General features: G+C 42.3%; 61 protein-coding genes, 4 tRNA genes and 1 other RNA gene (1 of these 66 cut by a window edge). 41 read left to right on the top strand and 25 right to left on the bottom strand.

Translation table 11 applies throughout. From position 1 onward, the window contains the following. From orn to LPA49_RS13410, 5 genes are all read left to right on the top strand, one after another. Nucleotides 1-438 carry the 3' portion of an oligoribonuclease gene (gene orn, locus LPA49_RS13430; protein WP_036971404.1) on the top strand. The gene continues 108 nt to the left of window position 1, outside the view, so the window shows 438 of its 546 coding nt (coding positions 109-546); its start codon lies off the left edge, out of view; the stop codon is at nt 436-438. A gap of 348 nt (nt 439-786) precedes the next feature. Further along, nucleotides 787-862 (top strand) — tRNA-Gly (locus tag LPA49_RS13425). Nucleotides 863-984: 122 nt separating this feature from the next. Continuing rightward, nucleotides 985-1,060, top strand: a tRNA-Gly gene (locus LPA49_RS13420). Nucleotides 1,061-1,184: 124 nt separating this feature from the next. Beyond that, nucleotides 1,185-1,260, top strand: a tRNA-Gly gene (locus tag LPA49_RS13415). Nucleotides 1,261-1,428: 168 nt separating this feature from the next. Beyond that, nucleotides 1,429-1,504: transfer RNA gene (locus LPA49_RS13410), tRNA-Gly, on the top strand. Between the two features lie 86 nt (nt 1,505-1,590). Here LPA49_RS13410 and LPA49_RS13405 read toward each other — a convergent pair. The 3 genes from LPA49_RS13405 to LPA49_RS13395 all read right to left on the bottom strand — a co-directional run bounded on the left by LPA49_RS13405 (nt 1,591) and on the right by LPA49_RS13395 (nt 2,992). Then, complete coding sequence (locus LPA49_RS13405) at nt 1,591-2,016, bottom strand: secondary thiamine-phosphate synthase enzyme YjbQ (RefSeq protein ID WP_230236800.1); 426 nt, start codon at nt 2,014-2,016, stop codon at nt 1,591-1,593. Continuing rightward, a complete protein-coding gene (locus tag LPA49_RS13400) occupies nt 2,013-2,480 on the bottom strand; it encodes a chemotaxis protein CheX (protein WP_065978232.1) in 468 nt (155 codons plus the stop codon). Before LPA49_RS13400 ends, LPA49_RS13405 begins: the two co-directional genes overlap by 4 nt. Nucleotides 2,481-2,557: 77 nt before the next feature. Further along, nucleotides 2,558-2,992 carry a transcriptional repressor gene (locus tag LPA49_RS13395; protein ID WP_036971396.1) on the bottom strand — a complete coding sequence of 145 codons (435 nt, stop codon included), beginning with the start codon at nt 2,990-2,992 and terminating at the stop codon, nt 2,558-2,560. Nucleotides 2,993-3,087: 95 nt separating this feature from the next. On the opposite strand from LPA49_RS13395, the gene LPA49_RS13390 reads away from it, so the two are divergent. The 9 genes from LPA49_RS13390 to LPA49_RS13350 all read left to right on the top strand — a co-directional run bounded on the left by LPA49_RS13390 (nt 3,088) and on the right by LPA49_RS13350 (nt 9,307). Then, nucleotides 3,088-3,708 carry a MarC family protein gene (locus tag LPA49_RS13390; protein WP_036971394.1) on the top strand — a complete coding sequence of 207 codons (621 nt, stop codon included), beginning with the start codon at nt 3,088-3,090 and terminating at the stop codon, nt 3,706-3,708. A gap of 95 nt (nt 3,709-3,803) precedes the next feature. Further along, entirely contained in the window at nt 3,804-4,283 is a 480-nt protein-coding gene (locus LPA49_RS13385; protein ID WP_230236798.1) for a hypothetical protein, read from the top strand. A gap of 223 nt (nt 4,284-4,506) precedes the next feature. Then, nucleotides 4,507-5,484: a tRNA dihydrouridine(20/20a) synthase DusA gene (gene dusA, locus LPA49_RS13380; protein ID WP_230236795.1), complete on the top strand. Its 978-nt coding sequence runs from the start codon at nt 4,507-4,509 to the stop codon at nt 5,482-5,484. Nucleotides 5,485-5,725: 241 nt separating this feature from the next. Further along, nucleotides 5,726-6,400, top strand: a complete 675-nt coding sequence (locus tag LPA49_RS13375) for a PspA/IM30 family protein (protein ID WP_230236794.1) — start codon at nt 5,726-5,728, stop codon at nt 6,398-6,400. Nucleotides 6,401-6,410: 10 nt separating this feature from the next. Next, complete coding sequence (locus tag LPA49_RS13370; RefSeq protein WP_036971358.1) at nt 6,411-6,617, top strand: PspC domain-containing protein; 207 nt, start codon at nt 6,411-6,413, stop codon at nt 6,615-6,617. 9 nt (nt 6,618-6,626) lie between these two features. After that, a complete protein-coding gene (locus tag LPA49_RS13365; protein WP_036971355.1) occupies nt 6,627-6,953 on the top strand; it encodes a hypothetical protein in 327 nt (108 codons plus the stop codon). An 80-nt stretch (nt 6,954-7,033) separates the two neighbouring features. Then, the gene (locus LPA49_RS13360; RefSeq protein WP_230236791.1) at nt 7,034-7,540 is read left to right on the top strand and encodes a copper chaperone PCu(A)C; all 507 of its coding nucleotides are present in this window, start codon (nt 7,034-7,036) and stop codon (nt 7,538-7,540) included. A gap of 8 nt (nt 7,541-7,548) precedes the next feature. Beyond that, on the top strand, nt 7,549-8,535 hold the full coding sequence (locus tag LPA49_RS13355; RefSeq protein ID WP_065978189.1) for a DUF2333 family protein: 987 nt from the start codon (nt 7,549-7,551) through the stop codon (nt 8,533-8,535). Between the two features lie 4 nt (nt 8,536-8,539). After that, a complete protein-coding gene (locus LPA49_RS13350; protein WP_075594345.1) occupies nt 8,540-9,307 on the top strand; it encodes a TIGR04219 family outer membrane beta-barrel protein in 768 nt (255 codons plus the stop codon). Nucleotides 9,308-9,324: 17 nt separating this feature from the next. Here LPA49_RS13350 and LPA49_RS13345 read toward each other — a convergent pair whose 3' ends face one another. Further along, nucleotides 9,325-10,212, bottom strand: coding sequence for a TIGR03899 family protein (locus LPA49_RS13345; protein WP_036971342.1), 888 nt, complete (start codon nt 10,210-10,212; stop codon nt 9,325-9,327). Beyond that, entirely contained in the window at nt 10,181-10,687 is a 507-nt protein-coding gene (locus LPA49_RS13340) for an SRPBCC family protein (RefSeq protein ID WP_065978186.1), read from the bottom strand. Before LPA49_RS13340 ends, LPA49_RS13345 begins: the two co-directional genes overlap by 32 nt. A 254-nt stretch (nt 10,688-10,941) precedes the next feature. On the opposite strand from LPA49_RS13340, the gene LPA49_RS13335 reads away from it, so the two are divergent. Both LPA49_RS13335 and LPA49_RS13330 read left to right on the top strand, forming a co-directional pair. Further along, a complete protein-coding gene (locus LPA49_RS13335; protein WP_230236788.1) occupies nt 10,942-13,137 on the top strand; it encodes an EAL domain-containing protein in 2,196 nt (731 codons plus the stop codon). A 121-nt stretch (nt 13,138-13,258) separates the two neighbouring features. After that, nucleotides 13,259-15,427 (top strand): YgiQ family radical SAM protein, encoded by a 2,169-nt coding sequence (locus LPA49_RS13330; RefSeq protein WP_230236786.1) that lies wholly within the window; start codon nt 13,259-13,261, stop codon nt 15,425-15,427. A 49-nt stretch (nt 15,428-15,476) separates the two neighbouring features. Here the strand turns inward: LPA49_RS13330 and mgtE are convergent, their stop codons facing one another. The 12 genes from mgtE to LPA49_RS13270 form a co-directional block, all read right to left on the bottom strand. Beyond that, a complete protein-coding gene (gene mgtE / locus LPA49_RS13325) occupies nt 15,477-16,835 on the bottom strand; it encodes a magnesium transporter (protein WP_036971332.1) in 1,359 nt (452 codons plus the stop codon). Between the two features lie 214 nt (nt 16,836-17,049). Further along, nucleotides 17,050-17,322: an HPr family phosphocarrier protein gene (locus LPA49_RS13320; protein ID WP_036971331.1), complete on the bottom strand. Its 273-nt coding sequence runs from the start codon at nt 17,320-17,322 to the stop codon at nt 17,050-17,052. Nucleotides 17,323-17,331: 9 nt separating this feature from the next. Next, nucleotides 17,332-18,180, bottom strand: a complete 849-nt coding sequence (gene rapZ / locus LPA49_RS13315; protein ID WP_036971328.1) for an RNase adapter RapZ — start codon at nt 18,178-18,180, stop codon at nt 17,332-17,334. Further along, nucleotides 18,181-18,633: a PTS IIA-like nitrogen regulatory protein PtsN gene (gene ptsN / locus LPA49_RS13310; RefSeq protein ID WP_036971327.1), complete on the bottom strand. Its 453-nt coding sequence runs from the start codon at nt 18,631-18,633 to the stop codon at nt 18,181-18,183. A gap of 3 nt (nt 18,634-18,636) precedes the next feature. After that, nucleotides 18,637-18,924, bottom strand: a complete 288-nt coding sequence (gene hpf, locus LPA49_RS13305) for a ribosome hibernation promoting factor (protein WP_036971325.1) — start codon at nt 18,922-18,924, stop codon at nt 18,637-18,639. Between the two features lie 26 nt (nt 18,925-18,950). Further along, nucleotides 18,951-20,447 carry an RNA polymerase factor sigma-54 gene (locus LPA49_RS13300; RefSeq protein WP_230236783.1) on the bottom strand — a complete coding sequence of 499 codons (1,497 nt, stop codon included), beginning with the start codon at nt 20,445-20,447 and terminating at the stop codon, nt 18,951-18,953. 114 nt (nt 20,448-20,561) lie between these two features. Further along, nucleotides 20,562-21,287, bottom strand: a complete 726-nt coding sequence (lptB, locus tag LPA49_RS13295; protein ID WP_036971319.1) for an LPS export ABC transporter ATP-binding protein — start codon at nt 21,285-21,287, stop codon at nt 20,562-20,564. Beyond that, nucleotides 21,284-21,805: a lipopolysaccharide transport periplasmic protein LptA gene (gene lptA / locus LPA49_RS13290; protein WP_036971315.1), complete on the bottom strand. Its 522-nt coding sequence runs from the start codon at nt 21,803-21,805 to the stop codon at nt 21,284-21,286. Before lptA ends, lptB begins: the two co-directional genes overlap by 4 nt. Then, on the bottom strand, nt 21,795-22,349 hold the full coding sequence (gene lptC, locus LPA49_RS13285; RefSeq protein ID WP_036971312.1) for an LPS export ABC transporter periplasmic protein LptC: 555 nt from the start codon (nt 22,347-22,349) through the stop codon (nt 21,795-21,797). The genes lptA and lptC overlap by 11 nt, the downstream gene beginning before the upstream one ends. After that, on the bottom strand, nt 22,346-22,897 hold the full coding sequence (gene kdsC / locus LPA49_RS13280) for a 3-deoxy-manno-octulosonate-8-phosphatase KdsC (RefSeq protein WP_036971309.1): 552 nt from the start codon (nt 22,895-22,897) through the stop codon (nt 22,346-22,348). The genes lptC and kdsC overlap by 4 nt, the downstream gene beginning before the upstream one ends. A 2-nt stretch (nt 22,898-22,899) precedes the next feature. After that, nucleotides 22,900-23,871, bottom strand: a complete 972-nt coding sequence (locus LPA49_RS13275; protein ID WP_230236780.1) for a KpsF/GutQ family sugar-phosphate isomerase — start codon at nt 23,869-23,871, stop codon at nt 22,900-22,902. 3 nt (nt 23,872-23,874) lie between these two features. Next, complete coding sequence (locus LPA49_RS13270) at nt 23,875-24,843, bottom strand: calcium/sodium antiporter (protein ID WP_230236778.1); 969 nt, start codon at nt 24,841-24,843, stop codon at nt 23,875-23,877. Nucleotides 24,844-25,091: 248 nt separating this feature from the next. On the opposite strand from LPA49_RS13270, the gene LPA49_RS13265 reads away from it, so the two are divergent. Genes LPA49_RS13265 through murA form a run of 7 tightly spaced genes read left to right on the top strand, consistent with a single transcriptional unit; the run spans nt 25,092 to nt 29,748 of the window. Further along, on the top strand, nt 25,092-25,910 hold the full coding sequence (locus LPA49_RS13265; RefSeq protein WP_074989679.1) for an ATP-binding cassette domain-containing protein: 819 nt from the start codon (nt 25,092-25,094) through the stop codon (nt 25,908-25,910). Further along, on the top strand, nt 25,903-26,682 hold the full coding sequence (gene mlaE, locus LPA49_RS13260; RefSeq protein ID WP_036971298.1) for a lipid asymmetry maintenance ABC transporter permease subunit MlaE: 780 nt from the start codon (nt 25,903-25,905) through the stop codon (nt 26,680-26,682). The genes LPA49_RS13265 and mlaE overlap by 8 nt, the downstream gene beginning before the upstream one ends. A 13-nt stretch (nt 26,683-26,695) precedes the next feature. Continuing rightward, nucleotides 26,696-27,244 carry an outer membrane lipid asymmetry maintenance protein MlaD gene (gene mlaD / locus LPA49_RS13255; protein ID WP_036971296.1) on the top strand — a complete coding sequence of 183 codons (549 nt, stop codon included), beginning with the start codon at nt 26,696-26,698 and terminating at the stop codon, nt 27,242-27,244. A gap of 2 nt (nt 27,245-27,246) precedes the next feature. Beyond that, nucleotides 27,247-27,924, top strand: a complete 678-nt coding sequence (locus LPA49_RS13250; RefSeq protein ID WP_230236775.1) for a phospholipid-binding protein MlaC — start codon at nt 27,247-27,249, stop codon at nt 27,922-27,924. Further along, nucleotides 27,917-28,210, top strand: coding sequence for a lipid asymmetry maintenance protein MlaB (locus LPA49_RS13245; RefSeq protein ID WP_036971292.1), 294 nt, complete (start codon nt 27,917-27,919; stop codon nt 28,208-28,210). The genes LPA49_RS13250 and LPA49_RS13245 overlap by 8 nt, the downstream gene beginning before the upstream one ends. A 5-nt stretch (nt 28,211-28,215) precedes the next feature. Beyond that, nucleotides 28,216-28,473: a BolA family protein gene (locus LPA49_RS13240; protein ID WP_065978178.1), complete on the top strand. Its 258-nt coding sequence runs from the start codon at nt 28,216-28,218 to the stop codon at nt 28,471-28,473. 15 nt (nt 28,474-28,488) lie between these two features. Beyond that, on the top strand, nt 28,489-29,748 hold the full coding sequence (gene murA / locus LPA49_RS13235; RefSeq protein WP_230236772.1) for a UDP-N-acetylglucosamine 1-carboxyvinyltransferase: 1,260 nt from the start codon (nt 28,489-28,491) through the stop codon (nt 29,746-29,748). A 52-nt stretch (nt 29,749-29,800) separates the two neighbouring features. On the opposite strand, the gene LPA49_RS13230 is transcribed toward murA, so the two are convergent. The 3 genes from LPA49_RS13230 to LPA49_RS13220 form a co-directional block, all read right to left on the bottom strand. Beyond that, the gene (locus LPA49_RS13230) at nt 29,801-30,883 is read right to left on the bottom strand and encodes a trypsin-like peptidase domain-containing protein (protein ID WP_036971284.1); all 1,083 of its coding nucleotides are present in this window, start codon (nt 30,881-30,883) and stop codon (nt 29,801-29,803) included. Between the two features lie 98 nt (nt 30,884-30,981). Continuing rightward, the gene (locus LPA49_RS13225; protein WP_074989677.1) at nt 30,982-32,334 is read right to left on the bottom strand and encodes a Do family serine endopeptidase; all 1,353 of its coding nucleotides are present in this window, start codon (nt 32,332-32,334) and stop codon (nt 30,982-30,984) included. Nucleotides 32,335-32,457: 123 nt separating this feature from the next. Continuing rightward, a complete protein-coding gene (locus tag LPA49_RS13220) occupies nt 32,458-32,901 on the bottom strand; it encodes a YhcB family protein (protein WP_036971279.1) in 444 nt (147 codons plus the stop codon). Between the two features lie 177 nt (nt 32,902-33,078). Here LPA49_RS13220 and zapE point away from each other — a divergent pair, with 177 nt between their 5' ends. The 8 genes from zapE to LPA49_RS13180 all read left to right on the top strand — a co-directional run bounded on the left by zapE (nt 33,079) and on the right by LPA49_RS13180 (nt 39,915). Next, entirely contained in the window at nt 33,079-34,167 is a 1,089-nt protein-coding gene (gene zapE / locus LPA49_RS13215) for a cell division protein ZapE (RefSeq protein WP_036971276.1), read from the top strand. A 333-nt stretch (nt 34,168-34,500) separates the two neighbouring features. Then, nucleotides 34,501-34,929: a 50S ribosomal protein L13 gene (rplM, locus tag LPA49_RS13210; RefSeq protein ID WP_036971273.1), complete on the top strand. Its 429-nt coding sequence runs from the start codon at nt 34,501-34,503 to the stop codon at nt 34,927-34,929. Nucleotides 34,930-34,937: 8 nt separating this feature from the next. After that, entirely contained in the window at nt 34,938-35,330 is a 393-nt protein-coding gene (gene rpsI / locus LPA49_RS13205; protein WP_095209788.1) for a 30S ribosomal protein S9, read from the top strand. An 849-nt stretch (nt 35,331-36,179) separates the two neighbouring features. After that, complete coding sequence (petA, locus tag LPA49_RS13200) at nt 36,180-36,770, top strand: ubiquinol-cytochrome c reductase iron-sulfur subunit (protein ID WP_036971266.1); 591 nt, start codon at nt 36,180-36,182, stop codon at nt 36,768-36,770. Then, the gene (locus LPA49_RS13195; RefSeq protein ID WP_062568576.1) at nt 36,770-38,035 is read left to right on the top strand and encodes a cytochrome b N-terminal domain-containing protein; all 1,266 of its coding nucleotides are present in this window, start codon (nt 36,770-36,772) and stop codon (nt 38,033-38,035) included. The genes petA and LPA49_RS13195 overlap by 1 nt, the downstream gene beginning before the upstream one ends. Next, nucleotides 38,032-38,769 carry a cytochrome c1 gene (locus LPA49_RS13190; RefSeq protein ID WP_036971260.1) on the top strand — a complete coding sequence of 246 codons (738 nt, stop codon included), beginning with the start codon at nt 38,032-38,034 and terminating at the stop codon, nt 38,767-38,769. The genes LPA49_RS13195 and LPA49_RS13190 overlap by 4 nt, the downstream gene beginning before the upstream one ends. 79 nt (nt 38,770-38,848) lie before the next feature. Next, entirely contained in the window at nt 38,849-39,475 is a 627-nt protein-coding gene (gene sspA, locus LPA49_RS13185; protein ID WP_036971257.1) for a stringent starvation protein SspA, read from the top strand. After that, complete coding sequence (locus tag LPA49_RS13180) at nt 39,475-39,915, top strand: ClpXP protease specificity-enhancing factor (protein WP_036971255.1); 441 nt, start codon at nt 39,475-39,477, stop codon at nt 39,913-39,915. The genes sspA and LPA49_RS13180 overlap by 1 nt, the downstream gene beginning before the upstream one ends. Nucleotides 39,916-39,983: 68 nt before the next feature. Here LPA49_RS13180 and dolP read toward each other — a convergent pair whose 3' ends face one another. Genes dolP through LPA49_RS13160 form a run of 4 tightly spaced genes read right to left on the bottom strand, consistent with a single transcriptional unit; the run spans nt 39,984 to nt 43,443 of the window. After that, the gene (dolP, locus tag LPA49_RS13175; RefSeq protein WP_036971254.1) at nt 39,984-40,550 is read right to left on the bottom strand and encodes a division/outer membrane stress-associated lipid-binding lipoprotein; all 567 of its coding nucleotides are present in this window, start codon (nt 40,548-40,550) and stop codon (nt 39,984-39,986) included. Further along, on the bottom strand, nt 40,550-41,137 hold the full coding sequence (locus LPA49_RS13170) for an SIS domain-containing protein (RefSeq protein WP_036971252.1): 588 nt from the start codon (nt 41,135-41,137) through the stop codon (nt 40,550-40,552). The genes dolP and LPA49_RS13170 overlap by 1 nt, the downstream gene beginning before the upstream one ends. A 31-nt stretch (nt 41,138-41,168) precedes the next feature. Continuing rightward, nucleotides 41,169-41,540, bottom strand: a complete 372-nt coding sequence (locus LPA49_RS13165; RefSeq protein ID WP_075594473.1) for a YraN family protein — start codon at nt 41,538-41,540, stop codon at nt 41,169-41,171. 25 nt (nt 41,541-41,565) lie between these two features. Beyond that, nucleotides 41,566-43,443, bottom strand: a complete 1,878-nt coding sequence (locus LPA49_RS13160; protein ID WP_230236768.1) for a penicillin-binding protein activator — start codon at nt 43,441-43,443, stop codon at nt 41,566-41,568. Between the two features lie 61 nt (nt 43,444-43,504). Here LPA49_RS13160 and rsmI point away from each other — a divergent pair, with 61 nt between their 5' ends. From rsmI to LPA49_RS13110, 10 genes are all read left to right on the top strand, one after another. Beyond that, nucleotides 43,505-44,362: a 16S rRNA (cytidine(1402)-2'-O)-methyltransferase gene (gene rsmI, locus LPA49_RS13155; protein WP_036971244.1), complete on the top strand. Its 858-nt coding sequence runs from the start codon at nt 43,505-43,507 to the stop codon at nt 44,360-44,362. Nucleotides 44,363-44,404: 42 nt separating this feature from the next. Beyond that, nucleotides 44,405-44,770, top strand: an RNA gene (gene rnpB / locus LPA49_RS13150) — RNase P RNA component class A. Nucleotides 44,771-45,174: 404 nt separating this feature from the next. Beyond that, on the top strand, nt 45,175-45,837 hold the full coding sequence (locus tag LPA49_RS13145; RefSeq protein WP_230236765.1) for a HEPN domain-containing protein: 663 nt from the start codon (nt 45,175-45,177) through the stop codon (nt 45,835-45,837). 162 nt (nt 45,838-45,999) lie between these two features. Beyond that, nucleotides 46,000-46,899, top strand: coding sequence for a YafY family protein (locus tag LPA49_RS13140; protein ID WP_230236762.1), 900 nt, complete (start codon nt 46,000-46,002; stop codon nt 46,897-46,899). Then, nucleotides 46,896-47,807 (top strand): dynamin family protein, encoded by a 912-nt coding sequence (locus LPA49_RS13135; RefSeq protein WP_230236760.1) that lies wholly within the window; start codon nt 46,896-46,898, stop codon nt 47,805-47,807. Before LPA49_RS13140 ends, LPA49_RS13135 begins: the two co-directional genes overlap by 4 nt. Nucleotides 47,808-47,856: 49 nt before the next feature. Continuing rightward, a complete protein-coding gene (locus LPA49_RS13130) occupies nt 47,857-50,139 on the top strand; it encodes a dynamin family protein (protein WP_230236757.1) in 2,283 nt (760 codons plus the stop codon). A gap of 50 nt (nt 50,140-50,189) precedes the next feature. Beyond that, nucleotides 50,190-51,143: a hypothetical protein gene (locus tag LPA49_RS13125; RefSeq protein ID WP_230236754.1), complete on the top strand. Its 954-nt coding sequence runs from the start codon at nt 50,190-50,192 to the stop codon at nt 51,141-51,143. Nucleotides 51,144-51,154: 11 nt separating this feature from the next. Continuing rightward, on the top strand, nt 51,155-54,439 hold the full coding sequence (locus LPA49_RS13120; protein WP_230236751.1) for an ATP-binding protein: 3,285 nt from the start codon (nt 51,155-51,157) through the stop codon (nt 54,437-54,439). Continuing rightward, nucleotides 54,432-55,037 (top strand): HNH/ENDO VII family nuclease, encoded by a 606-nt coding sequence (locus tag LPA49_RS13115; protein WP_230236748.1) that lies wholly within the window; start codon nt 54,432-54,434, stop codon nt 55,035-55,037. Before LPA49_RS13120 ends, LPA49_RS13115 begins: the two co-directional genes overlap by 8 nt. Next, on the top strand, nt 55,030-55,431 hold the full coding sequence (locus LPA49_RS13110; RefSeq protein WP_230236746.1) for an SMI1/KNR4 family protein: 402 nt from the start codon (nt 55,030-55,032) through the stop codon (nt 55,429-55,431). The genes LPA49_RS13115 and LPA49_RS13110 overlap by 8 nt, the downstream gene beginning before the upstream one ends. A 352-nt stretch (nt 55,432-55,783) precedes the next feature. Here the strand turns inward: LPA49_RS13110 and LPA49_RS13105 are convergent. Beyond that, on the bottom strand, nt 55,784-56,053 hold a 270-nt coding region (locus LPA49_RS13105; protein WP_230236240.1), incomplete at its 5' end, for an integrase core domain-containing protein.

The raw sequence follows: 56,053 nt of genomic DNA, 5'->3' as shown, positions 1-56,053 counted from the left end.
TTAAACATCTTGGCTGAAGGCCCTGTTATTGCTATTCATCAAAGCGATGAATTACTTGATGGCATGGACGAGTGGTGTACGACCCAACATGGTCAATCAGGTTTAACAGCCCGCTGCAAAGCAAGTTCTTTCACTGAGCAAGATGCCATTGAGCAAACATTGGCGTTTTTGAAACAGTGGGTACCTGCTGGCGCATCGCCTATGTGCGGAAATTCAATCGGCCAAGACCGTCGATTCATGAATAAGTACATGCCGGAATTGGAAGACTATTTTCATTATCGCAACCTTGATGTAAGCACTATTAAAGAGCTTGCGCGCCGCTGGAAGCCTGAGGTTCTTGCTCAAGTGAACAAAAAAGGTTCACACCTTGCCCTTGATGATATAAAAGATTCAATTATGGAATTAAAGGTTTACCAAGAAAAATTCTTTAATTTGTAAAAAACATTTGCAAACACATCGGATTATTGTAGAATCCTGCCCCGCTTAAGACGTTAACCCTCGCGGGGTTAGTGTGTCTTTAGCTAAACTTTATAGTTGAAATTTGTGGCACTAGCTCAGTTGCCAGAACGTTTTACCGCAACCTTTAGGTTGTGCATCAACGGACAAATCACTGACTATTTGAATGCGGCACTAGCTCAGTTGCCAGAACGTTTTACCGCAACCTTTAGGTTGTGCACCAACGGACAAATCACTGACTATTTGAATGCGGCACTAGCTCAGTTGCCAGAACGTTTTACCGCAACCTTTAGGTTGTGCACCAACGGACAAATCACTGACTATTTGAATGCGGCACTAGCTCAGTTGGTAGAGCGCAACCTTGCCAAGGTTGAGGTCACGAGTTCGAGCCTCGTGTGCCGCTCCAATTTCTCACCAAAAGAAATTGTTATAAAAAATTCAAATTATACGGCACTAGCTCAGTTGCCAGAACGTTTTACCGCAACCTTTAGGTTGTGCAGCAACGGACAAATTACTGACTATTTGAATGCGGCACTAGCTCAGTTGGTAGAGCGCAACCTTGCCAAGGTTGAGGTCACGAGTTCGAGCCTCGTGTGCCGCTCCAATTTCTCACCAAAAGAAATTGTTATAAAAAATTCAAATTATACGGTACTAGCTCAGTTGCCAGAACGTTTTACCGCAACCTTCAAGGTTGTGCACCAACGGACAAATTACTGACTACTTATAAAGCGGCACTAGCTCAGTTGGTAGAGCGCAACCTTGCCAAGGTTGAGGTCACGAGTTCGAGCCTCGTGTGCCGCTCCAATTTCTTACCAAAAGAAATTGATATAAGTTTCAAGGGTAAAGTAATTAACTTGAAGCTTGTAACTTAAAATTAGTAACTTATTATGCGGCACTAGCTCAGTTGCCAGAACGTTTTACCGCAACCTTCAAGGTTGTGCACCAACGGACAAATTACTGACTACTTATAAAGCGGCACTAGCTCAGTTGGTAGAGCGCAACCTTGCCAAGGTTGAGGTCACGAGTTCGAGCCTCGTGTGCCGCTCCAATCTCTAAAAAATCCCAATATACTTTCTTAAATAAAATCTTTCTTAAATAAAGCTGTTAAAACCTAACTTTGTCTATAGCTAGTTTTTAGATCTGACCTTGAATCGTCGCGACAATGCGTCTAGCACCACCATGGTCTCGGTGTTCACCTAAATAAATACCTTGCCATGTGCCTAGCATTAAGCGGCCTTGATTAATTGGTATGGTGAGTTCAGCACCTAATGTACTGCTTTTTATATGGGCTGGCATATCGTCATCACCTTCATAATCATGACGATAATAACTTTGTCGTTCTGGCACAAAGTGATTGAAGTGACTTTCCATATCCATTCGCACAGTCGGATCTGCATTTTCGTTAATGGTTAAGCTTGCAGAAGTGTGCTGAATAAACAAATGCAATAAACCGACTTTGTACTGGCTGATTTCAGGTAGTTGACGAAGTAACTCGTCATCAATGATGTGAAAGCCTCGTGTGCGAGGCTTTAGCTGAATGGTTTTTTGTTGCCAACTCATAGCTTATCAAAACTAACTTCTATATTGGCATTCCCGTCCTCTGAGGTGAACGGAATGAGTACTTTAGCGCCTTCACACTTATGTGTAATGGTGTGTCCTTTACCTGATACAACAATCGGTGTTGCCATATCAAATTCATAGCCCTTTTCGCCCAGAAGGTTTTTAGCGCCCCCGGTGACCATGTTGGTTATTTCGCCTACCATATCAGTCACTTCTTCGTTAACTGAATCTGGTCGCTCTCCCAGCATTCTTTCCATAATAGTTAAGGCCAAACTTTCATCAAAGGTGATTGAAAGTGAACCTTTAGTTTGTGGGCCAACCATACCGATTAAACCAGAGACATCACCGCGCGCAATCTCATCTTTTTTGAGGCTAGGTTTACCGGGTTTTAATTCTGTTTGAGCCATGGTGCTCAATACATTGAGTAAAGACGATAAAAAAGGGTTGATGAACTCCACATTCATTGTTTATTTTCCCTTAGGTTATTGCAGCGAGGCTGCTGTTCTAACTTTAATTGTAGTGGCTGTATAAAACAGTGCACTTAATCTTTGCAATTTTCACATTTTCCGTGTGCTTCGATTGTTTGTCCTGAGACAATAAAGCCGCTTTCAGCTGCTAAGTTATTAAGCTCGTGCGAAATAACAGTAGAATGCAGCTCTTTTACATAACCGCAGCTATCACAAATTAATAATTGTACTGGATGAATGTGATCAAAATGATGGCACAACATAAATGAGTTTGTGCTTTCTATTTTGTGAATAAAGCCCAGTTCCGACAAAAAGTCTAAGGCGCGATAAATTGTTGCTGGTTTTGCTCCTGACTCAGTTAATTTGAGTTGTTCTAATAAGTCATAAGCACCAACACCACCTTGCGCGCTCGCTAGCAGGCGGAATACTTTTTCACGGATAGGTGTAAAACGTGCACCACGATTATCACATACTTGTTTTGCTTTACTGACGAGTGATTCTGTATTCATCTTCTCTTATCCTTACGCTACCGTGATATACTATCATACTGTATTGTAGTTGCAGCGTTTTTATTCGCTAGCAGGTTTTCTTGGGAGTTTTCGGTATGAGTGAATTGCTTGCTGCGTTCATTTTCTTTTTTGCTGTCATTGATCCAATTGGTACTGTACCGGTCTTTATCGCGGTTACACGAGGCGAAGACGCTAAGTTTAAACGAAAAGTAGCATTAAAAGCGGTGGGAGTGTCGGCACTGGTTTTATTGTTTTTTGTACTCGCGGGTGAACTACTTTTAAACGCAATTAAGATTCCTTTGTCTGCTTTTCAGATTGCCGGCGGAATTGTGTTACTGATATTTGCCTTGTCGATGATTTTTGGTGAAAGTAAGCCTGAAAGTGAAATCAAAAGTGTCCGCAATAGTACCGAAACGGCTATTTTTCCACTCGCTATTCCGTCAATAGCAAGCCCCGGAGCAATGCTTGCTGCAGTACTAATGACTCGAAACAATGAGTACACATGGCTGGAGCAGTTAATCACGTCATCAGTGATGTTATCGGTGTTGATTATAGTGTTGGTTTTACTGTTACTTGCAACGCATGTACATAAACTCATCGGTGATAGTGGTGCAAGTATCATAAGCCGTGTGATGGGATTAATTTTATCTTCGGTTGCGGTAACAAATATTCTGGGTGGCATTGCTCATTATTTTGGCTTAACGGTTGCGGTATAGTAAAAATTAAAGCGCATTTTCAGTCATTTAAACTTTGAATTATTGCCTTCTATTATCTAACTTAAAAGGAGGCAATATAATTTAAGGAACAAAGAATGCGACTCAAACATGTTGTTTTATCTGTTTTTCTGCTTTTTAGTTTAGCTGCTTGCATGGAGCCGACCTATGATAGTGGCAAATTAAAAGTGATCGAAGTGACAGATCATGACTTTAAAATCAATGATGAAAGTGCAGTAACCTTGATCATCGGTCATGCTAATGTAGCTGAATATAGCTTTTCACTTCGCAAGAGCGATCTTAAAAAAGGCACTCTGTTGCAGTCGGTGTCTGACAGTAACCCGAATGTGCGCGCTGATGGTACATTCTTCAGTGAATATTATGTGCAATCAAAAGATCATGGCACGCACGCATCAATTGAAATTGTAGAAATCGATCCTGTTGAGAAAGTGGCACGCATTGCAGTGGGTGCTAAGCTCGTTAATCTAAAAAATGAAGATTATAAAGAACTCGAAATTACACTATTTGAACTTACCGGCCAAAATTTAGAAAATCTCTTAAATAAAGTAGAGATTTAGTCATTACTTTATTTCCTCCCAGATGAAGTGTGTTAGTTACACACTTCTTCATTATCTGATCTACGATTAAGTCATGCCGTCAGCTTTGTTAAGTGGTATAATCACGCAAACTTTATTTTTATTGTGATGGCTAATTATCTTAGCCGTTACTGCTTTAATAAGCGTTAATGTATTAGGTAATCAAGTTGCAAGTGAACGCATTGATATTTAAAGGGGCCATACTATGAGCACGACGACATTAAATCGCCGTTTGTCGGTGGCTCCCATGCTCGATTGGACTGATCGTCATTGTCGAACATTCCATCGTAAAATGACAAAACATGCTGTGCTTTACACCGAAATGGTGACAACAGGTGCTATTTTATTTGGTAAGGGTGATTACTTACACTTTAATCAACATGAAGGTCCTGTTGCGTTGCAGCTGGGTGGGTCTGACCCTGACGCACTTGCTAAATGTGCTAAGTTAGCGGCAGAGCGCGGTTATGACGAGGTTAACCTTAATGTAGGATGCCCATCTGATCGCGTGCAAAACGGTCGTTTTGGTGCGTGTTTAATGGCTGAGCCAAAGCTTGTTGCTGAGTGTGTCGCGGCGATGAAGGCTGAAGTATCGATTCCAGTGACCGTTAAAACACGGATCGGAATTGACGAGCAAGATTCGTATGAGTTTTTATGTGCTCTGATTGAAGCAAGCCACGATGTAGGCTGTGATGACTTTATTATTCATGCCCGTAAGGCATGGCTAAATGGGTTAAGCCCGAAAGAAAACCGTGAAATTCCGCCGCTTGATTATCCGCGAGTTTATCAACTCAAAAAAGACTATCGGCAACTGCACTTGAGTCTAAACGGTGGCGTGAAAACGATTGCTGATACAATTACGCACCTTGATTATGTTGATGGCATTATGATTGGTCGTGAGGCATACAGTAATCCATTCATTTTAAGTGACGTTGACGAAAAAATTTACGGTGATACCCCGTTTACTCTTAATCGTCATCAGGTTGTGCGAGCTATGTATGATTACATTGAAGATGAGATGAGCCAAGGCGCGAATTTTTGGCATATTGCTCGCCATATGTTGGGTATTTTCCAAGGCCAGCCGGGCGCGCGAGGCTTTAGACGCCACCTTTCAGAAAATGGTCATGGCAAAACGGCCGATTTAAGTGTTATGGATAAAGCATTGAGCTTTGTACCAGAAATTTAATGTTCAAATTGGAACAGAAAAAAAGCCACTCTTTTGTGGCTTTTTTTGATCCTAAAATTTGGTTTAAAAGTTAGTTTTTTAGTCAAATTAGTTATTTTTCATTCAGCTTAAAGTCAGTGTTTAGTTACGTGAAAACTAATTAACCTTATGTATTTTAATGGTTATTTTAAAATTTTTTGTAGTTGGCATAAGAATTGGAATCTCCTCGGTGTATTAACCCAATTATCAACAGGAGAATCACATGGGTGTATTAAATCGCGTAAACGACATTATTCAGGCTAATTTATCTGCTGCACTCGATAAAGCAGAAGATCCTGAAAAGCTGCTTAATTTACTCGTGCAAGAAATGCAGGATGCACTTAATGAGTGTCGTGCAACCGCTGCAACATTCTTAACTCAAGAAAAGCAAATAAAGCGTGAAATTGCAGCAAAACAAGCAAAGCAAGCTGATTGGCAAGCGAAAGCTGAAAAAGCACTTAGTAAAGACAGAGATGATCTTGCTAAAGCAGCATTAATTGAGAAACAGCGTTTAAACGCAGAGATTGAAGCGCAGCAACGTGAAATGGATAAAGTGGCTGACTCATTAGCGAAGTTAACAGACGACAGTCAGCGTTTGCAAAATAAGCTTGCAGATGCCAAAGCAAAGCAACTGACTTACATGCAAAAAGAGCGCGTGGTTACGGCACGCTTAAAAGTCAAAGAGCAGCTTCATAGTAACAAAGTTGCGGATGCGTTAGCGCGATTTGATTATTTAGAGCAGCGCGTTGAAAACATCGAGTCGCAAGTTGAAGCCTATGAGCTTACACACAGTGATGCTGCAAATTCGACAGCGGCGCAAATTGCTGCGTTAGAAAAAAATGATGCTATAGACAAAGAGTTGGCCGATTTAAAAGCCACAATGAAACAGTCGGCTTAGGAGGAAAACGATGAATACTTATCATACATCATCACGTTGGTTTAGAGATTTAACTAATAAGAAAATCTCTGGAGTGTGCAGCGGTTTAGCTGCTCGATTGGGCTTCCCTGTATGGTCAACGCGTTTGCTCATGATCATACTGTTTTTACATATGCCTTTCATTGTTGGGGTGGGTTACCTTGTTGCACATTGTAGCTTGCCAGTAAAAGGTTATTAGGAGCTGGTCATGAAAACGTTAGCTATTATTGTCTTAGCAATTTTACTACTGTGCACAGATACATTTGCATTTGTATCCTTTGATTCATGGCAGCTGCCTTTATCAATAGCCGATATGAGCTGGGCTGGGCTTGAGGTGGTTGGTGCACTTGTCGCTGTTATTGCTTTAGTTGCTGGGGTTGCTTTATTTACCATAGGCTTAATTGGTGCAGGTGTGGTTGCTTTAGTCGGGGTAGTGCTTGCGTTTTTATTTGGTTCTGTGGTGATTGCATGGCCCTTATTATTAATTGCAGCTTTGTGTTGGCTGATTGCTGATAACAAGAAATCACCAGCTTAAGGTACGAATAAACTGCCTTAATAAATAAAGTATGCTAAATTTAGCGGGTAAGTTGATGTCTTAACAAGGATTAAAGCATAATGAAACTGTTGCCCGCATTCCCTTTTCTTATCACAAGTTTATTTTATAGTACTTTTTCATCTGCCCACAGCGGTCATGACCATAACGATGTTGCAGAAGTAACCGTGAGCAATGCCCAAGTTCGCGAATTTTTACCTGCCAGTAAGGCCAGTGTCGCTTATTTTACGATTACCAATCCGAGTCAGCAGGCTACAACATTAACAAAGGCAACACTGGATGGTTTAGGGCGCGTTGAAATTCATCAACATACCCATGTTGATGGCATGATGAAAATGGAACAGGTTATTTCGTTAGAGATAGATGCTCACAGCAGCATTGAATTCAAACCCGGTGGTTATCATTTGATGGTGTTTGACCCTGAAGATGAGTTAAAAGCAGGGCAAGAACGAAAACTCACGCTATATTTTAAAGATGGCAACCGAGTATTTACTCAAGCCAAAGTTGTCTCTTTACATGATATGTCTAAAGAGGCATCACAAAAAAGTAAAGAGCACTCACATCACTAGGAGGTACCATGTCTGAGCATAAAGGAAAAATAGCCAGTGCATTACTTATTATCTTAATTATTTTTTACGCGGTTTCGGTTTACTGGAGTAGTGAACCTGACCGTATGGATGTTGTAGGTAAGGCAAAGCAAGAAGCACAAATGCGTGGCGAAAAGTTTGTCACGGGGTACACCACTACGACAACGTTAATTAATGTAGCTAGTACATTATTGAATAAGCCCGGTGGTTACTTGTCTAACGATATTATGCCACCCAGTGTCATGATGGATAATATGCCTGCATGGGAATATGGGGCGCTTGAAATGACGCGTGACCTTGTATTATCAATGCGTAAGGACTTTAGTCGTTCTCAGTCTCAATCAACAGAACATGAAGCACTTAAAAAAGCGCAGCCGCAGTTTAACATCAGTTCCGAAGCATGGGCGTGGCCAAGCGCTGAAGCCGAATATCAAAAAGGCATTGATTTACTTGTTGTTTATCGCAGCCAAATTGCCGACCAAAATGACAGAGACAGTCAATTTTATGCACGCGCTGATAATTTACGTGGTTGGCTAAAAGAAGCCGAAAAGCGCTTAGGCAGTTTAAGTCAGCGTTTAAGTGCAAGTGTTGGCCAAGAACGCCTAAACACTGACTTGGCCGGTGATACGGCTGCCCATCAAGCAACTTATGCACCATTGCAAAACCAAGTGAAAACGTCGTGGTGGGAAATTGATGATGTATTTTACGAATCACGGGGAGCCACGTGGGCGCTGTTACACTTTTTACAGGCTGTTGAATACGATTTCGCAGATGTCTTAGAAAAGAAAAATGCCCGTGTTAGCCTGCAACAAATTATTCGTGAATTAGAAGCCACACAAGAAACGGTGTGGAGCCCAATGATTTTAAATGGCAGTGGTTTTGGTTTTGTTGCCAATCATTCACTGGTAATGGCAAATTATATTTCTCGAGCCAATGCGGCTCTAATTGAACTTAGCGAACTTTTAGCGCAAGGATAAAATGATGAAAAAGTACTGTTTAGCGGCCGCGCTTTCGATGGCCTGTTTAGCTCCTACAGCTCAAGCTGACACTCTATTAGGTTTATACCTTGGGGTAGATGGCTGGCAATCAGATAATAGCGGTAGCTTTGCTCAAGACGGTAATTTACAAAGTTTTAATTTTGAAGATGAGACTTTCACAAGCTACTATGCAGCACTAGAACACCCAGTGCCTTTAGTGCCTAACATCAAATTAAAATACACAGAGCTTGAGCTGAATGGTTCAACCATGTTGGATGAGTCATTTAGTTTTGGTGGTTCAGATTATGTTGTTGGTACACAAGTAGGCACTGTCAGTGATCTTTCTCACGTAGATTACATTCTTTACTACGAAATTTTCGATAATGATTTAGTGTCGATTGATTTAGGTGTGAACGCCAAGCAATTTGACGGTGATATTGTCGTGACAGGCACCTCGCAAGACGGGGGCCCAAGCACAACAGAACGTGTTGATTTCTCTGGTTTTGTTCCACTTGTATACGGCCGCGCAGAAGTGGGTTTACCGTTTACAGGTTTAAGTGTTTTCTTTGAAGGCAGCTTATTAGCGATTGATGACAGCAAAGTACAAGACTACCAAGCCGGTATTGCTTATGCGTTGCTTGATAATCTTGCTATCGATTTAGATGTTAAAGCGGGCTACCGTTCAATGACATTAGAATTGGATGATATTGATGATATCTATACGGATTTAGATGCATCAGGCCCATTTGCGGGTATCCAAATTCACTTTTAATTGAGTATGCTGGCAGGTTATTTTGTAGCTTGCCAGCTTATTTCAAACTCATCGTCTAATGAGGTTGTTAGTATTTGCTTATAAGCCTTATTGATAGGTGAGACGATCAGTTTTCTTAATTCATCCCCCGTTTGTGTAAACTTATAATAGCTCAATACAAGGTCATTACTTTTTGCTTTTAAAATGAGTCGTTGATTCATAAAGCTTAGTGAGAGTTCTTGGCCAGCTTTCAATACTGCTGACTCTATTTCTTTACGATACAATAAGTTGATATCCATCAACGTTAAAATGTCAGGAAAACTAACAGGGGTTTTACCCAAATTAAGGGAGACTTTGTTACCTTTTCTGAGTAAATCAAACAAGGATGGCTTTTTATAAAAGCCTAACAAAATTAGGTGACTGTTGTCTTTTTCGTTGTAGCCACATAGCGACGTGCTGCGTTGCAGTGCATCTGCTTCACGTTGTGTCATGTACTTAAGCGTTTGCAAACTCTTGATTGAAAATGTGCCTGGTGAGACGGTTTCACCGGCCAGTATTTTAGCCCATAGTTTTTGCATCGAGACGTTTGCGGTGTCTTCACATAAGCTAATAAATCGTTCTATCCAGTCTGAATCAGGCTGTTGTTGGCCTGTAACATCTGGGCAAAATGCCATCGCCATTGCCATGATGGTTTCAATATTCTCTTGGCGCTTAATAAATTGAATTTCTTGGCGTGTTTGTGCACGTTGCAGTAAGCTGGCTTCTGCATTTATTTTATACGCTAACTGCTGCTGCCCTTGTGAAGAGTAGCTGTCATCGCTGGGACTGTTGATTTTGACAGTCGATGACTTATGAATGGGATAACCAAGCTGGTTTTCAATGATATTAGCAAGGTTAACTCTTGCCTGAGCCGCTTTGACTGTCATCGGGAGCAATGGCCTTGTTGTTAGTAGCTAACTGCGCAGTGGTCTTAATATTATTGAGCGCCAGTTTAACCGTGTTGTTAAGAATATATTGGCTTAGCAAAGCGAGGTAGCCGCCAATAATAGGGGTATTTACTTCACCATGTAGGGTGCAGATAATCTCAACTTCACTGCCTTTACCAACATAGCTTATCGAACCTTGGGCGATATGTTCCTGATTAAACAAAATATTGAAAGTCATTTTATCTGGACTTAACTGGGTGATTGTCATTTCACCTGAGCCAAACTTACTTTGCCAAAATTGATGAGCTCCAACGCCTTTACTTGGCTCAGCGACAGTAAACTTAATACTGGGATCAACTGCTTGCCATGGTTGCCAACGTGGCCATTGTGTGAAATCGCTCACTAAGCTGGCTATTTCATCCGGCGCTGCTGTGACGTTAACCGATTTATTAACGGTGTATTTTTGTGACAGCATTAGGCCAATTACCAAGGCGATTAGCGCACTGATAAACAGCGTTTTTAGGCATAAAATGAATAATTTAATGATCCCACCTCAGGCAATAATTTGATAGCTTTCATAACATTATACGTATCATAGACTATAATCTACACAGTATAAGTTATCACTAATGTATCATAGCCGAATAAGTGATAGAATTTTAAGCAACACTGTAAACCGGAATTGAGCCATCGTTACTGTTTTACGCTGATTTGTCTAAGGAATTATTAATGGCATCAGAATCTAACGACTTTTTGTTTAGTGACCAAGATGATGAGCCGCTATTGAGCGAAACAGTCTCAGAGTTTTGGGATGTCTTAATTGTTGACGATGATCCAGAAATACACTCAGTAACAAAATTGGCGCTCTCAGGCGTTGAGTTTTGGGATAGAGGTCTGCGTTTTCATCATGCGTATTCCGGAGCAGAAGCACTTTCTGTGCTTAAAGATAATCATTCAATTTCCGTTGTATTACTGGATGTAGTTATGGAATCTGATGATGCGGGCTTGCAAGTTGTGAAGCAAGTTAGAGAGTCCCTCAATAATCATAATGTGCGCATTATTTTGCGCACGGGTCAACCAGGCTACGCACCAGAAGAAAAAGTAATTCGTGAATACGACATAAACGACTATAAAACAAAAACAGAGCTTACGCGCAGTAAGCTTATTACTGCGCTCGTGACGGCGATTCGTTCTTATGAGCAGGTCTGTCAGCTGGAGTTTCAAAGTCGAGCACTCAATAACATCCTCTATGCCTCAAAAGCTATTTTAGGTTTCACAGATATCAAAGCGTTTACCATGGCGGTAATAAAACAGCTTTCATTTATTTTAGAGTGTGAGCCACAAGGGTTGCTATGCGGATCATTAGACGATGATAACCAAGTCTGTGTGCTTGGTGGTTGTGTCGAATACAACGAGTTTATTGGCCAAGGTGTTGAGCAGTTAGACAATGGGCGTATCATTTTACAGGTGAAAAACTGTCTAGAGCAGGGCACACATCAACACACTGAAATTGATAGCACTTACCTACTAAAAAGTAAAAATCGCCAAGCCGCTATATACTTAGAGACCGCACATATCCCGAGTGAGTCGCAGTTACAATTTGCAGAAATATTTCTCACCAATGTGAGTGTGGGACTTGATAATGTGCGTTTGTTTAACCGTTTACGTGATGCGGCTTATAAAGATACGTTAACCGGCCTTTCAAATCGCAATGATTTTATGAACAAGGTTGAGCGTTTTTATCATCCTGGTAAAAATGATTATGTTTTTTTACTGATCGACGTTGCGCATTTTTCAGATATTAACAATGGGTTAGGCCAAGAAATTGGCAATTTAATACTCGTTGCTATCGTTGACAGGTTACGTCAAGAGTACCCTCAAGCTGAGTTGATATCGCGAATTGGTGCCGATGTATTTGGCTTATTACTGCCAAAAGAGCAATGTGATATTGAGATGTTATGTGAGCATTTAAGCTTGCCATTCAATGCGGGTGAGCACATTTTGCCGATCAATTTTAAAATTGGTATGTGCTGCCAAGGGGATTTCAAGCCATCAGGTATCGAAACCCTAAAGCTCGGTTATATTGCATTAAACCAAGCAAAAAAACAGTCGATGGAAGCTGTTATTACTTATACGCCTGACATGGAAGAGCAAATGGCATGGCGGTTAGGCATTATCAGACAGCTTCGCCAAGATTTTGAACAGCGTAAACTCGAAGTGTGGTTTCAGCCACAACTCGATTTGAAAACATTAGACATCATAGGATGTGAAGCTTTATTGCGATGGCCCTCAGGTAATGGCCAGTACATTTCACCCGCTATATTTGTGCCGATGGCTGAAGATGCGGGTTTAATTGTCGAAATAGGTCAATGGGTATTAGAGCAAGCATGCATGCAGCAAAAGCGTTTGGAGCAACTCGGTTTTGCAATTAGCATTGCAGTTAATGTCTCGGTGCCGCAATTTAAAGTGAAAGGTTATGCGCAGCGCGTAAAAGACACCTTAATTAATTACCAAGTTGAACCAAAGTTTATTGAGCTTGAAGTAACCGAGAGCGTTGTAATGGACGAACTTAGTAATGTTATTACGACGTTGCAGGAGCTTAAAAACTTTGGGATCGAAATTGCTATAGATGACTTTGGCACAGGCTTCTCATCATTAAGCTATTTACAACGCTTACCACTCGATCGACTAAAAATAGACAGGGCATTTATCAAAGACCTTCCCGGTGAAGATTGTGAAGCCATTGCGGCGTTAATTATTTCTTTAGGCGCAAGATTAGGGTTGAAAACGATTGCTGAAGGAGTTGAAACACAAGCCCAAGCAGACTATTTAAGTGAACTTGGTTGCGATGAAGTGCAAGGCTTTATGTACGCTAAACCTATGCCAGAGAAAGAGTTAATTACATATTTACAAGCTAAGCACTAATTGGCTTTGATAAAACTCAACGATTTAAAAGCGCCCTTCCATTTGCAGGGCGTTTTGTTTTCTATAATAATCCTTAAGAGTGGGGTATAATTCGCCCCTTTTTGGTAGCAGAGTACATTTTATGAGCGCATTAAAAGCCGAGCGTGGCCTGTTTTCTTACCCTAAATATTGGGCCGAATGCTATGGCACAGCGCCATTTTTACCAACCACCCGAGCAGAGATGGATGCGCTAGGCTGGGACAGCTGTGATGTCATTATTGTCAGTGGTGATGCCTATGTAGACCACCCAAGCTTTGGAATGGCTGTTATCGGGCGCATGCTTGAATCACAAGGTTTTCGCGTTGGTATTATTGCCCAGCCAGATTGGAATTCTAAAGATGCTTTTATGACACTTGGAAAACCAAACCTCTTTTTTGGGGTGACTGCGGGCAATATGGACTCAATGATCAATCGTTATACTGCCGAAAAACGTATGCGTCATGACGATGCTTACACACCTGGTAATGTTGGGGGAAAGCGTCCTGACCGTGCAGTTGTTGTTTATAGTCAGCGTTGTCGTGAAGCGTATAAAGATGTGCCATTAGTGATTGGTGGTATTGAAGCGAGTTTACGCCGTATTGCGCATTATGATTACTGGCAAGAAAAAGTGCGCCGAAGCATATTGTTCGACGCCAAAGCTGATATTTTGATCTACGGTAATGCTGAGCGTCCATTGGTCGAGGTTGCTCATCGTATTGCAGCCGGTGAGAGTGTCGATTCAATTCAAGACATTCGTGGTACCGCGGTTATTCGTAAAGAGCCATTACCAGGGTGGCGCGGCAGTGATTCAACAGCCATCGATAAAATTGGCAAAATTGACCCGATCCCTAACCCGTATGGCGCGGATGATGTTGGCTGCAGTAAATCTGAATTTAAACAAGCCGGTATTGATTTAAGTGCTGAGGAGGCAAAGCCGATAACAATTCAGCCTGCGCGTCCTAAGCCTTGGGAAAAAACCTATGTTAAGTTGCCAGCTTATGAGCAAGTAAGTGTAAACAAGCCTTTGTATGCGCATGCATCACGTATTTTACACCAAGAAACAAATCCCGGATGTGCACGTGCATTATTTCAGCGCCATGGCGATCGTTCTATTTGGGTTAATCCGCCGGCTTTTCCGCTTGAAACAGAAGAGATGGATGGCGTTTTTGGTTTGCCATATCAACGTATTCCACATCCAAGTTATGGTGATGAAAAAATTCCTGCTTACGAGATGATCAAAACGTCCGTGAATATCATGCGAGGCTGTTTTGGTGGGTGTTCATTTTGTTCGATTACTGAACATGAAGGACGTATTATCCAAAGTCGCTCGGAGCAATCTATCATTGACGAAATTGAACAAATTCGTGACAAGGTGCCAGGGTTTACAGGGGTTATCTCTGACTTAGGCGGCCCAACAGCGAACATGTATAAATTACGTTGTAAGAGTAAAAAAGCAGAAAGTACATGCCGTCGTTTATCGTGTGTTTACCCTGATATTTGTAAACATATGGACACCGACCACACGCCGACGATTGAGTTATATAAAAAAGCACGTGATGTAAAAGGGATTAAAAAGATCTTAATTGCATCGGGTGTGCGTTACGATTTAGCCGTTGAAGACCCTCGCTATGTTAAAGAGCTGGTCACTCACCATGTTGGTGGTTACTTGAAAATAGCACCGGAACACACCGAAGATGGCCCGTTATCGAAAATGATGAAGCCAGGTATGGGCGCTTACGACAAGTTTAAAGAGTTGTTTGATAAATACTCGAAAGAGGCAGGTAAAAAGCAGTATTTGATCCCGTATTTCATCTCAGCTCACCCAGGCACCAAAGATGAAGACATGGTGAATATGGCGCTGTGGTTAAAATCGAATGACTTTAAGCTTGATCAAGTTCAGAACTTTTATCCTTCACCCATGGCGAATGCGACGACAATCTATCATACCGAGATGAACTCGTTGCGTAATATTAAAAATAACACGGAGCAAGTACCTGTTCCAAAAGGGGCACGTCAGCGTCGTCTGCATAAGGCAATTTTGCGTTACCATGATCCGGCTGGTTGGCCGATGATCCGTGAAGCTCTTAAAAAAATGGGTAAAGCGAATCTCATTGGTAAAGGCCCTCATTGTTTAGTTCCTGAGGAAGGGCGCAATGAAAAGGCCGCTAAAGGGAAAGGGCGCACAGGCCGAGCTGCACTAACCCGCCACACAGGTTTTAGCCAATTTAAGAAGGCGAACACCAAACCGCGTGTTGGTAAAAATAAGCAATGAGCAACATAGATTATACAAAGCAAAACGGCCCACAAGGGCCGTTTTTAGTTTAAATAAGTAACCAAGTCGCAGTGCCTAAAAAGGCAAAAATACCCACTATATCTGTCACCGTCGTAAGCACTACGCTGCCTGCTAATGCAGGGTCAATTTTCATTCTCTTTAAAATAAGCGGAATACTGGCCCCTGCAATACCGGCTGCCACTAAATTCATGAACATAGCAAAGGCAAGCACCGCACCGAGTTTAAAGTCCCACTGCCACAGCGCGACAACACCCGCAATTAAAATAGACCAAATTACCCCGTTTAGCGCGCCGATAGCGAGCTCTTTGAGTAATAAAAAGCGTTGGTTAGTTTGGTTTATATGGCCAACAGCAATACCACGAATAACAAGTGTAAGCGTTTGGCTGCCTGCTACGCCTCCCATTGAGGGAACAATACCATTTAGTACAGCAAGAATAGGTAAGATAGCTAATGTATTCTCGAAAAAACTAGCGACTATTGCAGCGAGTAAAGCAGTTAATAAGTTGACTCCCAGCCAAATAGAGCGGCGCTGTGAGCTTTTCAATACGGGAGCAAAAGTATCTTCTTCATCATCAAGACCCGCTAAGCTTAATAAGCTATGTTCGGCATCTTCACGGATAACGTCAACGATATCATCGATGGTAATACGCCCTAGTAGGTGCGCGTTATCATCTACAACGGGGGCTGAAATCCAGTTATGGCGTTCGAATAATTGTGCCACGTCGCTTTCATCCATCGATATTAAAATAGATTCACAGTCTTCATCCATCAGGTCGCGAACCACTTTATCTGAGGGATTGGTCAACAACGTCGTTAAAGATAATGCCCCTAAAAAGCAATTATGTTTATCAACGACGTATAAATCATCGGTGCCTTCAGGTAAATCGCCGCGTAAACGCAGGTAGCGTAAAACAACATCTAGTGTGACGTCTGGGCGAATGGTTACCGTATCGCTGTTCATCAAGGCACCAGCTGAGCGCTCTTGATAAGACAGGGCTTGGGTGGCTCTTTCTCTATCTTGCGAGTCCATGGCGCCGACAACGTCTTGGTAGACTGTATCAGGTAGGCTACGAAGAACCTCACCTAAATCATCGTCGTCCATGTCTTCGGTTGCGGCAGCAATGTGCTCAGGTTCCATTTGGGCAATAATGCCTAAACGTACATCTTCTGAGAGCTCTTCTAATACGTCACCACGCACATCAGGGTCTACCAGCTGCCAAAGCATACGGCGAATTTTATGCGGGGATGATTCTAAAAGGAGTGCGGTATCACACGGTGCTGTTTTTGCTAACATGCCGCGCACTTGAACAAATTGACCACTATTGAGTGACTTGGTCACCTGTTTTAGTTGTTGTAGCGGGTAATCTTGTTCAAAGGCTTCTGGCATTGGCGTCCTTACAACTGAAAAAATAGCTTAAAATCTGACTCAGCAAATACAGCATAGTTGCTAAATTTAGTATTTGCAGGGATATCGCCGCACTGAGATAAATTTACTAAGAAAAATGTATTTTGAGAAGCGAGCGATATAAAAGTAGGATATTTAACAGGAATTTTAAATACCCAATGCAAGTTTAACGTAAACAGTCAAGGCTTAGCAAATGCTATTCTTGTTCATGAAAGCGTTGTGCAATTAATTCGCCTATTGCATTGAGTGCTGCGTCAGCATCGGGGCCTTCACACACCACACGGACTTCTTTGCCTTGGCTGCTTTCGAGTAACATTAAGGCTAATACACTATCGCCTTCGGCTTCTTTATCGTCTTGGTAAAGGGTTATTTTAGCATCGAATTGCAGTGCAAGTTGTGCTAAAACCGTGGCTGCTCGTGCATGTAAACCTAGCTTATTTTGGATTAAAAAAGTGTCTTCAGCATGCATCGTCGTTGCCTATTGGGTATCTTGCTCGCGGTGGCGTATTTTCACGTTTGCGTGACTTTTCGAAAAGCTCTCACCAATGGTTTGCGCTAAGTAAACTGAGCGATGTTGTCCACCTGTGCAGCCAATCGCAATGGTTAAATAACTGCGATTATTTCGCTCTAGGTGAGGGAGCCATGTTTGTACAAAGGTTTGAATTTGCCATGTAAACTTTTGCACTATGCTGTGACTAGCAAGGTAATCTTTTACTGGTTGGTCTAAGCCTGTCAGTGGTTTTAGATCCGGTTCCCAGTGTGGATTCGGTAAAAAGCGAGCATCAAATACGTAATCAGCTTCTTTTGGAATGCCGTGCTTAAAGCCAAACGACATAAAAGTAATAATGAGCTTTTTGTCTTTTTTACCCAGTATTTTTTCGCGAATAGATTCGGCAAGCTGATGCACGCTGAGATCGGTCGTATCAATCATAAAATCGGCACGGGTGATCAATACATCCAGTAATACTTTTTCTTGTTTAATCGCTAAATCAAGCGGCAGCGAGTCAATCGATAATGGGTGTAAGCGGCGTGTTTCAGAGAACCGTTTGATCAGTGTTTGATCATCACTATCTAAATAAAACAACGTGGGTTTTGCAAAGCCCGGTAAATACTCAAGAATATCGTTAAATTCTTGCTGTTCTTTCGGCAGGTTACGCACATCGATACTTACAGCAATTTTGTCGTAATTATCTGACACACTGCGTACTAACGAAGGAAGTAGGTTTACAGGAATATTATCAACGCAGTAATAGCCTAAGTCTTCAAGTACTCGTAAAGCGACCGATTTACCTGAACCAGAGCGACCGCTGATAATAATTAATTCCATTTATGCCTCTGATGCAATGACTTTAAACAGATCACTATCTGTTTTAGCACTGCGTAGCTGTTTACAAAATTCTTTGTCTTTAAGTCTATCAGCAATTGTTGATAAGGTCTTTAGATGAAGTTGACAGTCACCATCTGGTACGATGAGTGCGACAAAAATATCCACTGGACGATTATCAATTGCGTCAAAATTTATAGGTGACTCACTCACAATTACAAATGCGTGTGGCTGATCTGCACCGCTCATACGACCATGTGGAATCGCAATACCTCGGCCAATACCCGTGCTGCCCAATTTTTCTCTGTTCAATAGGGCATTGAGTATATCTTGCTGAGATAAATGAGGGAGCTGCTCATGAGCCAGTTCGCTGATAAATTCGAGAATTCTTTTTTTGCTATTAAAAAGGACCGCAGCTTTGCTGCAGTCCTGGTTAGTAAGTGAACTAAGTTTCATAATTTAGTGTCGAGCTAATTTCTCTTTGTGTTTAATTACTTGACGATCAAGTTTATCGATTAACGAGTCGATGGCTGCATACATATCTTGGTGTTCAGTAGAGGCAAATAACTCGCCTCCGTTTACATGTAAAGTTGCTTCTGCTTTTTGGCTTAGTTTTTCTACATCTAGAATGACATGAACATTATTAATGTGGTCAAAATGCCTTTCTAGTTTCGCAAACTTGGTGTTTACATAGTCTCTTAATGAATCTGTGATTTCTACATGACGACCAGTTAAATTTAGTTGCATAAGCATTTTCCTTCTATGTAAAACGTCTAAATCAGACTCTTACGCTGATTCGACGGAGGTATTGCTAGAGACTCTCGATATTTTGCTATTGTCCGTCTAGCTACTTTAATTCCTTGCTCAGCCAATATATCTGCAATTTTGCTATCACTCAATGGTTTAGCTGTGTTTTCTGCGGCGATTAGCTTTTTGATTAAAGCGCGAATTGCCGTAGATGAACACTCACCCCCATTTTCAGTGCTTACATGGCTGGAGAAGAAATATTTCAACTCAAAAATTCCCCGCGGGGTATGCATGTATTTTTGTGTTGTTACTCGCGAAATTGTTGATTCATGCATTTCGACCATTTCCGCGACATCATTTAATACCATGGGTTTCATGGCCTCAGGACCATGTTCAAAGAAAGCCTGTTGTTGTTGAACAATACAGTTAGTCACTTTTAATAACGTGTCATTACGGCTTTCTAAGCTTTTAATAAACCATTTTGCTTCTTGTAAATGAGAGCGAATAAATTGGCTATCACTGCTTGATTTTACAGAACGTGACATCGCCGCATAGTGGCTATTCACTCTGATTTTCGGCATGCAGTCTGGGTTTAGTTCAACTACCCAACGGCCTTTTATTTTTTTTACGGATACATCGGGTATCACGTATTCAGATTCTTCTCTAACAATTGTATCCGCAGGCTTTGGATTTAAGCTGTGGATCAATGTCATGACTTCTTTCAGCTCACTTTCTTTAAGCTTAGTCTTTTTCATCAAAGTGCGATAGTCACGACTCGCTAATAATTCAATATGTTCTGATAACACCATTTTAGTTTCAGCTAAATAGGGGGTGTCAACATCGAATTGGCGTAATTGAATACACAAACATTCTTGTAAACTACGTGCGCCAATACCGACAGGATCGAATAATTGGATTCTTTTTAGGACAGCTTCGACTTCATCAAGTTCGATTTCTTCTTCATCGTTATTTTGATTGAAGCTTTCAACAATGTCTTCGCAGCTTACGGTTAAAATACCCGAATCATCAATTGCCTCAACAATCGCAACGGCAATCGCTTCGTCTGTTGGGCTGAATGGAGTCAGTTGTAACTGCCACATTAGGTATTCGTGGAGAGTTTCGGTTGATGCGCCTTGGTAAATTGATTCATCTTCAGGCATTGGACCTGAGGAACTTGATGGGGCAGCACTCATGTACTCATCCCACGTAACATCCATTGCTAAGTCGTCACTTACGGTGTCTTTGTTGAGGGCATCACTGCTTTCTTGCTCGTACTCGCTCGCAGCTTCGTCAGCCGACGCGCTTAGTTGGGTATCGTCAGATTCGGCTTTTTGCTCGTTCTTGCCAATACTCTCTTCTGCATAATCTGCTTCTTCAACTTCAAGCAAAGGGTTAGAGTCTAACGCTTCTTGAATTTCTTGCTGGAGATCCAATGTACTGAGCTGCAACAAACGGATAGCCTGTTGCAGTTGTGGAGTCATTGTAAGTTGCTGGCCCATGCGCAGCTGTAATGATTGCCTCATGTATCCCTAACAATCCTTTTTAGTCTTATCAAACAATAGCACGATGCCGTTAACTATTTATTTGATTTATTGTCATTGTTATAAGTCTAGCAGATGCTCTAGTCGGTGGCGTATTTAAAGCCTGAATTGCTCGCCTAGATACACATCGCGTACAGTTTGGTCGGCTAACACATGTTCAGGTGTACCTGATGCAATTAGCTCCCCATGAGAAACAATGTAGGCTTTTTCACAAACATCAAGGGTTTCTCTCACATTGTGGTCAGTAATTAATACACCAATACCACGATTTTTTAAGTGCTCGATAATTTTCTTTATATCTAACACTGAAATAGGATCAACACCAGCAAAAGGCTCATCGAGCAAAATAAATTTAGGGTCAGCGGCCAGTGCGCGTGCTATTTCAACACGACGGCGTTCACCCCCTGACAATGCCATACCTTGGCTGTCACGAATGTGTTGAATGCTAAATTCATCAAGTAAGCTGTTGAGTGTTTCTTCGCGGCCTTGTTTATTGAGATCTTTACGGGTCTCTAAAATGGCCATTAAGTTTTGATAAACGGTCAGTTTTCTAAAAATCGATGATTCTTGTGGCAAATAGCCAATACCTAAGCGAGCGCGGCTGTGCATTGGCAATAAGGTGATGTCGTTATCATCAATGCTTATTTTACCTTTGTCACTGGGCACTAATCCCACAATCATGTAAAAGGTGGTTGTTTTACCTGCGCCATTTGGCCCAAGTAAACCGACAATGCTGCCAGCTTCTACCTCAAGGCCTACATTTTTTACAACTTGGCGACCTTTATAGCTCTTAGCTAATAGCTCTGCTTTTAGTGTGCTCATGGCTGGCCTTCATCGTTCTTTTTGTTATCAACAGGCACTAAAATAGTGTGTACACGATCGGTCGAGTTTTCATCTTTCTCGGCACTTATCAGTTGCTGTTCCATATCGTATGTAATGCTCTTGGCACTGACTTTTTGGCCTGCTTGAGTCACTTGTGCATTGCCAACGAGTGTTAATAAGCGTTTAGCAACATCGTAACGAACTTCTTCAGCACTGGCGCTCATAATAGTGCCGTCAGCTTGTTTTTCTTCAAAGTAAGCGGGCTTTCCTGTGGCAATAATTAATTCAACCGTGCCTTCAACTTCACCTGCATGTGCTTCGAGTCGGTCCGCTGTAATACGACGGTTACCATGTATGATCTCGACATTATCTTCGAAGATACCAATGCCATTTTTTAGCTGACCTTCTTGGCGATCAGAGCTAATGCTGATTGGTGTGCCAGCCTGCTCAGCAGCTGCGCCAGAAAACGCAATCAATAAGCTTGGGATCAGGAGTAATTTCTTAAGTTTATTGGTCATAGTATATGGTTCGTGTATGGTTAGTTAACTCAACAATTTCGGCTTTTAAATCGGCTTTTAAACCTTTACCGGTAATTTTTAAATTCGGTCCTGTCAGCGTGACAGGTTGCTTAGAAAACATGGTCATTTTGTCAATGTCGATGTTAATGTTCTCAGCTTTAATATCTTCGATCATGCCATTATGGGTAAGGTTTTTAGCAACCACATCCCCTTCGAATACAAGCTGATCGTTTTCATATAACGTGGCTTCTTTGGCTTTTACTTGCCAAACTTGCTGATCACCGTAAATGGTGAAAATGGGTTGCTCAAAAAAGGTAAACCCGAGCTGTTGATACAGCTCCATTTTAGCAGCGGCCACTTTATGACTGATTTTACCTTGATCATCATAGGCTGTTTGCTTTAATGCGATTGCGGTGTAATCAGGTGTAGCGATAATCTCGTCTTCACTGAGCACTGTGTTTGTCGGTTGATTAAAGTACGGATACCATAACCAAACCATGCTACAAACAAAAACAATACTTAGTAAAATACGGGCTATATTCATGCGCTCGTTCCATCGCTAGTTAGCGGTTTGCCATTTTCTAGCATTAATAAATCAGTTAGTTCACGCACAGCTCCAAAGCCACCAGGTAACAGAGTGGTGTAATGAGCCAGTTTTTTGATTAATGGATGAGCATCATTAACAGCAACGGCAAATCCGACTTTTTCCATAACCGGTAAGTCTGGACCATCGTCACCAATATAGGCAATTTGCTCATCTGTTAAGCTAAGTTTATCTTTTAACTCTTGATAAGCAATGAGCTTATTCTCTTGGCCCTGATAAATATGTTGTACCGTAAGGCTAGTCATTCGCTGCTGAACTATTTGTGAATGGCGTCCCGTGATTACGGCCACCTGAAAACCACTATTGATAAGGGCTTTAATGCCGAATCCATCTTTTGTATTGAAAGCTTTAAGCTCTTCGCCTTGATTGCCTAAATAAATACGGCCATCTGAAAAAACACCATCAATATCACAAATAAGCAGTTTTATTTTTTGAGCACGTTGACTCACGTCTGTGCTCACTGGTTGGTAAAGCTCAGCAAATGTCATGCTTAAAGTACTCCTGCTTTTAAAAGGTCTTGCATGTTAAGCGCGCCAATGGGGGTGTTGCTTTTGTCGATTACAATCAAACCATTAATACGTTTACGTTCCATAATATTAAGCGCTTCTGCGGCCAGCATATCAGCGTGTGCAGTTGTGCATGAGCGAGTCATTACTTGGCTAATTGCGGTGCTGTGAATATCAACTCGTTGCTCTAAAATACGACGTAAATCACCATCAGTAAAAAGTCCCGATAGTGTGTTGTCATCACCAACAATTGCAGTCATACCGAGGCCTTTAGCCGACATTTCAATTAATGCATCTTTGATACTTTGCGATTCATTAACAATGGGAGTGGCCTCACCTGCGTGCATAACATCACTAAGACAAAGTAATAAACGTTTTCCTAAGCTTCCGCCCGGGTGAGAAAGTGCAAAATCGTCTGCTGTAAAGCCTCTTGTCTCAAGCAGTGCTACAGCCATTGCATCGCCCATGACTAGCGTTGCCGTTGTGCTGGCTGTTGGCGCAAGGCCTAGTGGGCACGCTTCTTTGCTTACTTTAATACACACATGTACGTCAGAAAGCGTGGCCATTGTTGAGTCTGGGTTACCTGTTAGCGAAATCATTTTTGCGCCAATGCGCTTAATGACAGGAATAATACTGACAACTTCGCTCGTTTCCCCTGAATTTGAAATGCACATAACCACGTCATCACGGGTAATCATACCAAGGTCACCGTGGCTTGCTTCACCTGGGTGAACAAAAAATGCAGGTGTTCCTGTGCTGGCGAGTGTGGCAGCAATTTTATTACCTACGTGGCCTGACTTGCCCATGCCAATAACGATAATTCGCCCAGTACATTGGAACATTAATTGACAGGCATTATTGAAATGCTGGTCAATGTATTGATCAATTTCTTTTAATGCTTGCGCTTCAATTTCGAGTACGCGCTTGCCTTGCGCGATAAAGCTATGTTGCGTCATTGATTATCCTATTTGGCTGAAAATATAGCCTTGATATGCAATAAATGCGACTAACAAAAAGCCACCTTCAATTCTATTGATACGACGTGTACCTTTTAAGTTCAATGACATGGCAATTAACACAATGGTGGCCGCTATCATAATAAGTGCATCGCGGTTAGCGGCTGATGGGTCGATAACCGATGGATTAATAATACCTGCCAGTGGCAGTACAGCCAGCAAATTAAAAATATTTGAGCCAACAATGTTGCCCAGTGCTAAATCGTCTTCATTTTTTAAGACACCTGCAATACAGGCAGCAAGCTCAGGTAAACTGGTACCAATAGCAATAATTGTTAAACCAATAACCAGATCAGAAAGACCAAAATATTTGGCAATATCAACCGCCGAACCCACTAGAAAGTGTGAGCTAATTGGTAGCAAAATCATGCCGACCACAAGCCATAATACAGCCGAACGCGTGCTGACATTATCGGGTACATCTTCACAGGCTTCACTAACAAAAGGGTCATCTTGATTTTTTGCTCGCAATGAAATGATCACTAACCCGGCAATAAATACGGCAAAAGCAAGTATTAAAGCAATCCCTTCGGCGAATGAAAAATAGTTGTCTGAAAATACATACCACGCGCCAATCGATACGATTAAAACAAGTGGCATTTCGCGTTTTAGCGTCATTGAAGAAACAGACAGAGGACGTAATAGGGCCGTGACTCCCAGTACAAGCAGAATGTTGGTAATATTAGAGCCAATAGCGTTTCCGACAGCGGTATCTGTTTTGTTTGCAAGTGCTGCAGATGCCGACACCATCATTTCAGGTGCTGATGACCCCATAGCCACAACCGTTAAACCGATAATTAGGGTGGGGATCCCCATATTTTTTGCCAGCGCGGCTGCCCCATAAACAAAACGATCGGCACTCCAAACGAGTGCTGCAAAACCAATAATTAAAATGACAAAAGAAGTCACCATTGTGATACGCCAATATTACTTAAACAGATGACTGCAAATAGTAACAAAACCGAACCTGAAAGTATAAGTAAAAGAATGAGCTGGCAATGATTAAGGGCGGTGTTGTTACAATCTTAATTTAAGCGGGGGTTAAGCCATACGTTATTAGTCTTAGATTCATTTGATAGTAAATATTACAAAATTTTACGATTTGTTTTTTCCATCTTGACTAAAAAACCCTTAAAATGGCAGAACTAGTGAAAAAAGTTATGGAGAGCGACTTGTCGCAATCAATAGTAGAAATCAAGGATGTAACCTTTTCACGGGGCGATAGAATCATATATAAAAATATGAGTTTTAACATTCCGAAAGGCAAAATAACCGCTATCATGGGACCCAGCGGCATTGGTAAAACCACCATGTTGCGTTTAATTGGCGGTCAACTTAAGCCTGATTCTGGTGACATTTTATTTGAGGGTAACAGTATTCCAAGCATGTCGCGCAAGGAGCTGTACGCTGCCCGAACCAAAATGAGTATGCTGTTTCAAAGCGGCGCTTTATTTACCGATATGTCTGTATTTGACAATATCGCTTTTCCTTTGCGTGAACATACTCAACTTAGTGAAGATCTTATTCGCCTTGTCGTGCTCATGAAATTACAAGCGGTTGGTTTGCGTGGTGCGCAAGACTTAATGCCTTCAGAGTTATCTGGAGGAATGGCACGCCGTGCGGCGTTAGCGCGCTCTATTGCGCTTGACCCCGAACTTATCATGTATGATGAGCCATTCGCTGGCCAAGACCCAATTTCAATGGGGGTGCTGGTTAAGTTGATAAAGTCATTAAACCAAGTGTTAGGTTTATCTTCATTAATTGTGACGCACGATGTGACAGAAGTACTCAGTATTGCTGATCATGTCATTATTATTGCTGATCAAGGCGTGATTGGTGAAGGCTCGCCTGAGCAAATGCTAAATCATCAATCAGAGCTCGTTCAGCAGTTCTTAAAAGGGTTGTCGGATGGTCCTGTCCCATTTCATTATCCTGCTCCTGCGTATGAAGAAGAGTTGTTAGGGGTACACCATGCTTGATCTATTACAGAGGTTAGGTCACAAAACGCTAGGGCGTTTTGCTGCGCTTGGTCGCTCTACGCAAATGCTGTTTGGCGCTTTGGTGAGTGTGCCAAACGTTAAAAAAGGCACGCCATTGCTGATCCGCCAGTTGTATATGGTCGGGTCACAGTCATTACTCATTATCATGGTATCTGGCTTATTTATCGGTATGGTGCTTGCGCTGCAAGGCTATACCGTATTAGTTGGCTATGGCGCCGAAGACAGTTTAGGTCCCTTAGTGGCGCTGAGTTTGCTTCGTGAGTTAGGGCCTGTTGTCACCGCTTTGTTATTTGCAGGTCGAGCAGGCAGTGCGCTGACCGCTGAAATTGGTTTAATGAAAGCCACAGAGCAATTATCAAGCTTAGAAATGATGGCGATAGACCCACTGAAACGCATTATTGCACCGCGTTTTTGGGCGGGCTTTATAAGCATGCCATTGTTGGCTCTTATTTTTTCTGCCGTCGCTATTATTGGGGCGCATTTAGTGGGGGTTGATTGGCTAGGTGTTGACTCAGGTAGTTTCTGGTCGATTATGCAATCGCAAGTGTCGTTTCAAGAAGACATTGTAAATGGCATGATTAAAAGTTTTGTTTTTGCCATGATTGTGACGTGGATTGCGCTTTACAAAGGCTATGACTGTATTCCTACTTCTGAGGGGATCAGCAAAGCGACAACAGAAACCGTTGTGCACTCGTCACTGGCAGTTTTAGGTTTTGACTTTATTTTAACAGCGGTAATGTTTACCAGCTAATTAGGGTATAAAGATGAATTCACGGAAATTAGAAATTTTAGTTGGCTTTTTTGTAGCCCTTGGTATTGCTGCGTTTGCTTTATTAGCATTTAAAGTGGCTAACGCTGGCATTAGTGGTAACGGTGAAACTTACCAATTGAATGCAAAGTTTGAAAATATTGGCTCTTTAAAAGCCCGTGCCCCAATTAAAGTCGGGGGCGTGGTGATTGGACGTGTTGAGTCTATTTCAATTCACCCAAAAGAGTTTGTGCCAGTGGTTAATATGGCCATTGACGCCAATTATTTATGTAAGTTTTCAGACACAACGTCTATCTCTATCTTAACATCAGGGATTTTGGGTGAGCAGTATTTGGGGATTAATCCTGTTATTGCACCGCAATCTGCTGAACAACGTTGTATGGGTGAAGATGTGACTGTGGATGAGCAAGATGCAGGATTGGATGATTTGTTCGGTGTTGAAAGTAGAGCGCTCGCCGATGGTGACTTTATTACCGATACAAAATCAGCGTTAGTATTAGAAGAGTTGATTGGTCAGTTCTTATTCAACCAGGGTGGTGAATAATTATGTTTAAGAAATTTTTAATCTGTTTGGCTGTGGTATTTGCGTTTAATGCACAGGCCGCTGAACCCGCGGTTGATTTAAAAGACCCTTATAAAATGGTGCGTAAAGTGTCTGACAACACTTTTGCAAGAATCACCAACGATCAACCACTAATAGAGAAAGACAAAGAGTATCTTCGTACTATTGTTGAAGAAGAGTTAATGCCCTACATTGATTACAAATACGCGGCATTGCGTGTATTGGGTAATCATGTCTCAAAAGTGCGTGCGATTGAAGATAAAGAAGAAAAAGCCAAAGCGATTAAAGAGCTTCAGCGCTTTATCGATGTATTTCAAAAATATTTGATTGCCACATACGCCGGTGTGTTTACTCAGTACACCAATCAAAGTGTCGAGTTTGCACCTGCACAGCCGTTTAAAGGCCAAGATGTTGTCGTTGTAAAAACGAAGATTGTTGAACCTGGTAAACCTGATATTAAAATCGATTTTAAAGTACGCGAAGACAGAGATGGAAATTGGCGTGCATACGATATGATTGCTGAGGGCATCAGTTTACTAGATGCTAAGCAAAGCGAAATGCAAGGTATCCTTCGCCAGCAAGGTATTGAGTATGTGAGTGACTTACTTGAGCAAAAGAGCCAGCTACCTGTTCAGTTTAGAGGCGAAGGTGGTGATGAGTAAAATATCGATTACTCAGCTTGAAGATAACCAGTTTCGAGTCAGTGGTGAACTGACTCGAAATTCAATCGGCCATGAACGCCTTCTTAACGCTAAGCCAGAATCTAAGCATAAAACATGGTATTTTGACCTTTCTGATGTATCGAGGGTTGACACAGCGGGCTTAGCTTGGTTAATTCACTCTTTCGCAGAATTAAAGCAGCAAGGTATTCGCCTTGAACTGCAAAATACACCTGAGCAATTGCAAAAGTTAATGCAGTTGGGGCAGGTCACAAACTTATTTGAGTGAGATTTATGGAAACAAGCCAAGTCGAAACGTTATTACGCGACGAACTAAAATTAGATGAAGTCATTGTTAAAGCAAATGGTAGCCACTATGAAGTGATTGCAGTGGGTGAGTGTTTTGACGGTTTAACTCGCGTTAAAAAACAGCAATTGGTGTATGCCCCGTTAATGTCAACTATCTCAGACGGTACAATTCATGCGGTGTCAATTAAAGCATTCACACCCACTGAATGGAAACGCGAACAAAAATTCATTTTACCTCAATAGTCGTAGGCTCCACTTATGGATCAATTCGTTATTCAAGGTGGTACCTCACTGGCAGGTGAAGTTACTATCTCTGGCGCTAAAAATGCCGCTCTTCCAATTCTTTTTGCTGCGCTTTTAGGGCAGGGTAAAAGTACTTTTAGCAATGTGCCTCGTTTACGCGATATTGGTACCACAGAGGCTTTATTAAAGACCTTAGGTGCTAATGTTGAATGGCAACAAGATACGCTGGTTATCGACGGTGCAACCGTTAATAAAACACTCGCTCCGTATGAGTTAGTAAAGCAAATGCGTGCGTCAGTGCTTGCACTTGGCCCGCTTGTGGCACGTTTTGGTGAAGCACAAGTATCGCTGCCTGGCGGCTGTGCGATAGGTGCACGTCCTGTTGATATCCATATCCAAGGCCTTGAGCGTATGGGGGCGGTTATCAAAGTAGAAAACGGCTATATTAACGCCAAAGTAGACGGTCGTTTGAAAGGCGCTGAAATTTTCATGGAAATGGTAAGTGTAGGGGCCACAGAAAATTTATTGATGGCAGCGACACTGGCTGATGGCAAAACGGTGCTTGAGAATGCAGCACGTGAGCCTGAAATCATGGACCTTGCTAACTGTTTAATTGCCATGGGGGCAAAGATAACCGGAGCAGGTACGAGCCGAATTGAAGTTGAAGGTGTCGAATCACTGTCAGGCTGCGAGTACCGTATTTTACCTGACCGTATCGAAACGGGCACTTTTTTGGTTGCTGCTGCGATGGCCGGTGGTGAAGTGCTTTGTAAAAACACCGATCACCATAGCCTTGACCCTGTTATTGAGAAACTGCGTGCGACAAATGCATTCGTAGAAGTAACCGATAACAGTATTTACTTAGATATGCGTGGCCGTGAATTAAAAGCGGTGAATATTAAGACCATGCCACATCCTGGCTTCCCAACAGACATGCAAGCACAATTTACCGCGCTTAATGTCGTAGCGAAGGGCAGTGCAACAATTACCGAAACGATATTTGAAAATCGTTTTATGCATGTCCCTGAGTTACAGCGTATGGGAGCCAATATCCGCTTAGAGGGCAACACGGCGATTTGTGGTGATACCGAAAGGTTATCGGGTGCACAAGTGATGGCAACGGATTTACGTGCGTCAGCCAGTCTTATACTGACGGGGATTGTGGCACAAGGTGAAACAATCGTTGATAGGATCTATCACGTTGACCGTGGTTATCAACGCATAGAAGATAAGCTCAGTGCATTGGGTGCTAATATTAAGCGTCGTTCGAGTTAAGAGCAGCACTGTTTGTTAAAAAAGGCCTATATTACATAGGCCTTTTTTATTGCTATAACTTGGTTTCGAGTTCTGCAACAGTGACCATTATTTTTAGAATCTTGCCATCACGGTACAGCTCAAATTCAATTTCTTTACCCGGCTCTGTATTGCCTATTTTCTCAAGCACTTGCTGTGGATTTGCAACCGATAATCCGGCAATTTTAATGACAATATCTTGCTCTTTTATACCCGCTTGCCATGCAGGACCAAGGGGATCTAGGTTATTAATACGCATACCCGTTACTGGAGTGTAGCTGTCGCTTACATCTTTTCCGGTGCTGTCCACAGCGGTTCCAGTAAAGCCTAGGTAACCACGGACGACACGGCCATGTTTAATTAGCTTTTCCATAATATCTTTTGCAAGAGAGTAGGGAACGGCAAAGAAGATACCTTGAATATCTAAGTTTTCACGGGTTTTAAATTGCGCTGATGTGATACCCACAAGGTCGCCTCGTGAGTTAACTAATGCTCCCCCTGAGTTCCCCACATTTATGGCCGCATCCATTTGTAATAGGTTATTGTAGGGGCTGTCGGTGATCTTTTGTTTGCCGGTGGCGCTAATAATCCCTTGGGTAATTGTTTGACCTAAATTGAGTGGGTTACCAATTGCGAGCACAACATCGCCTACTCGGGGCTTGAAGTTATCGTTGACGGGGATCACAGGTAAATGATCAGAATTTATTTTTAGGAGGGCTAAATCAGTTATGGTATCAAAACCAATTAGTTGAACGTCGTAAAAGCGACGGCCATCGGTTAAGATCACAATGATTTGGTCCGCATTATTGATTACATGGTAATTGGTTAATATGTAGCCATCTTGCGACATAATCACGCCAGATCCTAACTCTTGAATCGTGTTTTGACGTTTGTATCGCGGTTGGTTTGAAATGCTCTCAGAAAAGATGGTCACCACCGAAGGAGCGGCTCTTTGCACAGCGCTAGAAAAGCTCATATGCTCAGACGACATCGCGGCTGGTAAGTTTACATTAGGAAAAAGTGCGCTGCGTAAACTGGGGCTAAATAACACCACCAAAAAAGCAATCCCTAATCCGGTAAAAAGTGGCGGAAGAATAAATTTAAATAGTTTTAGCACAATATTCTTATTATCAGTGAGCAATCTCCTAATGATGGCACAAAAAAAATAACAGCGGCAAGCACCGCTGTTATTTTTTCATGATTTATCAATTAAGTTTACTGGATCAGAACAAAAACAAGCTCTCTGCCGCGTTTCACACCGAGTACGATGTTACCTTGCGTGTTTTCGATAATTTTATTCATGTCACGAATATTCTCAACACGTTGGCGGTTCACTTGCATGATCACGTCACCTTCTTCTAAGCCCACACGTGCGGCAGGTGAACGTGCTTCTACTGAGGCAACTTCAACACCTTTCCCATCGCTCTTTTGCGTGTTTTCAAGCGTTGCGCCTTGGAATGCAGGGTGTGTTTCTTCACCTGCTGAAACAGAAGTCGCGGCGCCATCAAGTGTGACATTTACTATTTTCACTTTGCCATCACGATAGATACCGAGCTTCACTTTTTTGCCTTCACCTAGGGTCGCAATTTTACTGCGTAGTTCGTGGAAGCCACTGATCTCAGTACCATCAACACTAATAATAACATCTCCGGCTTTTATGCCCGCTTTACTCGCTGCGGTGTCATCCATTACCTGCATGACATAGGCACCTTGCTTAACATCAAGCTTTTGCGCTTTTGCAAGCCCTGCATCCAACGGACGGCCTGAAATACCGAGTGAGCCGCGGCGTACTTCACCGTGTTCAATAATTTGATCAACAAGGTTTTTCATCATTGTTGATGGAATGGCAAAGCCAATTCCCACGTTACCGCCAGAGGCACCTAAAATTGCGGTGTTAATACCGATTAACTCGCCGTTTAGATTAACAAGCGCGCCTCCCGAGTTACCTTGGTTAATCGCAGCATCGGTTTGGATGAAATCTTCATAGCCCTCTATATTTAGACCACTGCGGCCAAGGGCACTTACGATCCCAGAGGTTACAGTGTGGCTTAAACCAAACGGGTTACCAATCGCGACAGCAAAATCACCGACGCGAAGCTTATCTGAATCTGCAATTTTTAAAGCGGTTAAATCCTCAGCATCGATTTGTAACAAGGCAATATCAGACTCTTTGTCACTGCCAATTTTTGTTGCTTCATACTCACGGCCATCTTCAAGCGTGACCACCATTTTTTCGGCATCTTCAACAACGTGATTATTGGTCACTACATAACCTTCATCGGCATCTATAATCACGCCAGAACCAAGACCACTAAATTGACGCTTTTGACTGCCCCCACGCGGCACACCAAAAAAGTCATCGAAAGGGGTTGCTCTACGGCGGACTTCTTTAGACCCTGATACTTGAATACTCACGACGCCTGGGGTGATCTGTTCAAGCATTGGTGCGAGCGTTGGCAGTTGTTGACCATTGACAGCCACCGGAAGTTTGGCCATTGAAATTGCAGGGGTTAACAATAAGCTAGTAGATAAAATAGCAGCACTAATAACAGATAATTTCATTTTCATAGTCTGGGTTTACTCCACTTCAGAGATAAAGCAAAAACTAAAAAGGGCTGCATAAGCAGCCCTTTTCTTCGTTTAGATATAAAGCTGTTATATCTAAAGACTATGGGGTCAAAAAAAAGTTCATCAAGAGGCTTTAGAATGTTCTGAAACTTTATTTGAACCAGCAAATAGACCTGTTTCACCTACTACATAGTCGGCAGGCTGCGCTTCTGCGTTTGAGCGATCGCTTTGGCGGTCTTGTAATGAATGTTGTAATTGCTCCGTGGTTTCTTTTGAAAAGAACGGCTCATTAGGGTGCTGCTTTTTATCTGTTAGGAGTAACTTATTTGTTTCTTCAACATGATTGAGCAATTGATCGTAGTTGTCTTTCATTTTTGAAACCAGTTTGCCAGTGCTCGCAAGGTGATCGGCAACGTCTTGACGATATTGTTCAAGTGCATTGTTGGCTTGTTCTACTTGATGCTCTAGCTCGTCTTGTTTAAATTGCTTTTTGGTTACAAATGCACCAATAAAGAATGCTGCGATTGCAACGATGATTAAAATACCTACCCAGGTAATTGTGCCCATAAATCCACCCCTTTGGGAAAAATAACTAAAACTTATGCCTTAAAAGCATTTATAGTCCAATCTTTATTAAAATATGCTTAATTTGATTGTGAAATCATACTGCGGGCTAATATACCCTGAGATACGATGCGTGTTAATATACTGTGCAAATTTAACTGTGTTTTATTGTAACGACCTATGACTCCTTGGCAGAAATACCAACAAGATTTACAACGTGAAGACTTCGTACATGATGCAGCGCAAGAAAATGCGGTTCGTCATTTGCAAAGACTCTATGATGACTTAACTGCTGACAAGCCAGCCGCCAAGGGATGGTTTGCCAAGCTCTTTTCTAAAGATAGCACGCCAGCTATAAAAGGGCTTTATTTTTGGGGCGGTGTTGGTAGAGGTAAGACCTATTTGGTTGATACATTTTACGAAGCATTGCCTACTGAGCGTAAAATGCGTGTGCACTTTCACCGGTTTATGCACCGTGTACATGATGAGCTTAAAAAGTTAAAAAACACCAGTAATCCACTGAACGTCGTTGCTGATATCTTTAAGTCGGAGACAGATATTATTTGTTTCGATGAGTTTTTTGTACAAGATATCACGGATGCAATGTTGCTAGGCGGCCTGATGGAAGCCTTGTTCGAGCGCGGTATTGTGCTTGTGGCAACGTCGAATATTGTTCCGGATGAGCTATATAGAAATGGCTTGCAGCGTGCGCGTTTCTTACCAGCAATTGAATTAGTAAAAGCAAATACTGAAATAGTAAATGTTGATTCAGGGGTTGATTACCGTTTACGGACCTTAGAGCAGGCCGAAATTTTTCATAGTCCGCTCGATGCGCAAGCAGACGCAAACTTATTTGAATACTTTGATAAGCTTTCACCTGAGCCCGGCATTTTAGATACCGCTATTGAAATAGAAGGGCGCATGATAAAAACCCGTAAAGTGTCTGATTGTATCGTGATGTTTGACTTTAGCGAGTTGTGTGAAACAGCCCGTAGTCAGGTCGACTATATGGAGATCAGCCGTTTATACAACACCGTCATACTCTCGAATGTAAAAGCATTAGGACAAGCAAATGACGATGCCGCACGTCGTTTTATTGCATTGGTTGATGAGTTTTACGAGCGCAATGTGACGCTTATTATTTCTGCAGAAAAACCGATCACTGAACTTTACAGTGAAGGTAACTTAAACTTTGAATTTAAGCGCTGTATTAGCCGATTACAAGAAATGCAGTCGCTCGAATATTTAGCGCGAGAGCATTTAGCATAGTCATTGTTGAGTTGTTTTTTGTGAGTTTTCAGAAATTAGCCACTTGAGATGACGCTTTCTTTATAAGTTGATAAAAAAGCCAGTGCTCACATTAAGTGCGTAAATATTCATTCTGATTTCTTAGAATAAAAAACAACCATCATCTAGCAATGTGGTTTAAGTGCTGGTATACTCCCGCGTCTGCCACGTTGCGTTCTATTGCCAGATATTAGTTTAGCCTCTAATTGATGGCGCAAAGTCTTAAACTCGAAGGGGTTAAAGCATTCAACTTAGAGCGGTAATTAAAAAATAATTACCTGTGGTTTTAAATTAAAAAACATTGGATTTTAATAAATGAAAACGTTTGTTGCTAAGCCAGAAACAGTAAAACGTGACTGGTACGTAGTTGACGCTGAAGGTAAAACTTTAGGTCGCATCGCTACTGAAATCGCTCGTCGCCTACGCGGTAAGCATAAAGCTGAGTACACTCCTCACGTAGATACTGGTGATTACATCATCGTTATCAACGCAGAGAAAGTTACTGTTACTGGTAATAAAGCAAAAGACAAAATGTACCACTCACATACTGGTTTCCCAGGTGGTCTTAAGTCTACTACTTTCGACAAGCTTCAAGCTGCAAAGCCTGAAATGATCATCGAAAAAGCTGTTAAAGGCATGTTGCCACGTGGTCCTTTAGGCCGCGCTATGTACCGTAAACTTAAAGTTTACGCGGGTACTGAGCACAACCATGCTGCACAACAGCCTCAGGTTCTAGACATTTAAGGAGCACTATCATGGCAAATCAATACTACGGTACAGGTCGTCGTAAAAGTTCAAGTGCTCGCGTATTCTTACGCCCAGGCACTGGTAACATCGTAATTAACAAGCGCTCTCTAGAAGAGTACTTCGGTCGTGAAACTGCTCGCATGGTTGTTCGTCAAGCATTAGAGCACGTTGAAATGACTGAAAAGTTTGACTTACACATCACTGTTTCAGGTGGTGGTACTACTGGTCAAGCTGGTGCTATCCGTCACGGTATCACTCGTGCACTTATGGAGTTTGACGAGTCATTACGTCCTACACTTCGTAAAGCAGGCTTCGTTACTCGTGATGCGCGTAAAGTTGAACGTAAGAAAGTGGGTCTTAAGAAAGCTCGTAAGCGTCCACAATTCTCAAAACGTTAATATTTACGTTTATCAGAATTTCAAAAACCCAGCTTCGGCTGGGTTTTTTGTTTTCAGCTATTTCTTCTAGGAATTAGACGTTAGAAATTAGAAGTTAGAAGTTAGAAGTTAGAAGTTAGAAGTTAGAAGTTAGAAGTTAGAAATTAGACGTTAGAAATTAGACGTTAGATCACACACATAAAAAGCGTAACCACTAACCACTAACCACTAACCACTAACCACTAACCACTAACCACTAACCACTAACCACTAACCACTAACCACTAACCACTAACCACTAACCACTAACCACTAACCACTAACCACTAACCACTAACCACTAACCACTAACCACTAAAACTACTTTTAACTCCTCGATTTTACTATTGCTGATGTGAATAGGGATCAAACAGAGAAAGTTGTATCCTGCGTATGGTCCTTTTTTTTCGTTCGATATTTAACCGGTCTTGGCAATTCCTTCGTATTACATTAAAAAAACTTCACGATTTCGCAAAATAAGCTCAAATCCATCAGTTAATTGATGAATTTTTTTGCTACAATTGGGGGGCAAGTAATGTGAGTGAGTTCAACAACAGCTAATGCAGATTTCTGTTTCCTCTTAGTGAGGTTGATCTTGGTCAGTATATTGTTTTTTATATGCGTTATCATAACCAACGGCTTCATACTCGAGCTTACCCAAATTAATAATTCATTAAATGGGGTTTATTCGAGCATGGGACTGTGAATAACCTTGTTTTAATCAAGGGTTTTAATTATGATCGCGTCTATTTTAAAATTTCTAAAAATTAACCTGCTGTAACTGATGTTCTCAATATGGCAAGTGTTGGGAATCATAGTGGAGATAAGTGGATGAGCAATGCGCCTGTAGACAATGGCCGACGTCGCTTTTTAACCATAGCTACCTCTGTTGTTGGTGGTGTTGGTGCGGCTGGGGCTGCTGTTCCTTTTATTGCGTCTTGGAATCCAAGTGAGCGAGCTAAATCTGCGGGTGCGCCTGTAGAAGTAGATATCAGCAAGCTTGAGCCAGGACAATTAATTCGTGTTGAGTGGCGAGGAAAACCTGTTTGGGTTATCAATCGTACACCAAAAATGCTTGAGCAGATGAAAGCTCACGAAGGTCAACTTCGTGATCCAGCGTCTGAAGAGCCTCAACAACCTGAATCATCAACGAACGAATACCGTTCGCAACGTCCAGAAATTTTCGTTGCTGTTGGTATTTGTACGCACTTAGGTTGTTCACCAAGCTTCTTACAAGGTGGCTTTGGTGAGAAAGTTGAAGGCACAGATGATGGTTTCTTCTGTCCGTGTCACGGTTCTAAATTTGATATGGCGGGTCGTGTATTCCAATCTGTACCTGCACCATTGAATCTAGAGATTCCTCCGTATACCTTCCTTGATGACACGACTATTTTAGTCGGTGAAGAAAAAGGAGCGGCGTAATGTTTGGTAAAATTATTGGTTGGATCGACGATCGTATTCCAATGACTCGTGTTTGGAACATGCACATTGCACAGTATCCAGCACCTAAAAACTTTAACTTCTGGTACTTCTTTGGCTCATTAGCTATGTTAGTGCTTGTTAACCAGATCGTAACAGGCATTTGGTTAACAATGAACTTTGTACCATCAGCTGAAGGTGCATTCGCATCAGTAGAATACATCATGCGTGATGTTGAATACGGTTGGTTACTTCGTTACCTACACTCGACAGGTGCATCAGCGTTCTTTATCGTTGTTTATCTGCACATGTTCCGTGGCATGATCTACGGTTCTTACCAAAAACCACGTGAGTTACTGTGGTTGTTCGGTATGTTCATCTTCTTAGCGCTAATGGCTGAAGCTTTCATGGGTTACTTACTACCTTGGGGACAAATGTCGTTCTGGGGTGCACAGGTAATCATTTCACTGTTCGGTGCGATTCCGGTTATTGGTGATGATTTAACGCTTTGGATCCGTGGTGACTACGTAATTTCGGGTGCGACACTTAACCGCTTCTTTGCACTACACGTAATCGCGCTTCCTTTAGTTATCGTTATCTTAGTGTTCTTACACATTGTTGCGTTACACGAAGTGGGTTCAAACAACCCAGATGGTGTTGAAATTAAGCGTAAGAAAGGCTCTGTGGCTGAAGAAGATAAGCCTAAATTTAAATTCCACGAGTATTACACCAACAAGAAAGACATTGTTGATGCAATTCCGTTCCACCCTTACTACACAGTTAAAGATATTGTGGGTGTGGTTGGTTTCTTAATCTTATTCTGTTGGGTTGTATTCTTTATGCCTGCGATGAATGGTTTCTTCTTAGAAGCGCCAAACTTCGAAGCAGCGAACCCACTGAAAACACCTGAGCACATTTTCCCTGTTTGGTACTTCACGCCATTCTATGCGATTCTGCGTGCTATCCCAGATAAACTAATTGGTGTTATCGCGATGGGTGCATCTATCGTAGTGCTTGCGTTACTACCTTGGATTGACCGTGGTTCGGTTCGTTCTATTCGTTATCGTTGTGGCTTACACAAGTTAAACATTGCTCAATTCGTGGTAACATTTATTATCTTAGGTTGGGTTGGTGCAACACCACAAACTGATTTCAAAACGCTGTTATCGCAAATCACGACTGTGACATACTTTATGTTCTTCGTATTGTTATTTGTTTACAGCAAGAACGAGAAAACTAAGCCATTACCAACGAGGTTGACGAAATGATGAAAAAGCTAATTATCGGTTTATTCGCATTGTTGCCAACGTTGACGATGGCAGCAGGTCCTTCGGTTCCTTTAATGGACGCGAACATTGACCTAAAAGACAATGCGTCTTTGCAACGTGGTGCTAAATTGTTCATGAACTACTGTCTTGGTTGTCACCAAATGCAGTATCAACGTTATGAGCGTACGTTCCGCGATATCGGTATTCCTACTGAAATTGGTCAAGAGCAACTTATTTTTGACGGTTCAAAAGTAGGTAGCCACATCAAGAATGCAATTGCGAAAGATGACGCAGCTAAATGGTTTGGCGCAGCGCCACCGGACTTAACGCTTGTAGCGCGAGTTCGTGGTACTGACTGGATCTATACGTATCTGAAGTCATTTTATAAAGATGAATCTCGCCCGTTTGGTGTAAACAACATTGTTTTCCCATCGGTAGGTATGCCGCACGTTCTTCAAGAACTACAAGGTTTACCGACACCTATCACTGAAGAAGTCGAGGAACATGGTCACACAGTGACTAAGGTTGTTGGCACTGAAACAGATGGTACAGGTGAAATGAGTGACGACGAGTACGATCGTGCTGCTCGTGACTTAACTAACTTCTTAGCTTACGTAGGCGAACCGTCACGTTTAGAGTCAGAAGCGTTAGGTCTTAAGGTAATTGGTTTCTTAGTGATTCTATTTATCTTGGCATTCATGCTGAAGAAAGAATACTGGAGAGATGTTCACTAATTCTGGACGTTTTGAAAGGTAATTTTGTGATAGGGGCTTAAGCCCCTATTGCTGTTTTTGTAATATAATGGAGGTAGGCATGGCCGTAGCTGCCAATAAGCGCCCTGTAATGACCCTGTTTTCTGGTGCTAACTGTATGTATAGCCATCAAGTACGCATTGTACTTGCTGAAAAAGGTGTAAGTGTTGACATTCACCTGGCTGAAAAGGATAACCTGCCAGAAGCACTTCATGAAATTAACCCTTACGGTACAGTACCCACACTGATCGATCGTGAGCTTGGTTTATATCAGGCAAACATCATCATGGAATACCTTGATGAACGTTTTCCTCATCCTCCACTAATGCCTGTTTATCCGGTTATGCGTGGCCGTAGTCGCTTAATGATGCACCGTATTGATACTGATTGGTACAGCTTAGCGAATAAAATCACAAGCGGTAGCAGTGAAGCAGCACAAGCACGTAAAGAGCTAACTGAAGCATTACTTGCAATTGCACCAATCTTCTCTGAAGCGCCTTATTTCATGAGCGAAGAATTCAGCTTAGTTGATTGTTATTTAGCACCGCTATTATGGCGTTTACCTGAACTGGGCATTGAGCTTTCAGGTTCGGGAGCTAAAGAACTTAAAGAATACATGCTGCGTTTATTTGAGCGTGAATCTTTCCAAGCTTCATTGACTGAAGCAGAACGTGAGATCCGTTTATAATGACGCCAAATCGTCCTTATTTACTACGCGCTTTCTTTGATTGGATTGTTGATAATCAGTGTACACCGCACCTTGTTGTGAACGCTGATTTTCCTGCTGTACAAGTACCAACGCAATTTGTTCAAGACGGTCAAATTGTCTTAAACATTAGCCCATCGGCAGTTACAAACTTTGCTATGGATAACCAACAGCTAAGCTTTAATGCCCGCTTTGGTGGTCAACCAATGCAAGTGTATGTGCCTATGGGGGCTGTGCTCGCAATTTATGCACGTGAGAATGGTGAAGGGACTGTATTTACTGCAGAAGAATTCATCGAGGACGAAGAAGAGTTTGCTCCGGTATTAGAAAGTGTTGAAACGCCTGACGATATTTCGCCAGATGATGAGCCACCTGCTAAGCCTGAGAAAAAGAAGGGTGCTCATTTACGAGTGATCAAGTAGCCTTTTCAAATGCTCAAAAAAAACCCGCTTAAATGCGGGTTTTTTATTAATGACTATTGAGTGATTAACTATAAATACTCAAACACCTTAATGACACGCTCTACACCTGAGATGTTACGGGCAACATCAACCGCTAAATTAGCCTCTGTATCGCTCACTAAGCCCATTAAAAATACCTCGCCATTCTCTGTGACAACTTTAATGTTATTGGCACTGATGTTCTCTGCGGTAATAAGCTGCGTTTTAACTTTTGAGGTTAACCACGAATCGTGAGTTTGCGTACTCATGCCTATATTTGAGCTGATGCGAATTTGATTATGAATTTTACGAATACCGTCAACACCTTCGATTGCTCGTTGCGCTTCGTCTTTCATTTCTTGGTTGGCGACTTGACCTATCATCAACACAATGCCATTAACGCTCACAACATTTACATTCGCGTATTTATGTATGCGCTCGTTTTCACTCAGTGCGATAGAGCTTTTTATTTCGATATTATTATCGTCAATTTGCGAGCCAATAGTACGACGGTCATTGGCCGCAGTGACAGCACCTGCGGTACCAGCAACAACTGCAGCTGCACAGCCTTGCAGCAATAAAATGGTACCAAGTACAATAAGAGACTGTTTAAACATTAATTTTCTTCCTGTGGGAATAAGGTTAAATCGATAAGCTCGCTCAGGCAGTGCAAGTTCACTAAATGAGATTCAACAATGCGGCTAGGGCGTTTTGATGGCACGCGGATTTCAACATCGTTAGGGCCAAGCAAGCCAACTAATTCACCCCCATCGTCACCTACTAATACAATCACTTTCATATCGCGAGTTAAAGCCGCTTCTACGGCAGAAATTATTTGCTTTTCATTGCCATTGACGGCGATAGCTAGCAGTAAGTCACCTTGTTGTGCGAAAGCACGGATTTGCCTTGCAAAGGTTTCGTGATCATCAATATTGTTGTTGGGACCTAAGTTAACTTGCTCCTGTGCCAAGGCTACTGCAGGTAGACACGGACGCTCAGTTTCGTAAAAGTTAATTAATAAACCAGCCATATGTTGTGCAAGCATATGGCAACTCGCGGTACCACAGCATAACAATTTATTACCATTGATAAGGCTTTGTGCAATGGTAAATGCCGCTGATTCAAGGGCGCTTGGGAGCACCTCGCCAGCCGCAATTTGAACTTGAATATTCTCGGTAAAAATCTTTTTTATTGTATCTTGCATAACCTACCAATTAAGCCGACGCCAAGAGGCGTTAGTACACATTTTTAAACCAGTTTATTTCGCTATTTAGTTCACCTGTTATGGCAACATAATCAATTCGCATAGCCTGATTTGATAATTTATTTTCAGCAAGGTAATGGGCGATCGTTCGTCTAAGCCGTTGCTGTTTTTGCTTACTGAGCGCGTAATTTGCACCACCGCGAAGTTTGTTTTTTCTAAATTTCACTTCAACAAACACCAAGGTTTGCCCTTCGCGCATAATGAGATCAAGCTCACCATATTGGCATAAATAATTACGCCCAATGGCTGTTAGGCCATATTGCTTTAAATACTGCTCAGCCTGTTGTTCATAGTACAGGCCTTTTTCGCGGCTATTGTGCCACAATTGTTTAAACCACGACATGCTTTCATCCTTGTGCTGTCGTTACTTAATCAGCCGAATTAATCCCTGTTGCCGATTGCATAAATAACGGAATCGGTTGCTCTGTTGCTAATTCAACGGCAATGATTTGTTTGTTTTTGTACTGCGCCCAATCTAACGTACGGGTAACATACCCATTCGTTTCAATACTTAATTCGCCACTGATGCCAGCAAAACGTTTTCCTTGAATCATACTTAGTTGCTTAACATCACCTAATAGGCTGGTTGCATCATATGCCATGGCAAATAAGCGCTGACTTATATCTGTATTTTCAGGCCATAAGCGTTCGTATTGCTGACGCAAGTTATGCTGCTTTATCTGACCGTCAAGCATCCAAGGTAGTTCAGTAAAATACAGCCCTTCTAGATCACCTTTATCGGTACTGTCTATTTGTTTGCTATGGCTTTTAGAGCTTGCGTATAGCGGAATACGATCTGCGAAAGTACTTACATTAACATCTAAGTACGGTTTGATGAGGCGAGTTTCAGTTGCATCACCTAAAATATAAATAACATCAATATCGCTACGTGAGCGAGTTTCACTTTCGACTTCTTGCTTAAAGAGCGACTTAACCACTTGGATCCGCTCTTTACTTTGGTCCACTTCTAACAAGCCCGTGATAGTTTTTGGCATGTCATCTTTACCTGCGTAAAAACCAACTTGTGTTTTCACTTCACTGTAACGTTGCCATTGTTGGTTAAAGTACTCAACGAGGCGCTGGCCGTTACTGTTGTTTGGAGCAAGTAGCATTGGCTTTTGGTAACCAGCGGTTAAAAAGCGCTCTAATGCTTGTTGTATTTCGTGTTCAGGGCTTAATGCAAAGAAAAAATGCTGCTGTGAGATACGCTCACCCTCAAAACTATTAAGATGCATAACAGGGTAATCAATCAGCGTTTGTGCTGTGCTTAGCTTTTCAATATTACTTTTAAGCAATGGGCCAATCACAAAGTCAGCTTTAAATTCACTGAGTTTTAAGCTGATTTCAGCGGCAGAAAGTGATTCATCAATAAACAGTGTTTGTTCAAGTGGATGAGTATCAAGTGCGGCAAGTACACCCGCTTTTAATGCGTCGCCTAAGCGTTCGTTAGCGCCTGATAGTGGAATAAGCACCGCTAAACGATTGACATTAAGAGGCTCAACTTGCACAAGCTCAGTGACTTTCTTAGGTAAAACCTCTGCGGCAGGGTGACCTGGATAGCGTCGCATCCAGTTATTCATTGCTTGATGCAATTCAACCGGCGCCCCTAAATATACTTGGTGATAAAGCGCCAGATTAACCCAACCTTGTTGTACCACTGAGCCGCGATTAAAGCGCTCAAGCGCATAAGAAGATAGTTGAGTAAGGCTTGCCCATAAGTCTTTATTTAAATCAGCAACCGTGAAATTATTTTCGTTGCTAATGGTTGATGCTGCAAAGTAATAAGGCATTGCTTGTTTAGGCATGCCTTGTGATGCATAAACGCGAGCCGTTAAATATTGATGCCATGCTTTATGCTCTGGCAAAGTGAGTTGTGATTCGAGCAACTGTAGTTGCTCTAATGCGCGATCACTTTTACCTTGTTTCTCTTGTGCTAATGCAATGTAAAGCTTGTTTTGAATTTGATCCACGCTTGGTGTGCTTTCGAGCTCAAAACAGATCGTTTCAAGCAATGACCAGCGCTGCTCAGTAATTGCTGCATCGCGAGCGGTATAAAGTAATTGAATTTTATCGGCACCTTGGCGATTTAACGCTGCTTGGTACATTGATTGCGCATCGGTTAGTTGTGATAGGGCTGTGTTTGCTTGCCCCGACTGATTTTCTGCCGTATTTGATGGTTTTTCGGTTGTGCTACAAGCCGATAACCCCGACAATACAATTAATAGACTAACAAGTTTAAGTCGCACAATGATTTCCCAATACGTTAACGCGATTTGCTTATATTACTGACTGACGCAGGAGACCTCAATGTTAAATGAGGAGAATTCAGATAAAATCGGCACTCTTTACATTGTAGCCACACCAATTGGCAACTTTGATGACATCAGCCAGCGTGCCATACAAACCCTATCTGAGGTTGACTTAATAGCCGCTGAAGATACTCGTCACACAGGAAAGTTGCTAAGCCACTTTAATATCAAAGCAAAAACCTTTGCTTTGCATGATCACAATGAAAAACAAAAAGCCCAGCAAATCGTCGATTGGCTAGAGCAGGGAATGAATATCGCGTTGGTTTCAGATGCGGGCACGCCACTGATCAGTGACCCGGGTTATGCCGTGGTAAACTTGTGTCGTGAGCAAGGTGCACATGTTACACCTGTACCTGGTGCATGTGCAGCCATTACGGCAGTGTGTTGTTCAGGTTTGCCGACCGACCGCTTTCAGTTTATCGGTTTTACACCCGCGAAAAGTAAAGCCAGACAAACCTTTTTTATTGAGGCTGTTAATTCAGGTATCACGAGCATTATGTACGAAAGTACCCACCGCATCATGGCAAGCCTTGATGATTTAGAAGCCGCATTAGGCTCAGACCAACCGGTGGTATTTGCCAAAGAATTGACCAAAACATTCGAAACTTTTTTCAATGGCAGCGTTGCTGAGCTAAAGCAGTTTTTAACGAATGATCCAACAAAGCAGCGCGGCGAAATAGTATTAATGCTGCCGGGTAAAGCGAAGCAAAGCGATGATATCCCAGAAGATGCCCGCCGTATGCTTGGCTTACTCGAAGCCGAAATGCCACTTAAAAAAGCCTGTGGCGTGGTTGCAGAGTATTTCGGTTTAAAGAAAAACGCGCTTTATAAAGCAATTATTGACGAAAAAGACTAATTCTTTACTGCACTCGGCTGCATGCTCAGGTATACTGCTCGCCGAGTCAGCCGGGATAATCGCTGCCTGCAACGAAAATGCGCAGGGGGAGGAAAGTCCGGGCTCCACAGGGCAGGGTGCCAGCTAACGGCTGGGGGGCGCGAGCCTACGACAAGTGCAGCAGAGAGGAGACCGCCAACTTCGGTTGGTAAGGGTGAAAGGGTGCGGTAAGAGCGCACCGGGCCACTGGTAACAGTTGGTTGCAAGGTAAACTCCACCCGGAGCAAGACCAAATAGGGTTCTATCATTTTAAATAATGAACGCGTGGCCCACGTGAGAACCGGGTAGGTTGCTTGAGCCATAGAGCGATTTATGGCCTAGACGAATGATTATCCACGACAGAACCCGGCTTACTGGCTGACTCACCAAATTAATGAAAGCCCACAGTGAAAACTGTGGGCTTTTTGCTTTCTAAAAGAAAATCCACTCCGCGCATATAAAACAGCCGCTTATTGACTGACTCAAAATTTCCATAACCGCTTGAATGAACAAGCGGCTTTTGGAAACTTTTTCAATACTAAATTCTGTGTGACGCATTATATGCCACCGACTGTAAGACTGACAAACAGCAATCTCTAATTCGAGGTAGTTATGAAAGCTGCAATCGGTGCAGACCACCTGTTCATTCGCAAGAATGTTTTTTATTTTCCCTGTAATATAAATTACGTAACTCATCCGATAGGATATATATTTGTCTCTCAGAACGTTTAAAGTATTCCGTTACAACATTGCATATATTAATAATTAATGTAATAGTTTAGGACAATTTATCCATGGAGGGTTATGTATTGTATCAGTGCCTTAAAGAACGTCACAGACGAGAGAGAGATTCTTACCCTCAAGCGTTATCATTGCGCGTACATCGAGCTTTGAGTTGGCTAGATAAAGCTGAACAATGTGAAGATTATGATTCTCAGTTTATTTTCCTATGGATTTCTTTCAATGCCGCTTATGCACAAAACCTTGATTACAAGCAAGATTTTACTGAACGCGGTCTATATCAAGAGTTTTTGGGAAAAATAGAGCGCTTAGATACATCAAAAAAGCTATCTGATATTGTTTGGTCTCAATATTCCACATCTATCAGGCTTATCTTAAACAATGAGTTTATCTTTCAAGCTTTTTGGAAGTTCCAATCTGGAGCAATAATTGAAGATAAGTGGAAACAAGAGCAGGCTAGAGCCAAGGCTGCAGCAAATAATGCATTAGAGAGTGGAAATACTACTACTGTTTTAAGCATCTTGTTTTCAAGACTATACACTCTAAGGAATCAATTACTTCACGGTGGTGCCACATACAATAGCCAGACAAACCGTAATCAGTTACGTGATTGCACCTCATTACTATCGAGTATTGTACCCACAATTATAGAACTTATGATGGATGGCTCTGATCAGCTATGGGGTGATGCAATATACCCCTTAGTAAAATCCTAGCGCTCAAAATATTCAATATCTCAGTTTTTTGCAAACTAATATGAAAAAAACCTCAATACTAAAAAGTAACCATGGGACATGGACAATTCTATTTTTCAATAGACACAACCTGTCCCAACGTTACGGTATATTATGCAATACCTTATAAAATTAAGTTGAATTATGAAAAGCAATCTCCTTGCGAATCGTTTAGCCGACATTGTAGCTAAGGCATATTCCGGGCAGCCTCTAAATATTAATAATTTGGCTGAACAATATCAGGTCAGCACTAAAACCATACGAAGAGACTTTGGCCGCTTATGCGCTATTCTCGAACGTTGCCCAGATACTGGAAATTACTTACTTTCGACATCAGCGCGAAATCAATACAATGAGCAGGACCTTGTTCGCTTGATTGAGGAGCTTGGGCTAAAAAAGGCTCTTCCGCTCAAAGCCGCGCAGTTTCTTCGCAGCTTAGCAAATGACTCGAAAAGTGACTGTTATCATTTTCAAGAGCAACCTCTTGAGGCTGACTTTATTTCGACACTTCATAACTCCTTTGAGACTGCAATTAAAAATCGTCGGATTGTTAGCTTTTTATATAAAGGTAAATCACGGGCAGTCGCGCCATATCTTATGATTTATAGTCATGGCAGTTGGTATTTAGCGGCGATATCAGACGGAATACTTAAAACCTTCTCACTTGCGCGCATAAAATTCGTTTGTGTGCAAAAAGAATATTTTGACTATGACGCGTCACTTGTTGAGCAAATTAAAAAACAAGAGACTATTTGGTTTGGGCAGCCCATCTTTGATGTAACGTTAGAAGTGTCATGTAAAATAGCTTTTTATTTTGAGCGTAAAGCCCTGTTGCCAAAGCAAAAAATTATTGAAAAAAGATCTGACGGCTCTCTCGTTATTTCCACTTCAGCATGGAATTACAACCAAATAGCTCCCGTAATTCAATATTGGATACCAAATATTCGAGTTATAGCACCTTGCGAACTGAATACCTACATACGAAAAAATTTAATGTCTTGGATAGACAAAGCAAACAGCGAAACGGAAAGCATAATATCATGAAAAATAAAACAAAATTTTTACTTGTCGCTGCCTCCATGAGTGCAGGAAAATCCTCACTTATTAATGCTCTTCTCGGAAACGAGTTATTGCCAGCAGGCAACGAGGCGACCACCACCAAAATCGCACGTATAAGTGCAGGTTTTAAGACGAAGCCGAACGCAAAGGCTTATTCTGACTCTGGCTCTATTGTTGAATCAAGCAAAGCTATATGCGGCGAGCAGATAAAAGTATGGAATAGTTCGGATGAAATCAGTGCTTTTGATGTAGTCATTCCATATTCAGGAAGCGAACAGCATTCAATGCTGTCAGAGTACACGTTAATTGACACGCCTGGAGCCAATAACAGCAGAGATGGCCGTCATAAAGAGCAGTTTATTAAAGCAATTAAGGATTATCCAGAAAGTCCGATTCTTTATGTGCTGAATGCCACTCAACTAGGTACAACCGATGACGCGGAGATCATTCGCACTATTCGAGAGAACAACCCGAAACAGCCTGTCATTTTTGCGTTGAATAAAGTAGATGCATTAGACGAAGAAAAGGGCGAAACAGCTAAACATTATGTATCTTTAGCACGCAAATATTTAGAAGATATTGGCTACAAGAAAGCTAAAATAATACCACTCATGGCTCAGTCAGCTTTGATAGCAAAAAAATTGCTAAATCAAGGTGAACTGATGCGTACCGAGCGAAATATCCTTGTGGCTGAATTGGCACGCTTTCGAGAAAAACCATTTCATTTTAATAATGCCGCTGCTGTGCCACAAGTAATGAAGAAAAAAGTACGAAGAAAGCTCGTAAAAATTAAAAAAGGAAAAACCATAGCGATGAGTGAAAAAGAGTTAAATACGTTCGTTGATTACACTGGCTTAACCATGTTGAACGCTCTCATCATGAGAGAAGCCTAATCTTTATCAGTTTAAAACAATGTATTTTATATAACGTGAGAGTTTACATATGAATCACATATCTATTACGCATAACCCGTTTTTGGTAGAAACCGAATTTCGTATTAATGCCCATTCCCCTTCTGAAAGTTCTAACATTAATACATATGGATCGAAGCGCTTGCAGGTGTGGGTCGAACACATTTTTGATGACTTACAGGCATTATTTAATGGCCGCGAAGACTTCTCTATTGAATTCACAGGCGTAGAATCGGACTTCAATGACATTGAGGAAGCTGCCAACAATGCAATCCAAAAAGGCATGTGTGTTGAGCTGAAGTTCAATCCTGTATCGCCTGCTGAAGAGCGACTGGAAAAAATCAAAGCCCTAATGAAACGTGTCAGCGAAGAGTCATCAAAGTTTGCTGACTATCTAGCGAATAGCGATTTGAAAGCCAAGCAAGACTTCGAAGACGCTTTAAACAATGATTTTGACGCGTATGTGGTCGCCACCATGTCTTCAGGCAAATCTACCTTTATTAATGCGGTGCTAGGACAAGACTTGCTACCAGCAGCAAACGAGGCAACTACCGCGACCATTGCCCAGATTTTCGACGACAAAACCCAAGGCGACGCTTTTTACGGCGAACGTTTTGACAGTAATGGAAAACTCATTGAGCACAATGACGCCGTTGACTTGGCAACAATGAAGGCGTGGAACGCTGACAATGAAACTAAAACCATCGCGTTGAACGGCAATATCCGCGCGATCAAAGAAAACAACAATGTCCGTCTTGTGCTGACCGACACCCCGGGACCAAATAACAGTCAAGATCCTGAACACCAGCGCACGACACTAGGTTTTATCCAGGATTCGAAGCGTAATCCACTCATTATCTATGTGTTGAATGCGACACAGTTGGGCACTAACGACGATGCTCAGTTGCTAAGGCTTGTTGCTGACACAATGAGCAAAGGCGGTAAACAAAGTAAGGATCGCTTCCTGTTTGTTGTGAACAAGATGGACATGTTTGACCCTGATCGCGGTGAGAATATTGAAGAAGCGCTAAATCGCGTGAAAAGCTACCTCGAAGAGAACGGCATTCACGATCCTAACCTCTACCCTGTTTCCGCACGTATGGCCTACCTGCTGCGTAAGCAAGGTGAATTAACCCGTTCAGAGCGTAACGACAAAGCAAGCATTGCCGAACTGTTGCTAGAAGAGCCAAGTATGGCGTTCCCGCAATATATGTCGGTCAGCACCTCTGTCATGTCTGCGATGCAGGAAAAGTCGCAACAAGCTTTGCAAGATCAATCTATGTGTCGCGCTCTGCTCAACAGTGGCTTACCGGGTGTTGAAGCTGTTATCGATGAGTACATCAATAAATACAGCTTCCCAATGCGACTAAACCGCGCGCATTTGGCCATGACTGCGGCTATCGAGCGTGGAATGCAAGAAGCCGAGTTAACCAAACAACTGGAGATTGATGAGCAAGCACTTTCGATACTTCAGTCAGAGATTCAAAGCCTGAAAGCTCGTCGTGATCAGGGCTTCAATACACAAGCCTATAAAGAGCAACTTAAACAAGAAGGTCGCGACCTGCCAATGGGCGTGCACAACTCTCTGAACGAAATAGAGATAAACGTTTATGAGCGTATAGGGGAGCTGGGCGACACGTTTAGCGGTGACGTCAGTATCAGTGAGGCTGAGTCCAGAATCGATATTGCGTCAAAAGAGATTAAATTTTCTTTTAACCAAGTAATAAACGAATACGAACAGGTATTCCAAGGCGCACAAGAAAACATCAAAGAAGAGTTACATGAGGAATACCAAAAATATGTAGCTCAATTGTTCCCTGAGAGTCGCACATTGGATCTGCCCGTATTTCAGTCACTGAAGAAATCTATAAGCTCTTTCTCTCTCAATATTGAATTGAAGAGTGATGAAGTGCAAACCAAAAGAGTGGTGGTTGATTCTTACGAAAGAAGTACTTCGAAGTGGTATATACCCTGGACTTGGGGAGATACAGAAACAGTTAATGTTTATGGCGATGAAGAATACGTGAATCTATATGAGCTTTGGGATGAACGAGCCAGTATTGTACGTTTGCAGTTTGAAAAACTAAAAAACGATGCACTACAACGTATTAGAGAAGACAAAGACAAGCTGATTGATAACTACCTTGCCTTCTTGGACGGTGAATTTAGCACCAAATTTGCTACCATTCTCGCCGATCTAGAGCAAAAGGTTGAAAACCAAACTCAGCGCGAAAACGCCATTGCTCAAGCAAAAACTGATATCGACGAGATTCGCGTTATCAAGCAAGAGCTGGAAGCCATTTTACTGTTTTAACCCGTTACTACCCACAGAGAATATCAGTGGGTTTTTAGAGGCCAAATATCATGACCGCATCTACGGAACTTGTTGTGCCAAATCTAACAGCCGCAGAGTTTAAAGCGAAAATCATCGAATTTATTAAAAGTAGGGATTTTAAAGCGGAGTTGCTCCGACAAACATTGTCAGCACTGCCAGATGACAAGCGTGCGCTTTTCGAAGAATACCGAGTCAATAGCACCACGGATCCAATTAGTGAAGACAGTTATAAGTGGGAACGTGAAGGGGGATCCTATTTCGCCTTGCAACTCCATATGGCAGAAGAGAATTTCTGTTTAGAACGATTAGAGCACCTTATTCAGGTAAAAAGTCACTTAACAGAACGAGGTATCGCAGGTTTTTCTCGCCCTGTCTCTAGTTCGATAACCAGCCACGAAGAAGCCAAACGTACAAAGGAAAACACAATGAGCGCTGATTTTTCATCTGTCGATTTAACAGATTTTACTCCATCCCGCTCACTAAGCAACAGCGTGAACAGTGGTGACCTTTCTGCTGTTCGAGTTTCATTGTTCATGCAAATGAATAATAAACGCCTATCTACAAAAGAGATTACTCAAGCTATCGCCTGGGCACTATCTGAATGTCCAACCCTTTTTGTTGTTTACGAAGAAAATGCCTATTCCCAGCAGATGGAACAAGACAAGACGAAATGGAATGGCCATTACTACCACACACAAGAGCTATATGCGACTTCCAACTTCTCATTGGAGCGTATTCGCCATATGGTCGCAGTGCGTGAGCATGTGTTTACAATTGCACAAGATGGCGCCCGACCTGCAACATGGCCGAACACTCCGCCAGAACATGCACCGAAGCAATCGACCCTGCGTCGAGATCAACCATCGACGGGCAGCACTTATCGCCCTGAGTCTAAACCTAAGAACAACGTTCTGAAATCCTTGCTGCTAATTGGTGGAGTGGTGGCAGCTATCGCCTTAGTCATTCTGGCTGTTATTGTTTAGTGGGATTAACGATGAATCTATCTAAAACTGAAAGGGAAAGTCTTACGTCTCAGACTGGGTTGATTCCCGCACAACAAGAGGCGCTGACGACGCTCTCGACAGCGCATGCACTGGTTAACAAAAGCTACCTTGCCGAACTCAAAGACTACGATGTGTTACCGGTGGAAAATCAACAAAGCGTGCTACTTAACCGAGGTGGCGATGTACGCATTTTCCGTGTGGAACGTTTAGTTCAGGAAAACAAGCAATCCGTACTAGAAAGCACCACCGCGGCTTACACCGCATTGGGCGCGGCCGGATACACAGTGTTCCTTTTTCTAAAATCTGACGGAAAAGAGACACTGCTCTACATTGGTACACGTGGTGAGCCAGGGAAGATGCTCGGCCAAAACTCGGGAGATTTGTTACAAGAGACTTTCAAAGGTCATTTCCCGGGCAGCAAGCTCTCCCCACTTAACGGCAATGATGTTGACGCCTTGTTGGATGAACTCAGTGCAGGTAACTCATACAAAACAGTCACCGCGGTCAGCAGCGTACCGGGGCTTTCTACAGAAGACCAAACCCACTTTATGCAAGGGCTAGAGCGCTTTATCGATGCTGCTGAAAACCGCACTTATGAGGGGCTGATTCTCGCCGAGCCTGTATCTATGCAAGCATTGAATACTGTTCGCACGGGCTATGAGCAGGTGGCGACCCAGCTTTCGGCTCTGTCAAATCGCCAATACAGCTATGGTATTCAGGACAGCGATGCTATCAACCTCAGCATTAGTGAAGGACTGAGCCACTCTTTGGGCGAAAGCCTCGGGCTGACCGAAACAACAGGTACCAGTGAAAGTACAACAACATCGGTTTCCCGTTCTCACACCACCAATGAAAGTAAATCCTCGCCAAACAAAAAGGATAAAATAATTGGAATGGGAGCCATGGCTCTCGGATCTGCTGCAGGTATCTTCGCTGGGCCATTAGGGGTAATGATTGGCGGACAAGTTGGTGGGCAAGTTGCGAGCATGTTTCAAACAACAGACACAGTCGGCTCCTCCGAATCTACCTCAACGAGTGAAAGCAGCAGTCATTCGACTAACCAGTCGACGGCAACCAGTACCACAACAACAGAAACAGACACACATAGCACGACCAACACCAAAGGCCTAACACAGACCCACGGCTCAACACAACAAGTGAGTTTTGAGACAGCGGACAAAGGCATTCTGAATATGCTGGAGAAGGTCGACCACCACCTAAACAGAATCAACGAGGCAAAAAGCCACGGTGGCTGGCTCAGTACCGCTTACTTTGTCAGTGACAGCGTAGCCTCCAGTGAAGCTTTGTCTAGCATTTTCTTGGGCCTCACCCGCGGAACTCAGTCGTCCATGGAAGATTTTGCTCTGACCACATGGGCAGGCAAAAAAGCCAATGCAATAACGCAATGGTTGGGGCAGATCATGCACCCTCGACTGGAGCCGAGTTTTGCAGAGAATACTCACATCCCCTACCTCACTCCTGCAACCTTGGTATCGAGCAAGGAAATGGCACTGCAGCTGAGTCTTCCTCGCTGTTCTACATCTACCGTCGTGGTGCAGGAAACTGCTGCATTTGGCCGGAAAGTGCAAACGCTGAATGCTGATGTCACCAGCACCAACTCGCGAACTATATCATTGGGCCAAGTACGTCACTTGTGGACCGACTTGCCACAAACTGTGGAATTAGACCTTGACCAACTGACAAACCACACCCTGATCACTGGTTCAACAGGTTCAGGCAAAAGCAATACGGTTTACGCGCTACTGGATCAAGCAATACAGCAAGACATTCCATTCTTGGTCATTGAGCCTGCAAAGGGCGAGTACAAGCACGTCTTTGGAAATCGCGCAGATGTGCGTGTTTTGGGCACAAATGACCGATTTACAGAGCTACTGAAAATCAATCCTTTTTCTTTCCCTGAACAAACTCATGTCCTTGAGCATGTGGATCGCTTGATAGAAGTGTTCAACGTCTGCTGGCCAATGTATGCCGCAATGCCTGCCATTCTCAAAGATGCCGTGCTGAGAAGTTATGAGGTATGTGGTTGGGATTTGCGTGACTCAACGTCAACACTCAGTTCTCCGTTGTTCCCGACGTTTGCCGATTTGCTTATTCAGCTAGAGTCCGTCATCGCCCAGTCGGCATACTCGGACGAAATGAAGAGCAACTATACAGGTGCATTAGTCACGCGTGTTCGGTCAATGGTTAACGGACTGAACGGCCAAATATTTGCTGCTGATGAAATCAGCAATGCCGACCTGTTCGACCGCAACGTCATCATCGATTTGAGCCGAGTTGGGTCGCAAGAAACCAAATCGCTTCTAATGGGGCTATTGATCATTAGACTTGGTGAGTATCGAGCTGAAAAAATGCTCATGAACCAGCCGCTTAAACACATTACCGTGTTGGAAGAAGCCCACAATATCTTGCGAGCAAATCTATCAACGAGTGGCGGAGAAGGTAGCAGTGTTGCTGAGAAGTCTGTAGAAATGCTGTCTAATGCCATCGCCGAAATGCGAACGTATGGCGAAGGCTTAATCATCGCGGATCAATCACCGTCAGCGGTGCATATTTCGGCTATTCGAAACACCAATACAAAAATACTAATGCGTTTGCCCGATGAAGTAGACCGCTTGCTGGCAGGCAAATCTGCGGCACTAACGGATGAGCAGATTGACGAAATGGCCCGTTTGCCTAAAGGTGTGGCTGTAGTGTACCAAAACGAATGGTTGGAAGCAGTTCTTTGTAAAGTGAACCACTTCAACACCGATGGACAACCTTTTAAATATTCCTCTTACCCTATTGATGCATGGCAAGAGTCGAAATTTCGTTCTCGGCTCATTGATTGGCTTCTTTCACCTCGATGCTCACAGAAAACTCAAATTTCTTCTGTAGATATTTTGAAAGATTTGAATTTTAGCAGTCTACCTACCCAGACTAAAGCTAACGTTATTAAGTGTATACATCAGGACAACATTCAAGGGGCATTGCCAATACATAGCGACGATAACTTTATGATGTTATCAAAACTAGTTGTAGCAATTTTGGATTGCGAAGAAGAACTCAACACACTTATTGTCGAATCTAGCAATATTGCTCAGCTTCACAACAATATCACAAAATACATCTTAAATAGAGTAAGAGATGCATCTAACGCGATTACGTTAACCCTTGCCCAGTGCTTACTTAAAACCTTGGTAGTAAAAAGTGACAACTACCTACAGCTCTATGCTGCATGGAATAAATATATCACTAAGGAAACCCATAATGACTGATATTACTCGTTTCAACGAAGTACAACTTGACGTTCGTCCAGCGATTTTTGCGTCGTTTGAGCCAGCAGAACTTACAAAGGAGAAGCTTAGTGAGATCGACACTCCAATCACAGAAAGGGTCAATATCCGAGAGACTTTAGAGCCTCTCAGTAATGAATCTAAAGACGTCCTTGCAGAAAACGGTTATTCTGATGATGTGATAGAGGCTATAGGTAGTAAAGAAGAAGCTCAAATCTACACCGAAGCAAAGTTAGAATGTTTAGAAGTCAATGGCAAAGATGCTCTCGTTCGAACTGATATTGACTTAGACGCCAAAGATGACTTCGGAAATACAAACTTGGAGCGGATGGAAAAGGGAAGGTCTCCCCTAGATATGGATGGTAAGCCAATTGAACTTCATCATATCGGACAAACCGCAGACGCGCCTCTGGCAGAGCTCACGAAGTCAGAGCATATGTCTAACGGGAATGATTCGATACTGCATGACAAATCAAAAGAGTCAGAAATTGATCGAACTGGCTTTCAAAAAGAACGAGGTGAACACTGGAAAGCGCGAGCAGAAGAAATCAAACAAAACTTGGAGACTACCAATGAATAAATTACTTAAATTAATTACGGATAATCAAGCTGACATTCTGCCAGCAACAGAGGAACAAATCGCTAAAGCCGAGTCAGTTCTGGGCCTAACTTTTACTAAAGAATATCGTTCTTATTTACTAAATATAGGTGTCATCTCTTTCGGAGCTGTCGAAACCTACGGGCTTGGTATCCCAGACACCTCATTTTTAAATATTGTAAATGCGCTAGATGAATTTAGGGCTCTTGAAAATTTCCCAACTTCTTTAATTCCGATTGCAGATATTGGTGATGGTCATTACTACATGTATGATAATTATACCCAAAATATAGTCATCGTCGCACTGCCTGGAGTGGGTATAAAAATAATTTGTTCAGACTTAGAATCATTTTTTATTGATCTTATTTTTAACTAAAGTAAACCCCTTAATGGTCTGACAGTTACAGTGAAAATTGAGTTAAGTAGATTAAATAGAACCGTAGGGCATTGACATAACTTTTCGAGAATAATTAGTAAAATCTGCATTGGAACTGTGCCAAAAGATGTGCCAAAGTGGTACTCGATTTTAAAGTACTAAAAATTAACGTATTGTTTTAGCTTGTAATTTTGTTTTCAGCCTTGAAACTTATTGGCTGACTCACCAAATTAATGAAAGCCTACAGTGAAAACTGTGGGCTTTTTGCTTTCTAAAAGAAAATCCACTCCGCACATATAAAACAGCCGCTTACTGGCTAACTGATGTCTCGTCCTAAAATACGTTGACGGTTTTAATTGAAGGCCAGTAGCTTTTGCTCCTGGTCTTTTTTATGCACTTGGTTTGGGGTTTCCATGCCTAAACTCAAATGCGGCCTCATTTCATTGTATATTACTATTGATTCTTCGACGAGTTCACGTAGCTCTTTCAGATTTTGGCATTTATAGAGTAAGAATTCTTGCTTCAATATGCCATTAATGCGCTCCGCCAATGCATTTTGATAGCAATCATAGCCATCGGTCATCGATGGAGTAATGCCATTTTCATTAAGCTTTACTTGATA

The sequence above is a fragment of the Pseudoalteromonas sp. MB41 genome (genome assembly GCF_020966275.1).
Lineage (GTDB): Bacteria > Pseudomonadota > Gammaproteobacteria > Enterobacterales > Alteromonadaceae > Pseudoalteromonas > Pseudoalteromonas lipolytica.
The sequence above is the reverse complement of the archived record's forward strand: the minus strand, read 5'-3'. Positions and strand labels throughout refer to the sequence as shown.

Excerpts from the sequence above, each read along its gene's own strand:
- LPA49_RS13120 (WP_230236751.1), top strand. The coding sequence starts at position 51,155 with ATGAATCTATCTAAAACTGAAAGGGAAAGTCTTACGTCTCAGACTGGG.
- LPA49_RS13250 (WP_230236775.1), top strand. The coding sequence starts at position 27,247 with ATGTTTAAGAAATTTTTAATCTGTTTGGCTGTGGTATTTGCGTTTAAT.
- ptsN (WP_036971327.1), bottom strand. The coding sequence starts at position 18,633 with ATGAAACTTAGTTCACTTACTAACCAGGACTGCAGCAAAGCTGCGGTC.
- LPA49_RS13190 (WP_036971260.1), top strand. The coding sequence starts at position 38,032 with ATGATGAAAAAGCTAATTATCGGTTTATTCGCATTGTTGCCAACGTTG.
- rapZ (WP_036971328.1), bottom strand. The coding sequence starts at position 18,180 with ATGGAATTAATTATTATCAGCGGTCGCTCTGGTTCAGGTAAATCGGTC.
- LPA49_RS13240 (WP_065978178.1), top strand. The coding sequence starts at position 28,216 with ATGGAAACAAGCCAAGTCGAAACGTTATTACGCGACGAACTAAAATTA.
- LPA49_RS13340 (WP_065978186.1), bottom strand. The coding sequence starts at position 10,687 with ATGCTGTCACAAAAATACACCGTTAATAAATCGGTTAACGTCACAGCA.
- lptB (WP_036971319.1), bottom strand. The coding sequence starts at position 21,287 with ATGAGCACACTAAAAGCAGAGCTATTAGCTAAGAGCTATAAAGGTCGC.
- mgtE (WP_036971332.1), bottom strand. The coding sequence starts at position 16,835 with ATGCCAGAAGCCTTTGAACAAGATTACCCGCTACAACAACTAAAACAG.
- LPA49_RS13165 (WP_075594473.1), bottom strand. The coding sequence starts at position 41,540 with ATGTCGTGGTTTAAACAATTGTGGCACAATAGCCGCGAAAAAGGCCTG.
- LPA49_RS13225 (WP_074989677.1), bottom strand. The coding sequence starts at position 32,334 with ATGAAAATGAAATTATCTGTTATTAGTGCTGCTATTTTATCTACTAGC.
- dolP (WP_036971254.1), bottom strand. The coding sequence starts at position 40,550 with ATGTTTAAACAGTCTCTTATTGTACTTGGTACCATTTTATTGCTGCAA.
- LPA49_RS13360 (WP_230236791.1), top strand. The coding sequence starts at position 7,034 with ATGAAACTGTTGCCCGCATTCCCTTTTCTTATCACAAGTTTATTTTAT.
- LPA49_RS13355 (WP_065978189.1), top strand. The coding sequence starts at position 7,549 with ATGTCTGAGCATAAAGGAAAAATAGCCAGTGCATTACTTATTATCTTA.
- LPA49_RS13405 (WP_230236800.1), bottom strand. The coding sequence starts at position 2,016 with ATGAGTTGGCAACAAAAAACCATTCAGCTAAAGCCTCGCACACGAGGC.
- LPA49_RS13275 (WP_230236780.1), bottom strand. The coding sequence starts at position 23,871 with ATGACGCAACATAGCTTTATCGCGCAAGGCAAGCGCGTACTCGAAATT.
- LPA49_RS13365 (WP_036971355.1), top strand. The coding sequence starts at position 6,627 with ATGAAAACGTTAGCTATTATTGTCTTAGCAATTTTACTACTGTGCACA.
- rplM (WP_036971273.1), top strand. The coding sequence starts at position 34,501 with ATGAAAACGTTTGTTGCTAAGCCAGAAACAGTAAAACGTGACTGGTAC.
- LPA49_RS13300 (WP_230236783.1), bottom strand. The coding sequence starts at position 20,447 with ATGAGGCAATCATTACAGCTGCGCATGGGCCAGCAACTTACAATGACT.
- LPA49_RS13390 (WP_036971394.1), top strand. The coding sequence starts at position 3,088 with ATGAGTGAATTGCTTGCTGCGTTCATTTTCTTTTTTGCTGTCATTGAT.
- LPA49_RS13115 (WP_230236748.1), top strand. The coding sequence starts at position 54,432 with ATGACTGATATTACTCGTTTCAACGAAGTACAACTTGACGTTCGTCCA.
- LPA49_RS13370 (WP_036971358.1), top strand. The coding sequence starts at position 6,411 with ATGAATACTTATCATACATCATCACGTTGGTTTAGAGATTTAACTAAT.
- LPA49_RS13125 (WP_230236754.1), top strand. The coding sequence starts at position 50,190 with ATGACCGCATCTACGGAACTTGTTGTGCCAAATCTAACAGCCGCAGAG.
- LPA49_RS13145 (WP_230236765.1), top strand. The coding sequence starts at position 45,175 with ATGGAGGGTTATGTATTGTATCAGTGCCTTAAAGAACGTCACAGACGA.
- mlaE (WP_036971298.1), top strand. The coding sequence starts at position 25,903 with ATGCTTGATCTATTACAGAGGTTAGGTCACAAAACGCTAGGGCGTTTT.
- LPA49_RS13345 (WP_036971342.1), bottom strand. The coding sequence starts at position 10,212 with ATGACAGTCAAAGCGGCTCAGGCAAGAGTTAACCTTGCTAATATCATT.
- LPA49_RS13350 (WP_075594345.1), top strand. The coding sequence starts at position 8,540 with ATGAAAAAGTACTGTTTAGCGGCCGCGCTTTCGATGGCCTGTTTAGCT.
- mlaD (WP_036971296.1), top strand. The coding sequence starts at position 26,696 with ATGAATTCACGGAAATTAGAAATTTTAGTTGGCTTTTTTGTAGCCCTT.
- murA (WP_230236772.1), top strand. The coding sequence starts at position 28,489 with ATGGATCAATTCGTTATTCAAGGTGGTACCTCACTGGCAGGTGAAGTT.
- rsmI (WP_036971244.1), top strand. The coding sequence starts at position 43,505 with ATGTTAAATGAGGAGAATTCAGATAAAATCGGCACTCTTTACATTGTA.
- LPA49_RS13245 (WP_036971292.1), top strand. The coding sequence starts at position 27,917 with ATGAGTAAAATATCGATTACTCAGCTTGAAGATAACCAGTTTCGAGTC.
- LPA49_RS13385 (WP_230236798.1), top strand. The coding sequence starts at position 3,804 with ATGCGACTCAAACATGTTGTTTTATCTGTTTTTCTGCTTTTTAGTTTA.
- LPA49_RS13135 (WP_230236760.1), top strand. The coding sequence starts at position 46,896 with ATGAAAAATAAAACAAAATTTTTACTTGTCGCTGCCTCCATGAGTGCA.
- LPA49_RS13180 (WP_036971255.1), top strand. The coding sequence starts at position 39,475 with ATGACGCCAAATCGTCCTTATTTACTACGCGCTTTCTTTGATTGGATT.
- LPA49_RS13195 (WP_062568576.1), top strand. The coding sequence starts at position 36,770 with ATGTTTGGTAAAATTATTGGTTGGATCGACGATCGTATTCCAATGACT.
- petA (WP_036971266.1), top strand. The coding sequence starts at position 36,180 with ATGAGCAATGCGCCTGTAGACAATGGCCGACGTCGCTTTTTAACCATA.
- LPA49_RS13270 (WP_230236778.1), bottom strand. The coding sequence starts at position 24,843 with ATGGTGACTTCTTTTGTCATTTTAATTATTGGTTTTGCAGCACTCGTT.
- LPA49_RS13330 (WP_230236786.1), top strand. The coding sequence starts at position 13,259 with ATGAGCGCATTAAAAGCCGAGCGTGGCCTGTTTTCTTACCCTAAATAT.
- LPA49_RS13110 (WP_230236746.1), top strand. The coding sequence starts at position 55,030 with ATGAATAAATTACTTAAATTAATTACGGATAATCAAGCTGACATTCTG.
- lptA (WP_036971315.1), bottom strand. The coding sequence starts at position 21,805 with ATGACCAATAAACTTAAGAAATTACTCCTGATCCCAAGCTTATTGATT.
- LPA49_RS13375 (WP_230236794.1), top strand. The coding sequence starts at position 5,726 with ATGGGTGTATTAAATCGCGTAAACGACATTATTCAGGCTAATTTATCT.
- dusA (WP_230236795.1), top strand. The coding sequence starts at position 4,507 with ATGAGCACGACGACATTAAATCGCCGTTTGTCGGTGGCTCCCATGCTC.
- LPA49_RS13335 (WP_230236788.1), top strand. The coding sequence starts at position 10,942 with ATGGCATCAGAATCTAACGACTTTTTGTTTAGTGACCAAGATGATGAG.
- LPA49_RS13140 (WP_230236762.1), top strand. The coding sequence starts at position 46,000 with ATGAAAAGCAATCTCCTTGCGAATCGTTTAGCCGACATTGTAGCTAAG.
- LPA49_RS13130 (WP_230236757.1), top strand. The coding sequence starts at position 47,857 with ATGAATCACATATCTATTACGCATAACCCGTTTTTGGTAGAAACCGAA.
- LPA49_RS13220 (WP_036971279.1), bottom strand. The coding sequence starts at position 32,901 with ATGGGCACAATTACCTGGGTAGGTATTTTAATCATCGTTGCAATCGCA.
- hpf (WP_036971325.1), bottom strand. The coding sequence starts at position 18,924 with ATGCAACTAAATTTAACTGGTCGTCATGTAGAAATCACAGATTCATTA.
- lptC (WP_036971312.1), bottom strand. The coding sequence starts at position 22,349 with ATGAATATAGCCCGTATTTTACTAAGTATTGTTTTTGTTTGTAGCATG.
- zapE (WP_036971276.1), top strand. The coding sequence starts at position 33,079 with ATGACTCCTTGGCAGAAATACCAACAAGATTTACAACGTGAAGACTTC.
- LPA49_RS13395 (WP_036971396.1), bottom strand. The coding sequence starts at position 2,992 with ATGAATACAGAATCACTCGTCAGTAAAGCAAAACAAGTATGTGATAAT.
- LPA49_RS13400 (WP_065978232.1), bottom strand. The coding sequence starts at position 2,480 with ATGAATGTGGAGTTCATCAACCCTTTTTTATCGTCTTTACTCAATGTA.
- sspA (WP_036971257.1), top strand. The coding sequence starts at position 38,849 with ATGGCCGTAGCTGCCAATAAGCGCCCTGTAATGACCCTGTTTTCTGGT.
- LPA49_RS13265 (WP_074989679.1), top strand. The coding sequence starts at position 25,092 with ATGGAGAGCGACTTGTCGCAATCAATAGTAGAAATCAAGGATGTAACC.
- LPA49_RS13170 (WP_036971252.1), bottom strand. The coding sequence starts at position 41,137 with ATGCAAGATACAATAAAAAAGATTTTTACCGAGAATATTCAAGTTCAA.
- kdsC (WP_036971309.1), bottom strand. The coding sequence starts at position 22,897 with ATGACATTTGCTGAGCTTTACCAACCAGTGAGCACAGACGTGAGTCAA.
- LPA49_RS13320 (WP_036971331.1), bottom strand. The coding sequence starts at position 17,322 with ATGCATGCTGAAGACACTTTTTTAATCCAAAATAAGCTAGGTTTACAT.